This window comes from Rhizobium sp. AG207R, assembly GCF_027109195.1.
Lineage (GTDB): Bacteria > Pseudomonadota > Alphaproteobacteria > Rhizobiales > Rhizobiaceae > Rhizobium > Rhizobium dioscoreae.
Window position 1 is genome coordinate 170111 of record NZ_JAEPVT010000003.1, and the last position, 55452, is coordinate 225562.

The window sequence follows — 55452 nt, forward strand, 5'->3', positions numbered from 1 at the left end:
ATCCAGCCGTTGCAGATCTCAAGAATTTCGCCCAGACCGGCGTGCCCTCCCGTGCCGACCTGATCCGCCAGGTTTCCGATGTCGCGACCGCAATCGTCGCCACCGCGCAGACCGACGATCCGAACCAGAGCTGGAGCAGCCGGCTGATGTCGGGAGCGAAATCGCTGGTGCAAGTCCGCCCCGTCGGCAATGTGCCCGGCGACAGCATCGATGCCATCGCCGCGCGTTTCGAGGACAAGGTCAGGAACGGCGATCTGCCGGGCGCGGTGACCGAGTGGAACAGTCTGCCCGATGCCGGAAAATCCGCATCGGCCGCCTTCAAGCAATCTCTGGAAGCCCGCATCCGCGTTGAGGACCTGGTAAGCGATGCCCTGTCGAAGGCGATCGCCAATACCGGGAAACAGAACTAAGGACGGAGTGTAGCAATGATCAGACTGCTTATCTTCGCCATTCTCGTTCTGGCTCTCGGCTATGGCTTTTCGTGGCTCGCGGATCGCCCCGGCGATCTCTCGCTGGTTTGGGAAGGGCAGCTTTACCAGACGAAACTGATCGTGGCCGCCGCGATCCTGATTGCGATCGTGGCCGCCGTCATGATCGTCTGGTGGTTCGTGCGGTTGATCTGGACTTCGCCCTATTCCGTTACTCGCTATTTCCGCGCCCGCAAGCGCGATCGCGGCTATCAAGCGTTGTCGACGGGCCTGATCGCCGCCGGTGCCGGCAATTCGCTGCTCGCCCGCAAGATGGCGGCGCGCAGCCGCGGCCTCATCCGCGCCGATCAGGAGCCGCTCATCAACCTGCTTGAAGCCCAGGCTGCCCTGATCGAAGGCAAGCATGACGAGGCTCGTCAGAAGTTCGAACAGATGGCCAATGATCCGGAAACGCGCGAGCTTGGCCTGCGCGGCCTCTATCTCGAAGCCAAGCGCCTCGGCGCCCATGAAGCGGCGCGGCAATATGCCGAAAAGGCCGCCGACCAGGCGCCCTACCTGCCATGGGCGGCGCAGGCGACGTTGGAATATCGCAGCCAGGCCGGCCGCTGGGATGATGCCATCAAGCTGCTGGACCAGCAGAAGGTCGCTCATGTCGTCGACAAGGCCACGGCCAACCGTCAACGCGCCGTGCTGCTGACGGCCCGCGCCAACGACAAGCTGGAGAGCGATCCGACAGGCGCGCGCGACGATGCTTTGGCGGCGTTGAAGCTTGTGGACGATTTCGTGCCCGCAGCGCTGATCGCGGCCAAGGCCTTGTTCCGTGAAGACAAGGTGCGCAAGGCTGCCTCCATCCTCGAGCAGGTCTGGAAGGCGCAGCCGCATCCCGAAGTCGGCAGGGCCTATGTGCGAGCTCGCAGTGGCGATTCCGTTCTTGACCGTTTGAAGCGCGCCGAGCGGCTGGAGGCGATCCGCCCGAACAATGTCGAAGCTCTGCTGTTGACCGCAAAGGCGGCGATGGATGCCGGCGATTTTGCCAAGGCTCGTGCCAAGGCAGAAGCAGCCGCAAGGATCGATGCGCGCGAAGGCGCTTTCCTGCTTCTTGCCGATATCGAAGAGGCCGAAACCGGCGATCAGGGCCGCATCCGCCACTGGATGGCGCAGGCGCTACGCGCGCCGCGCGATCCGGCCTGGGTTGCCGATGGCTTCGTCTCGGAAAAATGGCTGCCGCTGTCGCCGATCACGGGCCGTCTCGATGCCTTCGAATGGAAGGCGCCTTTCGGCCAGATCGATGGGCCGGTGGAAGAAGGCTCCACGGTGTCGGTCGATGCGGCGCTGAAATCGCTGCCGCCGGTGCGCGAGGCCGCCACCGCAACCACGGCGGCAAAGCCAAGTTCACCGAAAGTTGCATCGCCGGCCGCCGATACCTATGTCATGGAATTGGAACCTGCCGTGGCGAAACCCGCTTTAAGCCCCTCCGAGGCCGCGCCAAAGCCGGTGCAGCAGGGTGAGGAACCCCGGCCCTTCTTCGGTGGTGCGCCTGATGATCCGGGCGTGAAGGATCATAAGCTTGAACCGGAACCCAAGACGCGGCTCAAGCTGTTTTAGAGCAATTCCGGCAAAACTGCGCGGCGGTTTTACGTCCGGAATTGCGGGAAGATAAAAAAATAGAGCATGGTGCCCCAAGAACCCTGCTCGGCCCGTTTTGAGAATGGAGACGCATGTTCGAACGCTTTCAGGAATTCCTTCATAACCTGACCCAGGACCACCCCAGATCCGGCTTCGCACCCGACGACCCGCGTGTCGCGGTGGCGGCCCTGTGCATCCAGGTCATGGAGGCGGACGGCAAGATCGAGAACAGCGAAAAGAAACGGCTGCGCAAGCTCCTGAAGGACCAATATGGTCTCGATGGGCGCCAGCTCGACCAGCTGATCGCTGCCGGCGAGGAAGCGGAAAGCGAGGCGGTCGATTATTATCGCTTTACCTCGGATCTGAAGCGTCATCTCGACGGCACCCAGCGGCTCGAACTGCTCGGCATCCTCTGGGACATCGTCTATGCCGACGGCGAGCGCAGTGAGATGGAAGATCATGCAATCTGGCGGATCGCCGACCTCATGGGCATTTCCGATCGCGAGCGCATCATGAAGCGCCAGGAAGCAGCCGCACGCGCACCCGGCCCGAGGGTGGAGACAGGCAATGATGATTGAAGCGCCGAAGAGCGCCGGCCGCCCTATATTGATCGTCCTGCATCAGGAGCGTTCCAGCCCCGGCCGCGTCGGCCAGATGCTGCTGGAGAAAGGCTACGATCTCGATATCCGCCATCCGGTCCTCGGCGATCCCCTGCCCTCGACGCTCGAAGCACATGCCGGCGCCGTCATCTTCGGCGGCCCGATGAGCGCCAACGACCCGGATGACTTCATCAAGGCCGAGACCGACTGGCTGAAAGTACCGCTCAAGGAAAACCGCCCCTATCTCGGCATCTGCCTCGGGGCACAGCTGCTCGCCCGCCATCTCGGCGCCAAGGTGAAGCCGCGCGACGACGGCAAGACCGAAATCGGCTGGTATGCGCTGCAGCCGACGGAAAAAGGCCGGTTACTGATGCGTTGGCCGCAAATGGTCTATCATTTCCATCGCGAAGGCTTCGAGCTGCCGCATGGCGCCGATCTGCTCGCGACAGCGGAGACCTATCCCAACCAGGCCTATCGCTATGGCGCCAATGCCTGGGGTCTGCAGTTTCATGCCGAGCTCACACGCGCCATGATGCAGCGCTGGGTCGTGCATGGCGAGCACCGCTTCTGCATGCCGAACGCCCAGCAGGGCCGCGAGCATCTCGAAGGCCGCATGATCTTTGACGCAGCTCTCAAGGCCTGGCTATCGGAATTCCTCGATCTCGTCTTCGAGGGCAAGCAGGCGATGGCCGCCTAAAGGCCCTCGCCTGACGAAAGCACGCGATCGAATTCATCGATCGCGCTACGGATCGCAGACGCATATCGCTCCATCTTTTGTGCGTCTTTCATGAGAATATCCCTGACGCCTCTCGGAATTTCGAGCTGGACGCCGGCCTGCCGCTTGCCGCGATTGCAGATATTGCCGGTGGAAGCTCCGGCAAGCGCCTCCCCTTTCACTCTCGCCGCCGCCGCAAAACCATTGAGCCGCAACGCTTCGACGATCCGGTCGCGAAGCGATGTGTCGAGACCGCCGATCCAGCTCGTCAGCGGATCATCCCGATCCGTTCGCCCATGAACGGCGACGACGATCGACGAACTGGACACCAGGCCGTTTGCTATCGGTTCATCGAATTTTTCGGCGGTGATGTGCAGCTCATGATGAAGCCTCGCCGCATCGAGCCCTTCGAAACGATAAAGTGAGTACCTCTCATCGGCGATCGCCAGAGCGATTTCGGATGTGGCGGGCTCAATGAAACCGCCATGGGGAGCGATGACGGCGACATGCGATGATCGATCCTCGAAGTGGATACGATAGCCGAAGCCCTCGATTTCATGCTCGCGAAGCGCCGAAAACGAATTGTATCGATCCGGCTTCCTTGTCATCGCGCAATCCTCAAGCCGGCTGCGGCTCGCCGTCACGATCAGGCGCGTTCAGGCTGTCGATGCGGCGCAGCTGCGGGAAACCTGTGGCCCAAAGGATGGCGACGGCCAGTGTGCCAAGTCCTCCGATGACAACGGCGGGAATCGCACCGAAATAATGCGCCATGGTGCCGGCGCGGAATTCGCCGAGCTCGTTCGACGCACCGACGAAGACCATGTTGACGGCATTGACGCGGCCGCGCACGTGATCCGGAGTCCAGAGCGTAATCAGCGTTTCGCGGACATAGACGGAGATCAGGTCGGATGCGCCCATGACGGCGAGAGCTGTTATCGACAGCCACGGCGTATGCGAGATGCCGAAGATCAGGGTTCCCAAGCCGAACATGGCAACGCCGGCAAACATGCAGATACCGGCGCGATTGCGGATAGGATAGGTTGCCAGGAAAAGGCCCATGGCGATCGCGCCGAAGCTTGGCGCCGCGCGCAGCATGCCGAGACCCCAAGGCCCGAGCGTCAGGATATCGCGCGCATAGATGGGCATCAGCGCGACCGCGCCGCCGAGCAGCACGGCGAAAAGATCGAGCGAGACCGCACCGAGCACCACTTTTTCCGACCAGATGAAACGGAAACCGGCGAGCATTTCATTGAGGCTTCGCCGCTCATGCGCAACCCGCTGCTGCGGTTTCGGGATCAGAAAGGTCAGCACCGAGCCGGCCGCAAAGAAAAGCACGGCAACGGTATAGGCGACATTGGCACCGACGCCGTAAAGCAGGCCGCCGGCAACAGGACCGAGGATGGCGGCCGCATCCCACGACATCGAGTTCCAGGTGATCGCGTTCGTCAGGTCTTCGGGCGGGATCAGATTGGGCGCAAGCGACTGCATGGCCGGCGTCATGAAGGCGCGTTCTATGCCGAAGACCGTGAGGATCAGAAATACCGGCAGCGGCGCGAAGGTGCCAGATACGGTCAGGAACAGCAGGGCAGCCGCACAAAGGGTGCCGACGAAAATGCAGATCGCGGAAATCCGCCGCCTGTTGTAGCGGTCCGCAACCGTGCCCGTCACCAGGATCAGCAACAGCGACGGCAGGAACTGCACGAGACCGATCAGACCGAGATAGATCGGTTGGCCGGTATGCTCATACATCTGCCAGCCGACGGAGACGCTGACGACCTGCGTGGCAAAGGCCGTCAAAAACCGTGCGAAGAAGAAATAAATATAGGCAACGTGCCTGAAGGCGGCAAACCGGTCTCCGCTGACAGCGAACGACATGGAACGAGACTTTCCGACCTGGCCGCTAGCGCAAATGCCGGCCTTTTAAACATGATTCAACATGCTTCGGAGCATGGGACTTGCCCGTTTAGTCGCCAATGTCTACATGTCTGTCAACCGCGAATTGGAGACGGATATGCTCGCCTTATTTCAAACCATTGATCTGGCTTTGAATCTTTATACCTGGATCTTGATCGCCAGCGCCATCTTTTCCTGGCTCTATGCGTTCAACGTCATCAATTCGAGCAATCAATTCGTCAACTCCGTCGGCAACTTCCTTTATGCGGTTACCGAGCCGGCCCTACGCCCGATCCGCCGCATTCTGCCTGACCTCGGCGGCATCGATATCTCGCCGGTCATCCTGCTGCTCATCATCTTCTTCATCCGCTCGCTGATGTGGAATTCGATCGTCCCCATGTTCCTGCGGTGAGCAAAGCCTGGCAGACCTTTCCGGATCACGTCAGGCTTTCCGTGCGGCTCACGCCCAATGGCGGGCGTGATGCGATCGATGGGTTGGAAACGGGCGCCGACGGCGAATGCTATTTGAAGGCGCGCGTTTCGGCAGCACCCGAAAAAGGCAAGGCCAACAAGGCGCTGATCGCCCTGCTTTCAAAGAGCCTCGGCATTCCCAAATCCACGCTTAGCATCGTCAGCGGCGACACGGCGCGCAAAAAAATCCTCCGGATCGAGGGCGAGCCGGAGGATTTGATGAAGAAATTAAACGCTATAACGAAGGCCTGATCAGGCCTTTTCCTTCTTGGCGCGGGCGATAGCTTCGATGATCAGTTCGCCGGCTTCCTTGGAGCCGCCCCAGCCAAAGATCTTCACCCACTTGCCGGGCTCGAGATCCTTGTAGTGCTCGAAGAAGTGCTCGATCTGCTTCAGCGTGATCTCCGGCAGGTCGGTATATTCCTTGACCTTTTCGTAGCGCAGCGTCAGCTTCGGCGAGGGAACGGCAATGATCTTCTCGTCCTTGCCGGAATTGTCTTCCATCTTCAGCACGCCGATCGGGCGAACATTGATGACGCAGCCCGGCACCAGCGGACGGGTGCTGGCGATCAGAACGTCGATCGGGTCGCCGTCTTCGGAGAGCGTGTGCGGGACAAAGCCGTAATTGCCCGGATAGGTCATCGGCGTGTAGAGGAAACGGTCGACGACCAGCGTGCCGGCGTCCTTGTCCATTTCGTACTTGATCGGATGGCCGCCGACCGGCACTTCAACGATGACGTTGACGTCTTCGGGCGGGTTCTTGCCAATGGAAATCGCGTCGATACGCATGCTTGTCCCCTAAATAAGGATGGTTGCCGCCAGCCAAATAATCGGTTTCATGCCGCAACGCAACAACACATCGGGAAAGAGGTCGATTTACTGCATGATTCCTTAAATGGAATCGATTAGGCAAAAAACATGCGGCAGATTAAGGAGCGCCACAGCGCCGCTCAGGGCCAGACGAAGCCGATCTTGCGCAGCTGCCTGTGATCGAAGGTTTCGATGCCCTCACAGAAATCCGCACCGCCCTGCCCGCGATAGAAGCGGTAGGCATTCTCGTTTTCCTCGAGGCACCAGACGACCAGCCCCTTGCAGCCAAGCGACTTCAACAGCCTGCGCGCCTCGCCGAACAGCATGCGCCCGAGGCCGAGGCCCTGATATTGCGGGCGCAGATAGAGTTCGTAGATCTCGCCTTCCTGGGGCAGTGCGCGGGCGCGATTGAGGCCGAGCGTGGCATAGCCTGCGATCTCACCGGCGACATCCAGAACCAGCAGCGTCGCGGGGCCACTTGTCGCCTTGCGCCACCAGGCTTCGCCACGACGCTCGATCATCTGGCCAAGGGCGCGATGCGGAATGATGCCGGCATAGGTGTACTGCCACGACTGGCGGTGCACCTCTGAAATGGCTCGGGCATCATGGGGTTCTGCCCGCCGAACATCAATCGACAACGTCTTCATAACGTCTACTCTGGTCTTACCGATGCGAATTAACCATCCTCATTCATAAAGATGGCAGACTTGCCCACAGGCTTTATCCGTGGATCGTCAACAAAAATTAACGGTTTTTTAACCTTTAGGACAAGGGCTCAAAAACCGAACATACAAATAAAAACCCCGGCATGAAGGCCGGGGTCGAATGCATTGCTCGGTTAGGATGATCAGGCCAGACGGGCCTTCTCGTAACGCTTGCGCTCGTTCGGATCGAGATACATCTTGCGGAGGCGGATCGACTTCGGCGTCACTTCCACCAGCTCGTCGTCCTGGATCCAGGAAAGCGCGCGGTCGAGCGTCATGCGGATCGGCGGCGTCAGCTTCACGGCTTCGTCCTTGCCGGCGGCGCGGATGTTGGTGAGCTTCTTGCCCTTCAGCACGTTGACTTCAAGGTCGTTGTCGCGCGAGTGGATGCCGATGATCATACCGGCATAGACCTTCTCGCCGGCGTCGATGATCATCGGGCCGCGGTCTTCCAGGTTGAACAGGGCGTAGGCCACGGCTTCGCCGGCTTCATTGGCGAGCAGCACGCCGTTCACGCGGCCGCCGATCTCACCCTTGTAGGGCTGGTAGTCATGGAACAGGCGGTTCATGACGGCCGTGCCGCGCGTGTCGGTCAGGAGTTCCGACTGATAGCCGATGAGGCCGCGGGTCGGCGCCAGGAAGACGAGACGGACGCGATTGCCGCCAGAAGGACGCAGCTCGGACATTTCAGCCTTACGCTCGGACATCTTCTGCACGACGATACCGGAATGCTCTTCATCGACGTCGATGACGACTTCTTCGATCGGCTCGAGCAGCTGGCCGTTCTCATCCTTGTGCATGACGACGCGTGGACGCGAGACGGCAAGCTCGAAGCCTTCGCGGCGCATGGTTTCGATCAGAACTGCGAGCTGCAATTCGCCGCGGCCCGAAACGTAGAACGAATCCTTGCCTTCGGCTTCCTCGATCTTCAGCGCGACGTTGCCTTCGGCTTCCTTGAAGAGGCGGTCGCGGATGACGCGCGAGGTGACCTTATCGCCTTCGGTGCCCGCATAGGGGCTATCGTTGACGATGAAGGACATGGTGACGGTCGGCGGGTCGATCGGCTGAGCGATCAGCGGCTCGCTGACCTGCGGGTCGCAGAAGGTATCGGCGACCGTGCCCTTGGAAAGGCCGGCGATAGCGACGATGTCGCCTGCCTGCGCTTCTTCGATTGGCTGACGCTCGATGCCGCGGAAGGCGAGGATCTTCGAGATACGGCCGGTTTCGATGAGGTTGCCGTCGGCACCCAGAACCTTGACAGCCTGGTTCGGCTTGATCGAGCCTGAATGAATGCGGCCGGTGATGATGCGGCCAAGGAAGGGGTTGGCTTCCAGGATCGTGCCGATCATGCGGAACGGGCCTTCACCGACGGTCGGCTCCGGAACATGCTTGACGACGAGGTCGAGTAGCGGCGCAAGGCCCTCTTCCTTCGGGCCATCAGGCGAATAGTTCATCCAGCCGTTACGGCCAGAACCGTAGAGGATCGGGAAATCGAGCTGTTCGTCGGTGGCGTCGAGATTGGCGAAGAGATCGAAGACTTCGTTGATGACTTCGTCTGCGCGGGCATCCGGGCGGTCGATCTTGTTGATCGCAACGATCGGACGCAGGCCGACCTTGAGCGCCTTGCCGACGACGAACTTCGTCTGCGGCATGGGGCCTTCGGCAGCATCGACGAGAACGATCGCGCCATCCACCATCGAGAGAATGCGCTCGACTTCACCGCCGAAATCGGCGTGGCCGGGGGTGTCGACGATGTTGATGCGCGTGTCCTTCCAGACAACCGACGTCGCCTTGGCAAGAATGGTGATGCCGCGCTCCTTTTCCAGATCGTTCGAGTCCATAACGCGTTCGGCAACGCGCTGGTTCTCGCGGAACGAGCCGGATTGCTTCAGGAGCTCGTCGACGAGGGTGGTTTTCCCATGGTCAACGTGCGCGATGATCGCGATGTTGCGAAGTGCCATATGTCTTAATCTCTGAGGCTGGGGCGCAGTGTTTCAGTAACACGCCAATTGCATTTGGCGCGCTCATACCCTTTTTTTCGCGAATGCGAAAGGGGGGAGGCAAGAAAGGGGCTGAATGCCGGCTTTTCGTGCCTCGCACTTCAGTCTTAGACGCTCAGACAGGCGCACTCTCTTCTACCACGTCGCCAGTTCAGATGCGCGCAATCGCCTCGATCGGGATTTGCGCAATCCCGTCAGGCGGCATGTTTCAGTAAGAACGCATCATGATTGAGCAGGAAAGCCTTCAGGCGCTCGGGATAGTCGTGCGTCACCGCACCTCGCACGCTTTGCCGCGACGCCAGCTCTGTGCGCCATGCCTTGACACGCGGTAGGCCGTCAAAAACGCCGGTCGATGTGATGGTATCGAACACATCGAAGTAACGGAAGATCGGCGCAAAAACTGCATCGACGAGGCTGAATGCCTGTCCGGCAAAAAAGGGACCGTTTCCCAATTCCGCCTCGACACGAGCAAATTTATCGATCAGCGCCTTACGCTTGGCCTCATAGGTTCCTTCGTCCCTGGCGGTCTCGAATCCCCACAAATCTGAAAGAATGGAAGAGCCGAATTCCATCCAGCCGCGATGGCGGGCACGCGCCAGCGGATCTGCCGGGTGAAGCCGAGCGCCGGGTTGGGTTTCCTCGAGATATTCGCAGATCACCGCGCTTTCGAACAAAACCGTTTCCACTCCGTCCTCCTGCCGCACGATCAGCAACGGAACTTTGCCGAGCGGGGAAATAGCCAGAAACCAGTCGGGCTTTGCCGACAGGTCGACATAGCGGATCTCAAATGGCACGGCCTTTTCAGCAAGTGTGATGGCTGCTCGCTGGACGTAGGGGCAAAGGTAATGGCTGACAAGGACCAGTTTTGGGTCGGACATAATCAAATCTCCTGGGTCGCGTTCGAGATAGATGTAATTGCATCTATATCCAGACTTGCCAGCGTGGTCAACATAGATGTAATTGCATCCATGTCCGATTGTTCAGATGCCACCCCTTCAAAACCCTCCGCCGCGGTCACGCGAGCGTGGGTTCGCCTCATGCGCACGCAACACATCGTCCTTGCGGCGATCGAGCAGGATTTGAAGGTAGCCGGCCTGCCGTCCCTCGGCTGGTACGACGTGCTATGGGAGCTGACGCAAGCCACGGAAGGAAAGTTGCGGCCCTATGAGATCGAGGAGCGCACGCTTCTCGCCCAGCATAATCTCTCCCGCCTTCTCGACCGGATGGAAAAGGCCGGTCTTGTTCATCGCGAAATATTTTCCGAGGACGGCCGGGGCCGCTGGGTCGTTATTACCGAAGCAGGAAGCGCCATGCGCAGCCGCATGTGGGCAGTCTATGCCTCAGCACTTCAACGCCATGTGGGCGATAAGCTGGATGATGCGCAAGCCGGACAATTGGCTGAGCTGTTGGCTTTGCTTTCGGATAAATCCTGACCAACAGGCAAAACCGATCCAGACGAAACGCGGTCACATAAATCGGGGGTAAGCTGGCCTTCGGGCTACTGATATGCCAATTTCACTCCGCCCGAAAAACAACTGCCAGCTCGCCGAGGCACACATGTTTAAGATCCTGTATCAGGGCGATCTTTTTGCCGATTACTTCCAGATATATCTGCGCGACGAAGCCCATCCCGACCTACCGGATAATTACACGGATGAGTCGCTGGCGCGTCGCCTTACCGTCGCACCCTACGCAATCATCCTCCATACAGCGCGCAATATGACCGTGCCAGTCAGCGTCGAATGGCACGATCAACGCCCTGCTGCTGAGCTGGACGCTGAAAAGCATGTAGCCGAAGCCGAGTTCGACTGCCCCTCAGGCCAGCTCGTATTGGCCGGATTGACTGATTACGAACCAGACGCTCCTCGCCTTCCAGTAAAGGCGGGACCGCTCGGCGTGCGCGTTAGCATATTCGGCCTCGATACCCTTAGCGAAGACGGTCTCGACGGGGATGATTGCTATCTTGTGCGGCTTTGGCCCAAGGCTAATAACCGACGGCGGGGCTAGCTGGAGCATCCGGCATCCGAGAATTCGTGTCCGGCCGTTAAATCAGGCCGCCAGCCCCTTCTTCTTCAGCATCGCATCCGGACTCGGCAGCTTACCGCGGAAAGCCTTATAGGCATCTTCCGGATCGATCGAGCCGCCGACGGAATAGATGTTGGCCTTCAATTTTTCCGCCATATCCGGATTGAAGGCATCGCCGGTTTCCTCGAAGGCGGCGAAGGCATCAGCGTCGAGCACTTCCGACCACATGTAGGAATAGTAGCCGGCCGAATAGCCGTCGCCGGAAAACACATGCTGAAAGTGCGGCGTCGCATGGCGCATGACGATGGATTTCGGCATGCCGATCTCCGCAAGCACCCGCGCTTGTACCGCCATCGGATCCTCAATTGCGCCGCGCGTATGGAATGCCATGTCGACCAATGCCGAAGAGGTGAATTCGACCGTATTGAAGCCGGCATTGAAGGTGCGGGCCGCCAGAACCTTGTCGAGCAGTGCCTGCGGGATCGGCGCGCCGGTCTCGTAGTGGACGGCATATTCCTTGAGGATTGCTGGCACAGTCAGCCAGTGTTCGTAGAGCTGCGATGGCAGTTCGACGAAGTCGCGGGAAACACCTGTGCCCGAAACCGAGGGATAGGTGACGTTGGACAGCATGCCGTGCAGCGCATGGCCGAATTCGTGGAACAGCGTGCGGGCATCGTCGAGCGACAGCAGCGCCGGTCGGCCTTCCGCCGGCTTGGCGAAGTTGCAGACATTATAGATGATCGGCAGCTCGCCGACATGGCCGTTCTTCAGCGGCAGCTTGTGCTGCGACTGGAAGGAGCTCATCCAGGCGCCGGAGCGCTTCGAGCTGCGGGCGAAGTAATCGCCGAGAAAGAGGGCGACGAGCTTGTCGGAGCTGTCGCGGATTTCGAAGACGCGCACATCGGGATGGTAGGCAGGAACGCCCTTCTGCTCGACAGCTTTGATGCCGAACAAGCGGCCGGCGACATCGAAGCAAGCGGCAATAATCTTTTCGAGCTGCAGATAGGGCTTCAGCTCGGTTTCAGAGAAATCGAACTTCCGGGTCCGGATCTTCTCGGCATAGTGCCGCCAATCCCAGGGCATGACCTCATGGTTGCGGCCTTCCTCGGCGATCAGCGCCGCAATATCCCTTTCTTCCTCTGCTGCGCGCGTGGCCGCCTTCGCCCACACGGTCATCAGGAGATCGTTCACCGCATCAGGCGTCTTCGCCATGGTATTATCAAGCTTGAGTTCGGCGAAATTGGCATAGCCGAGCAGCTTCGCTTTCTCTGCTCTCAGTGCCAGAGTCTCGCGAATGATCTCACGATTGTCGGTCTTGCCGCCATTGGCGCCACGCGCCACCCAGGCACTGAAGGCCTGCTCGCGCAGATCGCGGCGCTCGGAAGACGTCAGGAACGGCTCGATGATCGAGCGCGACAGGGTGACGGCATACTTGCCCTCCTCGCCGCGTTCGCGCGCAGCCGCTGCCATTGCCTCGCGCAAATAGTCGGGAAGACCGGCAAGATCGGCCTCTTCCGACAAAAGCAGCGCCCAGCTCTTTTCATCCGCCAGGACGTTCTGTCCGAATTGCGCGCCGAGGCCGGCAAGCTTCTCGTTGATGGCGGACAGGCGCTCCTGCTCAGGCTTCGGCAGCTTGGCACCGGCCTTGACGAAGCCCTTCCAGTGCCGCTCTAGCACGCGGGTTTCCTCAAGCGTCAGTCCGAGGGTTTCGCGACTTTCCCAAAGCGCATCGAGACGGGCGAAAAGCGCCGCGTTCGTGCCGATCTTGGAATAATGCCGCGCCATCTTCGGCGCGATCTCGCGCTCCAGCGCCTGGATGGTCTCGTTCGTATGCGCACCCGCCTTGTTCCAGAAGAGCGCCGAGATGCGCGACAGCTCGTCGCCAGCGATCTCCAGCGCCGTCACCGTATTGGCGAAGGTCGGCGCCTCGCTATTGCCGGCAATCGCGTCGATCTCGGCCTCATGCGATATAAGTGCCGCATCGAAGGCGGGAGCAAAATCCGTATCCTTTACCGCATCGAAACGCGGCAGCCCCTGATGGCCGGTCCATTCGGTGAGCGCGGGATTGACGGCGGTAAGGGAAGACATGCGGGGCATCCTTTCGACAGACATCTGACCGAAGCACGATATAAGGCTAGCCCCGCCGAATTGGTATGGCGAGGGGCGAACAAATTGATGAGCGGGATCAGGCCTTGCGCCAGCCGAGCAGGCCGGGTGTGGCATGCCAGAGCGCCTGTGCCGCAAAACCCATGAAAAGCACGCCGGAGCAGCGCACGATCAGCCGCTCATGCGCGCGATAGAAGCGCCGAACAGCGCCTGCTCCGATAATGCTGATGAGAATAATGTCGGCTGTTATGAACCCAGCAAAGGATACTGTCAGCAGCAGCGGCAGGGCACTGAAGGTCAATGCGCCGGCAGAGCCCGCGACAAGCGCCGTAAAGGTCGCCAGCGCAACGGGATATCCCTTCGGATTGGTGACGCCGAAGATCAGGCCGCGACGGAACGGGCGGTCGACATTGACGAGCGCCTTGCCGTCACCTTTCGGCTTGGCGGTCACGGCACTCCAGCCGATCCAGGCGAGATAGAAGCCGCACAGCAAACCGAGCAGGTCGAAGACGAAGGTGCCGATGGTCTTGGCGCCGACGATGGCGACCAAGGCCAGCGTCGACCAGACGAGATCGCCGAGCAGATGGCCGCTGACGAAGAATGCACCCGCCTTGCGGCCCTGGCCGGCACCTATGCCGAGGAGTGCCAGAAAGGCAGGACCGGGAATAAGCACATAGAAAAGCGCGGCGAGGAAGGCGCCGACAACGAGCGATTGCGTCATGATGAGTGATCCCGCTGGTGATCGCGCGAGAGTAGCAATCTGTGGAAGCCGGTCAAGCAGCTGGCCGTTTTAAGTTCCAGGAAGCCGTTGTGTTCGTGGGATGAAATCAATAAGAACGTAGTGGGGCCCAAAAACAAAGAGCGTAGGTAGGGAAGCGCTTATGAACAGCAGGATTAATACGGATTCGCTCGCCTTTCTTGTGAGCGATTGCGCCCGACTGATCAGGGCGGCCTTCGAGCGACGCATTCTTGTCGCCGGGCTCGGGCTGACGGCGGGTGAAGCACGGACGCTGATGCAGGTCGCCGCCATCAATGGCAGCCGCCAACTCGACATCGCCTCCCGGATGGGGCTGGAGCCGATGACGGTCAGCGCCTTTCTGGACAAGCTGCAGGCACGCGGCTTGATCGAACGACAGCCGGACCCGCTCGATCGCCGCGCCAAGCGGATCGTGCTTTCGGAATCTGCCGACGCGAAGCTTCGGCAGATCGACCGTGAAGTCTGCGAAGTCGAGCGCAATGCGACGCAAGGCTTCGGCGAGGATCTTCAAGTGCAACTGCATGATGCGCTCTGCGCTTTCCGCAGCAATCTTCAGAAGGCCGAAGCACCTGCAGAAGTCGAACGGGAATTGAGGCCGGTGGATTAATTCCAGGCCGCCATCCTGGAAAAAGGAAGCCCGCCTCCGGCGATCGGAAGCGGGCCATTTCTCATTTCATACCTTACTTCGACAGGTTGCGCTTGGCGAGCGTGCGCAGGCGCAGCGCGTTCAACTTGATGAAGCCGGCCGCATCCTTTTGGTCGTAGGCGCCCTGGTCGTCTTCGAAAGTGACCAGCTTGTCGGAATAAAGCGATTTCGGGCTTTCGCGGCCGATGACCATGACATTGCCCTTGTAGAGCTTCAGCGTCACTTCGCCTTCGACATGTTCCTGGCTCTTGTCGATGAGGGCCTGCAGCATCTCACGCTCCGGCGAGAACCAGAAGCCGTAATAGATCAGCTCGGCATAGCGCGGCATCAGCTCGTCCTTGAGGTGTGCGGCACCGCGATCGAGCGTGATGGATTCGATGGCGCGGTGCGCCGAAAGCAGGATCGTGCCGCCGGGGGTCTCGTAGACGCCGCGCGACTTCATGCCAACAAAGCGGTTCTCGACGAGATCGAGACGGCCGATACCGTTGTCGCGGCCATACTCGTTCAGCTTCGCAAGCAAGGTCGCCGGGCTTAGGCGCTCGCCATTGATCGAAACGGCATCACCCTTTTCGAAGCCGATCTTGATGATGGTGGCCTTGTCAGGAGCGGCTTCCGGCGAGATCGTGCGCATGTGCACATATTCCGGCGCTTCCTGAGCCGGGTTTTCCAGAACCTTGCCTTCGGAAGAGGAGTGCAGCAGGTTGGCATCGACGGAGAAAGGCGCTTCGCCCTTCTTGTCCTTGGCAACCGGAATCTGGTGCTTCTCGGCGAATTCGAGCAGATCGGTACGGCTCTTGAACGACCAGTCGCGCCACGGAGCGATGATCTTGATATCCGGGTTCAGCGCATAGGCCGAAAGCTCGAAGCGAACCTGGTCATTGCCCTTGCCGGTCGCGCCGTGCGCGATGGCATCGGCGCCGGTCTTTCTGGCGATCTCGATCAGATGCTTGGAGATCAGCGGACGGGCAATCGAGGTGCCGAGCAGGTAGACGCCTTCATAGACGGCATTGGCGCGGAACATCGGGAAGACGAAATCGCGCACGAATTCTTCGCGCACATCCTCGATATAGATTTCCTTGATGCCGAGCATTTCGGCCTTCTTGCGCGCCGGCTCCAGCTCTTCGCCCTGGCCGAGATCGGCGGTGAAGGTGACCACTTCGGCGCCGAGCTCCGTCTGCAGCCACTTCAGGATAATCGAGGTGTCGAGACCGCCGGAATAGGCGAGAACGACTTTCTTCACGTCTTTATGTGATGCCATGATGAGTTCCGTTTCGAGGCGGGCCAGGGGAAAGGCCCGCAAAGCTGTATCGCGGAACTTTTAGCGAGATTATCGTGCGGCGCAAGGGGAGGCGCGAGCGGGACGTTTCTCAGAGATGAGCGCCGATGTTCATTCGCTGATGCAGGATGCGGATGATCGTGACCATTTGAGCGACATCTTTATAGATGATAAAATGTAAGCCGGAGGCGAGAGCGAGACAGTCTGGTTTGATACCGCTGATCTTGCGGCCGCGTGCGATGCCCTTCACCAAAGCATGACAACAATCACGCAGAACGAAGACATAATCTTCCGCTTGCTCGTAACCCCATTTTTCCTCGGTATAGTCGTAGATTTGATCGATGTCGGACGTTGCTTTCGGCGAGAAGACCAATTTCTTCATCGCTGATTGCGCAACTTTCTCTTTCCTTCGATAAATTCATTGAAATCAAACTCTTCCGGCTCGCCCGAGGCTTCGCCCTCGGCGATCGCCGCCGCAATCGCCTCTATTTCCGCCCGGCTGCGCAATAATTTAAGCGCGGCGTCAATGACCTCGCTCGGCGAATCGTAATTGCCGTGGCTGATCTGCTCGCCGATGAACGCATCCATCTGCTCGTCGATCTCTACGGACACATGCTTTGTCACTGGCGTGACCTCCGGCGGTTTGACTTGATTGCCGAAAGTACCATATTCGGCGGCGACCGAACAATGCCTGAGGAGGGCGCCGCTCGTGACCGATATTCAAGACATTTTCAAGAAATCCAATGTTGCCGTCATCACCGGAGGTGCGTCCGGCATCGGTTTCGCCGCCGCGAAATATTTCGCTTCGCTCGGCATGAGCGTCGTCATTGCCGATCTCGGCGGCGAGAGGCTGGCTGAGGCAGCTACCGAACTCAGGGCAATTGCAGACGAAGAGCATGTGCTGGCCGTCGAGACCGATGTCGCCAGCAAAGACGCGCTGGAAGCGCTGGAGCGCGCTGTCCAGCAGCGCTTCGGCCACGTACATGTGCTGATGAACAATGCCGGCATCGGCCCGCAAACCTCTGTTTTCAGCGCCCAGGCAGAATGGGATGCGATCCTCGGCGTCAATCTGCTTGGCGTCATCAACGGCACGCGCGTCTTCGGGCCAGGCATGATCGCGCATGGGGAACCGGGCCTCATCATCAACACCGGCTCGAAGCAGGGCATCACCACCCCTCCCGGCAACCCCGCCTACAATGTTTCGAAGGCCGGCGTGAAGGTCTTCACCGAGGCACTGCAGCACGAGCTGCGCAATACGGAGGGCGCGAAGATTTCGGCCCATCTCCTCATCCCCGGCTTCGTCTTCACTGGTCTCACCAAGGGCGAACGCACGGAAAAGCCGGCCGGCGCCTGGACGCCCGAGCAGACGGTCGACTTCATGATGGAAAGCCTGAAGCGCGGCGATTTCTATATTCTCTGCCCGGACAATGACGTCGCCCGGCCGGTCGATGAGCGCCGCATGCTTTGGGCCGCCGGTGATATCGTCGAGAACCGGCCGCCGCTGTCGCGCTGGCATCCGGACTACGCCGATCAATTCAAGGCCTTCCTCGAAAAGAAGGATTGATTTGCAATCCGCCGGAAGCCGGGTAAGAACAGACGGAACCCTACCCGGCTTTCGGAGCCCCCCGTGGATTTCATACCCAGCCTGCCGACCCTTCTCGCCTTTTCCGCAGCAAGCCTCCTGCTTGCCATGACGCCCGGTCCCGACATGACGCTATCGATCAGCCGCGCGCTGGCCCAGGGAAAGAAGGCAGCGCTCTTCGTCGTGCTCGGCACCACGCTCGGCGTTGTCGTCCATACCTGCCTCGTGGCCTTCGGCATCTCCGCGCTGATCACGGCTTCGCCCGTTGCCTTCACTGTGCTGAAGACTGGAGGCGCTGCCTATCTGCTGTGGCTGGCAATCCAGGCGATCCGTTTCGGTTCCAGCCTATCGGTCAAGAAGGTCGATACCATCGGCGGAACACCGCTTGCAAACATCTCCAACGGCTTTTGGGTCAACCTGCTGAACCCGAAGGTCATCATCTTCTTCATGACCTTTCTGCCGCAGTTCGTTACATCAGGCGATCCTGCCGTCACGCACAAGCTGCTCTTCCTCGGCTTCTTCTTCATCGTCATCGGCATGCCGGTGAATATGCTCGTCGTTCTTGCCGCGGACGGCCTGTCGTCCTGGCTGCAACGGAATCGCGGCGTAATGCGCGGCCTGGACTACACCTTCGCCAGCGTCTTCTCGATTTTCGCGGTGAAAATCTTCTTCACTCAGGCTCGTTGAAACCGGACCACTGCCCCGCAAACCGGCCGGCAATCCACCAGTAAACGGTGGCGCTGGCCATGCCCAGGAATGCGAAGCAGACCGCAACGGTGATCAGATTGAGGGTCTGCGGCCTTTCCATGCCGCCCGAAATCAGGACGGACGCGACTGCCGATAGGGTCGCGCCGAAAATTGCATAGCCATACCATTGACGCATGCCGCGCCATTCGAGAATGGGGATAACCACCAGAGACGGCAGGATGCTGACGACCATCGCAACCTTGGTGAGCGCAATGGTCAGAACGAAAAGCTCGGGCGCCGCGGTCTCCGGCACCGTCCAGACGGCAGCGCAGGCGAGCACGAAGCCCATGAGAGCGCAAGCGGCGAGATAGCCCCACAAGAGGCGTATCGGCTTGCGCAGTCCAAGGAGCATCGATCTCAGTCCTCGCCGTGATTGGCGATCATCATGGCTTCGAAGGCCAATCGCTCCGTCTTGCGCATACGCTCGGATTCCGACTTCAGCTGACCGCAGGCGGCGAGAATATCGCGGCCCCGCGGCGTGCGGATCGGTGAGGCATAGCCGGCCGAATTGATGAAATCGGCAAATTTCTCAATCTGCTCCCAGTCCGAACACTGGTAGTTGGTGCCGGGCCAGGGATTGAACGGGATCAGGTTGATCTTGGCCGGAATGCCCTTCAGCAGCTGGATCAGACCCTTCGCGTCTTCGAGGCTGTCGTTGACGCCCTTCAGCATCACATATTCGAAGGTGATGCGCCGTGCATTCGACAGGCCCGGATAGGCGCGGCAAGCGTCCATCAGTTCCTTCAGCGGATACTTCTTGTTGATCGGCACCAGCATGTCGCGCAGATCGTCGCGCACCGCATGCAGCGAGATCGCCAGCATGACGCCGATCTCTTCGCCGGTGCGATAGATTTCCGGCACGACGCCTGATGTGGAGAGCGTGATACGGCGCTTGGAGAGCGACAGGCCATCGCCGTCGGAGGCGATCAGCAGTGCCGTCTTGACGCTGTCGAAATTGTAGAGCGGCTCGCCCATGCCCATCATGACGATATTGCTGACCTTGCGACCTTCGGCGGGCATGATCGTCCCTTGCGGCGCTTCGCGGTCCGGGAAATCGCCGAGCCGGTCGCGCGCCAGGAGCAGCTGCGAGAGGATCTCTTCCGCCGTCAGATTGCGCACCAGGCGCTGCGTACCGGTATGACAGAAGGAACAGGTGAGCGAACAGCCGACCTGGCTGGAAATGCAGAGCGTGCCGCGGCCCTCTTCCGGAATATAGACGGTTTCCACCTCGACCGGCCGGCCAGCGCCGCGCGGCGGGAAGCGCAGCAGCCATTTCCGGGTGCCGTCATTGGAAACCTGCTCCTCGACGATCTCGGGACGCGCGATGGTGAAATGCGCCTTCAGCATTTCGCGCATGTCCTTCGACACATTGGCCATGGCATCGAAATCGGAGACGCCGCGCACATAGATCCAGTTCCAAAGCTGGCTGACACGCATCTTGATCTGCTTGTCGGCAACGCCCTTTTCCTTGAGCGCCGCGCCCATCTCTTCGCGTGTCATGCCGATCAGCGACGGCTTCGGCGAAAGCTCGACGGGCTGCGATACCGGTATCGGCTTGAGCCTGGAGGGGGTTATGATATCGGTGGCGGACATAGGATCGTTCCAACGGTTCACATCGGCGATGCCGCAAAAGCTGACGAAAGCTGCGGATGCGGGCAAGGCACGGAAATCTGAAGATTCATGCGGTGGCGGGGCAAGCTATCTACCGCACACCTATCGTTGGCGCGGCCTTTAGCATTAATTTCCGCCCGCGTCATCCCTTTCCCTCAAAAGCAAGGATTGGTCTTCAAAAACAAAGGCCGGTCGACTTGACCGGCCTTGCTCATTGCGGTCGCGGCAGCAGGAAGATCACATTTGCGTGATCCGTCGGCCCTCGATCTTATTTGCAGTTTTCGATCTGCTTCAGCGCAGCCGTCACACCCTTCAATGAATAGGTGTAGGAAGTGGCAGTACCCTTCTTCGAGGTCGCCGAAACCTTCAGCGAATGGCCTGACTTCAGCGCCGCGACCAGAGCCGGCTCCTGCGCGGCGTTTTCGACCCAGGCAGCCTTGTCCTTGGTGAACATCACGAAGGTCTTGTTGTCGATGGTGACGTTGACCTTGGAGTTCTCCTTGAGCGGATAGCCCATCATCGCCTGCGGTTCATAAGAGATATTCTGGCCCGGACGCTGCGACACGATGAAGAAATTGTCGCCATGGTCGATACCCGTCGGCGGCGCCTTGGCCGTCGGCACGGAAAGAACGTAACATACCTTACCGCCGGCGGACTGGTAGGAATAGGCACCCCAGGCGTCGAACTGCTGAATGCGCGTCGGAGCCGCCGGCGCTGCTGGCGCCGCTGCCTGCGTCTGCTTCTTGGTCTGCGCGGACGCTATGCCGGTTCCAGCCAGAACGAGCGAGAGGGCGATTGCGAAGCTTTTTACAAACATGGTTTCCTGCCGATTTCTTGCGGTCCAGAGCTCATGGCGATTCGTTTGACGCACGCCTGTGCTCGTGAGCTGCCTTATTTTGACTTTATTCAGGTTACCAAACCGTCAACGGAGCGCTGCCGCCACCGGCTCCGTGCCATTTCAATCCAGTTATCGCGCAAAGCTTGAAACGCATCAGAAGGAATTGGAAAACCCGGATGATGAAGTACCACCCTGCAGCTTCGATTTAAGACAGAAAGATTCGGGCAAGAATTTGACCTCGCTAAAATCAGGGAGGTCTCATAAATCTCTGGAAACCCGAGAGGATTCAGATCGGCTCCGCAAAACAAGCATCAGGCGGTCTTCATAGACTCGGGCTCGTTCTCTAGCGCGCGATCGGCGGCGTCGTAATGTTCCTGGCGGATATGGCCCCTGATCATGCTGAAGGCGAGCGTCAGCACCGCGACATCATCGGAAAAGCCGATGACGGCAAAGAAATCGGGGATAATATCGACCGGCATGACAAAATAGCCGAGCGCCGCCAGCAATATGCCGCGAACACGCGTCGGTGTCTGCGGGTCGAGTGCGCAATAGAAGGCGGCCACGACGTCGCGGGAAAAGGGAATATGGCGAGCCGCCTTCCGCAAGGTCGGCCAGAATTTTCTGCGCACCGATTTCTCCTGCTCTTTTTGGGTCTCTTCGTCACCAGGCATCAGGATTTCCCCGTACTTGATGTCATCCATTCCATTCACCTCAATCGAGGCCCGTCGGCCGGGCCGTGTAAACATATGGTGATCGCCTGCCGTGATTCAATCGATCCGGCGCGCGGCCGCCTTCTCCATCGCCTTCGCCAGCTTGACGTCATGATCGGTCAGGCCGCCGGCATCGTGTGTCGTCAGCTTCACCTCGACGCGGGAATAGACGTTGAACCATTCCGGATGGTGGTTGAATTTTTCCGCGGCAAGGGCGGCTTCCGTCATGAAGCCGAAGGCCTCGACGAAGTTGCGGAACTTGAAGGTCTTCGAAATCGAAAGGCCGTCATCCGCAAGCGCCCAACCTCCAAGCTCCGCAAGATTTTCATCGATTGCCGCGCGGTCCAGCTTGTCGTATTTCATGGCAAGTCACTCCTCTCTAAAGCAATTCCAGGAAAACTGCGTAGCGGTTTTTCCGTCCGGAATTGCGTAAAAGCAAAAGGATAGAGCGTTTTCGCATTTGGAAGAAAAGCGGAAAGCTCTGGCGGTGAAACGATAACATGGATCGTCACAGGATACTTTTCGTCTGCGCCGGCAATATCTGCCGGTCGCCCCTCGCCGAAGGCATATTCAGGCATCTGGCAAGCAAGGCCGGCCGTGGCGGTGAATTCGACATCGATTCGGCCGGCACCGGCGGCTGGCATCAGGGAGAGCGCCCCGATCGCCGCTCGATCGCGGTTGCAGCTGGCCACGGAATCGATATCACAGACCAGCGCGCGCGGCGCATAGCGTCAGCCGATTTCGGCAAGTTCGATCTGATCCTGGCAATGGATCAAGACAATTTGAAGAACTTGCGCAAATCAACGCCTGCCGATGCGCTCGGCAAGCTGCATCTCTTCAATGCCCTGGCGCTCGGAAGCAACAAGGACATCCCCGATCCCTATTACGGCGACCGCGAGGATTTCGAAGCCGTCTATACCATGCTTTTGGCTGGCTGCAGCGCGCTGTTACCCAAAGCCGGGAAAGTGCTGCGGGGCTCGTGAAGCGGGAATATCTCTTCGGTGAGATAGGGGCCGCCACCAACCGATTCGCGCGAGGACAGAAGCACGAAGCGCCCGACCGTAAACGGCGCGGTGTAGAAATTGCCGCGACCGGAGAGATAGTGCACGACGTCGTCGACGCGCGAGGATTTCAGCCTGGCAAGCGTCACATGCGGCGTGAATTTGCGGGGGTCCGGCTGCAGGCCAATCCGCTGGCAGATGCGCTCGATCTCGCCTTGCAGCGCGAACATATCAGGCGTCTGCGAGACCCCGGCCCAAACCGAATGCGGTTTCTTGGAGCCGAAGGAACCGATGCCCTCCAGCCGAAGCTGGAATTCAGGCCGATCTATCCGGTCCAGACGGTCGACGATCTCATCCGCAGTGCGGCCATCGACATCGCCGATGAAGCGCAAGGTGATGTGATAATTTTCAACGTCGATCCACCTGGCTCCCGGGAGACCACCGCGCAACAATGACAGGCTCATGGCCGCATTGCGCGGAATTTCGAGGGCGGTAAAAAGTCTCGGCATGACGAGCACTCCCCGAATCTCTTGCAGGTATAGGTAGGGAATCACGCATTTGCAGTCGGTGCAAGCATCTATTTCGCACCTGCGTCAATCGTCCCTACAAAACTGATAACAGCCGGCAACATATGCTCGACCATCACATCGACCCCCTTGGAGTTCGGATGCATCCCGTCCGAAAGCTGCAAATCCGCATGCGTGGCGACGCCATCGAGGAAGAACGAATAGAGCGGAAGCTGATATTTGTCGGCCAGCCGCTTATAGATCGGGTTGAATTTATCGGCATAGTCCGGTCCCATGTTCGGCGGCGCCAGCATGCCGACGAGAAGCATTGGGATCTTTCTGTCCTTCAACCGTTCGATCATGGTCTCGAGGTTCTTTTCCGTCTGCTCCGGCGGAATGCCGCGCAGCGCATCGTTGGCGCCGAGTTCTAGGATCACGCCATCCGTGCCGTCCGGCACCGACCAGTCGATACGCGAAAGGCCGCCGGAGGTCGTATCTCCCGAAACACCGGCATCGGCAACCACCACATCCAAACCCTTGGCCTTCAGCGCCGCCTCAAGCTTGGCGGGAAAGCCGTCGCCCGGCGGCAGCTGATAGCCCGCCATCAGGCTATCGCCGAAGCCGACCAGCTGAATGGTGCGTGCATCGGCGGCATGAACTACGCCAAACAAAAGACCGAAAGTGATGACAGCGAAGTGAAGTGCAGCAACTTTAAAACCCATGATCCATTTCCTAAATTCGCTGCTCGGGCCAAGTCGCGCCCGCCATTGTCTCTGATGTTCTCTGATATATAGGGCGTTCGCATTGGCAAAAACCATCATCGAGCTGAAGAAGGCGGATTTGACACTCGGCAATGCCGCCGCCTCCGTCCACGTGCTGAAGGGCATCGATCTCACCGTCATGGAGGGTGAGGCCGTCGGCATCGTCGGCCCCTCCGGCTCCGGCAAGTCCACGCTGCTGATGGTGCTGGCCGGCCTCGAAAAGCTCGACAGCGGCGAACTTCTGATCCGCGACACACCGCTGCATAGCCTCAGCGAAGATCGCATCGCCGATTTCCGCGGACGCAATATCGGCATCGTCTTTCAGTCTTTCCATCTCATCGCCAACATGACGGCGCTCGAAAACGTCGCGGTGCCGCTGGAGCTCGCCAATGTCAGGGATGCTTTCGACATCGCCCGGCGCGAGCTGGAAGCGGTCGGCTTGGGCGAGAGGCTCAATCACTATCCCGGCCAGCTTTCCGGCGGCGAGCAGCAGCGCGTCGCTATTGCCCGCGCGCTGGCGCCTTCGCCCGCCGTCCTCATCGCCGACGAACCGACGGGCAATCTCGACACCGATACCGGCCGGCAGATCGCCGATCTGCTCTTTGCCCAGCAGGCCGAACGCGGCACGACCATGTTGCTCGTCACCCATGATCCCGCCCTTGCCGCCCGTTGCTCGCGCCAGATCCGCGTCCGTTCCGGCGAGATCGAGAACGACAGCATGCGCACGCGCGCCAACCAGGCGGCGATTGCATGAGCGCGGCGGGACTGCGCCTGCCGCTTGCCTTCCGCCTTGCCATGCGCGAATTGCGCGGCGGCCTTGGCGGTTTCTACATCTTCCTCGCCTGCATAGCGCTAGGCACCGGCGCAATTGCCGCCGTTAATTCCGTTTCCCGCTCGATTACCGACGCAATCTCGACGCAGGGCCAGTCACTGCTGGCGGGCGACGCCCGCTTCGAACTGCGCAACCGCGAGGCAACTCCAGAGGAATTCGCCTATCTCCAAAGCTTAGGGAAAGTTTCCCGTTCCACCGGCTTGCGCTCCATGTCGCGCCTGCCCGATGGTTCGGACCAGGCACTCGTCGAAGTCAAGGCGGTCGACGATGCCTATCCGCTCTACGGCAGATTCGAGGCGGAACCGGACCAGCCGCTCGCAACGCTGCTTACAGCCAAGGATGGCACCTATGGCGCTGTTGTCGCTCCCCTGCTGCTCGAACGCCTGAACCTCAAGATCGGCGACGCTCTGCTGCTTGGAAACACCAAGCTGCGCATTACTGGCACCGTTGAAAGCGAGCCAGATGCGGTATCTGAAGGCTTCGGCTTCGCGCCGCGCCTGCTCACGAGCCGCGATGCCCTGATTGCTTCCGGCCTGATCACGACCGGTAGTCTCGTCGAACAAGCATACCGAATCCGCATGGACAATCCCGCGGCCGGCATCCGCAATCTCACCGAGCGCGCCAATGCCGCCTTCCCTCAGGCCGGCTGGTCGATCCGCAGCAGCGATCGCGCAGCACCCCAGCTTGCCGACAACGTCACCCGCTTCTCGCAGTTCCTGACGCTCGTCGGCCTCGCAGCGCTCATCGTCGGCGGCGTCGGCGTTGCCAATGCCGTGCGCGCCTTCCTCGATTCCAAGCGCACGACCATCGCCACCTTCAAGTGCCTCGGCGCGCCGGCCTTCGTCGTCGTGCTGATCTATCTCATCCAGATCGCCGTGATTGCACTCGCCGGCATAGCAATTGGCCTCGTCCTCGGCGCTATCGCGCCGATGATCGCTTCGCAATTCATGGCGGAATTCCTGCCGATTTCAACCGCGCCGCGGCTCTATCCCGGTGCTCTGACGCTCGCCGCTCTCTTCGGCCTGCTAACGACACTGGCCTTTGCCATTCCGCCGCTCGGCCATGCTCGCGAGGTGCCGGCAACGGCGCTGTTTCGCGAGCAGGGCTTCGAAGCGCGACGCTTGCCCGGCTGGCCCTATCTCCTGGCTGCCGGCGTCCTAATGGCGGCACTTGCAGCCCTGGCGATCGTCACCGCCTATGACCGCTTCATCGCAGTCGTCTTCGTCGTCTCGATCGCTGGCGCTTTCGTCGTGCTGCGGCTGGTGGCAGCCCTGCTCTCCTGGCTTGCCCGCCGCAGCCCGCGCGTGCGCTCGCCCGCGCTGCGCCTGGCGATCGGCAACATTCATCGGCCGGGCGCGCTCACCTCGTCCGTCGTGCTGTCGCTCGGCCTTGGGCTGGCGCTGCTGGTGACCTTGACACTGATCGACGGGAATATGCGCCGCGAGCTGATGGGGCGCATGAGCGAACAGGCGCCGAACTTCTTCTTCGTCGATATTCAGGGGCCGGAACTGGAAGGCTTCCGCAAGATCGTCCTCGACATCGACCCCAAGGGCAAGCTTGTCGAGGCGCCAATGCTGCGCGGCCGGATCGTCGCCTTCAACGGCGAGGATGTCACCAAAATGAAGGTGCCGGCCGCAGGCCAATGGGTGCTCCGCGGTGACCGCGGCATCACCTATGCCGATACAGTGCCAGAAAACGCCTCGATCACGGAAGGCAAATGGTGGGACAAGGATTATAGCGGCGAACCGCTGGTCTCCTTTTCCGAAGAGGAAGGCAAGGCGCTCGGCCTGAAGCTCGGCGACAAAGTTACCGTCAACGTGCTTGGCCGCAACGTCACCGCCAGGATCGCCAGCTTCCGCAAGGTTCAATGGCAGTCGCTGTCGATCAATTTCGTGATGATCTTCTCGCCCAACACCTTCAGGGGCGCTCCGCACGCCTGGCTCGCGACCCTGACCGATACTTCCGCCACCTCGGAACAGGAAGCGGCGATCCTGAGGAAGGTCACCAATAGCTACCCGACCATCACAAGCGTCCGCGTCAAGGATGCGCTCGATGTCGTCAACACGCTCGTGGGACAGCTGGCGACGGCCATTCGTTCCGCTGCCTCTGTCGCACTCATTGCCTCGGTGCTGGTGCTGGCCGGTGCGCTCGCGGCCGGCAACCGCGCCCGCACGCATGATGCCGTCATCCTCAAGACGCTCGGCGCGACGCGGGCAACATTGATCCGTGCCTTCAGCTACGAATATCTGATCCTGGGCGCCGCAACCGCCATCTTCGCGCTGATCGCCGGCTCCGCATCCGCCTGGTACATCGTCAGCCGCATCATGCGGCTACCTTCTGCCTTTCTGCCCGATGTCGCTTTCTCCACGCTGGCTATTGCGCTGATTTTGACGGTCGGTATCGGCTTGATCGGTACTTGGCGGATTCTTGGGCAGAAAGCAGCGCCTGTTCTGCGCGAACTCTGATTCGTTACGGAGACGAACCGGAAGCCGGCAAAACGGCTCGATATTACATCGATTTAACATGCGCCGGATCGCTTGACCCTTGTGTATGAGGCCCGAAAGCCTCATATTCTGTGCAGGCATGCTGAGCTCCGCAGCGGCGCCTGGGCCTTGAAAGACCCGACACCGTAATCAAATCGGAGCTTGAAAGAGGAAAACATGGCTGACTTTCGCAATTACCAAAACCGGGCGCAGAGCGGTGCGCAATCCGGTGAGATGATAGACGAGGGCCTTCGAGCCTACATGCTCAAGGTCTATAACCTGATGGCGCTGGGTCTGGCGATCACGGGTGTTGCCGCCTATCTCTCCTTCTCGCTCGCTTTCGCAAACGGACAAATCACGGCCTTCGGCCAGGCGATCTATCTGAGCCCGCTGAAGTGGGTGGTCATTCTCGCCCCGCTCGCAATGGTCTTCTTCCTGAGCTTCAGGATCAACCGCATGAGCGTGGCCGCCGCGACGACGACCTTCTGGGTCTACGCCGCGCTGGTAGGCCTGTCGCTGTCGTCGATCTTCATCATCTACACCGGCCAGAGCGTCGTGCAGACCTTCTTCGTGACCGCCGCCTCCTTCGGCGCGCTGTCGCTCTACGGCTACACGGCCAAGCGTGACCTGTCGGCGATGGGTTCGTTCCTGATGATGGGCCTTTTCGGCCTGATCATTGCGACGCTCGTCAACATCTTCCTGGCTTCGTCCGCCCTGCAGTTCGCCATCTCCGTGATCGGCGTCCTGATTTTTGCAGGCCTCACCGCCTACGATACGCAGCGGATCAAGGAAATGTACTACGAAGCCGACGACGTGACCGTGGCCGGCCGCAAGGCGATCATGGGCGCCCTGTCGCTCTACCTCGACTTCATCAACCTGTTCATGTTCCTGCTGCAGTTCCTCGGCAACCGCCGTTAATTGCAGCATGAAATGAGACACGAAAAGGCGGCTTCGGCCGCCTTTTTTATTTGCCTGGGCACAAGCGCTGCGATTTTATGGCAACCGTCGCAAATTCGCAGATCAGGCAATAGAAACAATGTCCGTCAGCCTCCGCAGTGCAACCTTAGACGACCTTCCCCACATCACCGCCATCTACAGAGATTCCGTTCTGAACGGCACGGCAAGCTATGAAATCACGCCGCCGAACCAGGAGGAAATGGCGGCCAGGTTCGAGGCAATTCGTGACAAGGGCTATCCCTATCTGGTCGCCGAAGACGATATCGGTGCGTTTCTCGGCTATGCCTATGCCTCCGCTTTCCGCACGCGGCCGGCCTATCGCTGGATGGTGGAGGATTCGATCTATCTGGCGCCCGAGGCGCGCGGGCGCGGCATCGGCAGACTGCTGCTCCATGCCCTGGTGGAAAACTGCCAGACGCTCGGCTTCCGCCAGATGATCGCCGTCATCGGCGGCGCCCACCCCGCCTCCATCGCCGTACATCGCGCGGCAGGCTTTGCCGAAGTGGGGCTGCTCAAGGGTACCGGCTACAAGCACGGCCGCTGGCTGGATACCATGCTAATGCAGAAGGCGTTGGGCGAGGGCGCGGAGAGCGATCCGGATCCATCGGTCTATCCTGGGACATTGTTTGGGGGGTAGTGTCGAGCTGCCTTTATGCCGAACCTCTGCTACCCCCCTCTGTCACTTCGTGACATCTCCCCCACAAGGTGGGAGATTGGCAACTTGTGGCACGCGTGCGCCTAAAGTGAAGATGGGGGTTGCAGAAACTGCAGGTTATTGGTTTGGAAAGATGTGCCGCAAACTCCCAACAATCTCCCCCCTTGTGGGGGAGATGTCACGAAGTGACAGAGGGGGGTGCCGCACTCGCCACAAGCACACAGCCAATGACGAGAAATTACTTCTCCACCAGCTTCAGCTGCTTGTCGAAAACCTTCAGCACTTGGTTCAGGTCATGACCGCGTTTCAGGATCATGCCGTTGGTATTGACGACTGAGAAGGCGCCCTGCTTGGCTGAAAGCTTCGGATTCTTTTCGATGCGGAAGAGCGGCATTTCGCCGGAGCGTTTGAAGACGGAGAAAACCGCCTTGTCCTTCAAATGGTCGATGGCGTAGTCGCGCCACTCGCCCTCACCGACCATGCGGCCATAGATCCAGAGAATTGCATCCAGCTCCCGGCGATGAAAGGTCACCGGCAGCGGGTCCTTGCTCTGTTTGTATTCTCTGAGATCAACGACGACGGATGAATTGGTATCGACGGAACGGCTTTCACCGTGTCTCAAATCCGGCTGATCAGTCATCAATCCCCCAAGGGCTATCTCATGACAGGAGAATGACAGTTTGCCTCAGCCGCATCAAATTGCAAGACGGCTGGCGACTCACAATTTCTTTCCCGGCTGTGAAAGCACCTCGTCAACGCCGCATTTCAGACAAAACGACGCCCAATTTACAGGAAGTATAGGCAGCCGTTTGGCGCCGCCGCGTCAAACGGCCCGGCCGGGGCGCATCGATTAAACCCCAGCCCCGAATGCGTCCTCGCCGGGCACCTCCCCTTTTTGGCGCCAGCCAAAATAGGGACCCCTTTTGGAATCAGTTCAAAATGGAAGACCTCCGGCAAAGCTGGAAAAATCGTTCAGCCGTCCGAGCCTACCGTCAGAACAGTCGCCCCGAGAATGGCAGCCGGATCGCCTGAAGATGTCGACGACTGCAGCAGAATCGCAAGGCCTCGCCGGCCAGCCTTATCCAGCACGGTGGACGGCAGCACGAGGCTCATGGCCTTGCCGTCCCACATGCCGACTGTTTCGACATCGGATACCGCGTGCATATAGGCAATCTGCTGGCCGTTGTTTTCGCCGCCTTTCGGCGCCACCATCTGCTCCTTGTCGAAATAGACGGCAACGACATTCGCCTTGCCCTGCCCAGCGCCGATCTTGATCTCGAGCTCGTCACCCTTCATGGCAGCACTGACCGGAACCGTCAACCCCTCGCCAAGGCGCTGAAAATCATCAAGTTTGACGTTAATGGCATCGAGATCGGCACCGTTCATGTGATCTCTGCCATTGACGATCGCTTGCGGCGTATAGACGCCGCTGCGCCCCATCGTACGGGCATAGGCATATTGGCGCGCCGTATTGTCCTTGGATGCCATCGTGTCGTTCCAGCCGAGATAGTTCCAATAATCGACGTGATAGGCGAGCGCCACGACATTGCCCTGGCGGATCAGCTTACGGAAGGCAGCATCGGCGGGAGGACAGGAAGCGCAACCCTGCGAGGTGAAGAGTTCGACGACGCCCTTGATCTTCGGAGCCTCCTGCGCATGCAGCGAACTTGCGAGCCCAATGCCTGCCAGAAGTGGAGCCAAAAATCGAAGGCGCATTCTATCTTACCTCTGCATCCAATCTCGAGCGCCGTCTGCCTACACGGGCTCTGCAAAACTCGCGCTTCTTGGGGCGACCAGGCCACATCAAGCCCGAAAAATCTGAAACAAGAGATAATAGTTTAACGCGATGACGCAAAGTCACGATGGGGTGAGGCCGGAGTGAGCAGAAGTCTCGCAGTACACATCACCGTGAAAAACAAGAGGCCGCCGGAAGAGTTTTCCGGCGGCCTCCCATAACAGCGTTTAATACCTATCAGGCGGCGAGATCGCGCAGAACGGTCTGCAGGATGCCGCCATTGTTGACGTAGATGACCTCGTCCAGCGTATCGATGCGGCAGAGGATCGGAACATCCTTCACCGACCCGTCGCCATAGGTGATCTTGGCGATCTTGCGCTCGCGCGGCTTGATGTTCTCCAGGCCTTCGATCGTCACGAGTTCGTCGCCCTTCAGGCCGAGGCTTGCCCAGGTGGTGCCTTCCTCGAAGACGAAGGGGATGACACCCATTCCCACAAGATTCGAGCGGTGGATGCGCTCGAAGGACTGGGCGATGACGGCGCGCACGCCGAGCAGGTTCGTGCCCTTGGCAGCCCAGTCGCGCGAGGAGCCGTTGCCGTATTCGACGCCTGCGAAGATGACGAGCGGAACGCCCTCGGCCTTGTACTGCATGGCCGCATCGTAGATCGACGTCTCTTCCTTGGACGGATAATGGATGGTGTAGCCACCTTCCTTGCCGTTCGGGCCGAGCATGTGGTTGCGGATGCGGATGTTGGCAAACGTGCCGCGCATCATGACTTCATGGTTGCCGCGGCGCGTGCCGTACTGGTTGAAGTCGGCAATGCCGACGCCATGGTCGATAAGGTAGGAGCCGGCCGGCGAGGCAGCCTTGATCGAGCCGGCCGGAGAAATATGGTCGGTGGTGATCTTGTCGCCGAAGAGGCCAAGAACGCGCGCGCCCTTGATGTCGGAAACGCCGGCGCCCTTCTTGCCCATGCCCACGAAGTAGGGCGGGTTCTGCACATAGGTCGAGTTGTCGTCCCACGCATAGGTCTGGCCCGGAGGAACCTGCACGGCCTGCCAGTTGGCGTCGCCCTTGAAGACGTCGGCATACTTGGTTTCATAAAGCTCGCGGGTGACGTACTTTTGGATGAACTCCTGAACCTCGTGCGAGGTCGGCCAGATGTCCTTCAGATAGACCGGCTTGCCGTTCTGGTCTTCGCCGATCGGCTCCTTCGTCAGGTCGAGCTGCACCGAGCCGGCGAGCGCGTAGGCGACGACGAGCGGCGGCGAAGCGAGATAGTTCGCCTGGACGTCGGGCGAGATGCGGCCTTCGAAGTTGCGGTTACCGGAGAGGACGCCGGCAACGATCAGGCCCTTGTCGTTGATCGTCTTCGAGATCGGCGCCGGCAGCGGGCCGGAATTGCCGATGCAGGTGGTGCAGCCGAAGCCGACCAGGTTGAAGCCGAGCTTGTCGAGATCGGCCTGCAGGCCGGACTTGGCAAGATATTCGCCGACGACCTGAGATCCCGGCGCCAGCGAGGTCTTGACCCACGGCTTGCTCTTCAGGCCCTTGGCAACGGCGTTGCGGGCCAGAAGGCCGGCAGCGATCAGCACCGACGGGTTGGAGGTGTTGGTGCAGGAGGTGATGGCGGCAATGGCGACGTCGCCATGGCCGATATCGAAATCCGTGCCTTCGACCGCATAGCGGTTGGAAAGCTGGCCGGGCTTCTTGTATTCGGTTTCCAGCGAGGTCGCGAAGCCGGAAGCGATGTTTTCCAGCGCGATGCGGCCTTCGGGACGCTTCGGACCGGCCATCGACGGCACGACGTCGCCGAGGTCGAGTTCCAGCGTGTCGGTGAAGACGAGGTCGGAACCGTCATTGTCGCGCCACATGCCCTGAGCCTTGGAATAGGCTTCGACGAGCGCGATGCGGTCCTTGGTGCGGCCGGACATGTTGAGATAGTGCAGCGTTTCCTTGTCGACCGGGAAGAAGCCGCAGGTCGCACCATATTCCGGACCCATGTTGCCGATGGTGGCGCGGTCGGCGAGCGGCATGTTGTCGAGGCCGGGGCCGAAGAATTCGACGAATTTGGAAACGACGCCCTTCTTACGCAGCATCTGCACGACGGTCAGAACGAGATCGGTCGCGGTAACGCCTTCCTTGAGCTTGCCGGTGAGCTTGAAGCCGATGACTTCAGGCAGCAGCATGGAGACCGGCTGACCGAGCATGGCGGCTTCAGCCTCGATGCCGCCGACACCCCAGCCGAGAACGCCAAGGCCGTTGATCATCGTCGTGTGCGAATCGGTGCCGACGCAGGTGTCGGGATAGGCGATGGTTTCGCCGTCTTCTTCCTTCGTCCAGACAGTCTGGCCGAGGTATTCGAGGTTCACCTGGTGACAGATGCCGGTGCCGGGAGGAACGACGCGGAAGTTCTTGAATGCCTGCTGGCCCCACTTCAGGAAGCGGTAGCGCTCGCCATTGCGCTGGTATTCCAGCTCGACGTTCTTGGCGAAAGCCTGCGGTGTGCCGAATTCGTCGACGATGACCGAGTGGTCGATGACGAGGTCGACGGGAACGAGCGGGTTGATCTTTTCCGGATCGCCACCGAGCGAAACCATCGCGTCGCGCATGGCAGCAAGGTCGACAACGGCCGGAACGCCGGTGAAGTCCTGCATCAGCACGCGCGCCGGGCGATAGGCGATTTCGTTCTCGACGGTGCCCTTGTTGGTCAGCCATTCGGCGACGGCAAGGATATGTTCCTTGGTGACCGACTGCCCGTCTTCAAAACGCAGCAGGTTTTCCAGAAGCACCTTCATGGAATAAGGCAGCTTGGAAACGCCGGGAAGACCATTGGCTTCAGCCTTGGGAAGGCTGAAATACACATAGTCTTTCCCGCCCACGGTCAGCGTGGAACGACAATTAAAACTGTCAAGAGATTTAGACACGAGATACCCCGTTTCTGATAGCCAACACAGTCGTGCGAACGCCTATGCACTTTATGCACATCAGGATGCGGGTACGGCCATTTCCGCTGTCCGCACGTAAGGGAAAACCTTAAGTTCGGCGCAAGGATGGAATTCACGCCGACCGCTGGCGTGGTTGCAGGTCTTATAGATAATTTCGTAAAGAGTTGCCAGAGTGACAAAGCGCAAATTTGGACAATTTTTTGCGCGCTGCAGCAACGAAAACGGGGAAAGCCGGAGCGAATGCATCTAAGCGCTGAAAATCTGGCGGCGAGGCGGGGCGAAGACCTGATTTTCTCGAACGTTTCCTTTGACTTGGATGGTGGCGACGCCCTCATCCTGACCGGCCGCAACGGCTCGGGAAAATCGACGCTTCTGCGCGTTGTGGCGGGCCTTCTCAGACAGGAGAAAGGCAGCGTCACATTCACCGGAAATGGCGGCGAACCGGGACGCCCCGCGGGCGAGGCCAGCCACTATCTTGGTCACCGCAACGCGATGAAATCCGAGCTGACGGTCGCCGAAAATCTGACCTTCTGGAAAACCTTTTTCGGCGACATGGCTGATGGCTTTAGCCTCGATGTCGATGAGGCCGCCGACGCCGTCGGGCTCGCCAGCATCACACATCTGCCCTTCGGCTACCTTTCGGCCGGCCAGCAGCGGCGAATCGCTTTTGCCAAACTTCTGGTCGCCTACCGCCCGATCTGGATCCTCGACGAACCGACGGCAGCTCTCGACAGCTCGGCCGATCAGCTCTTCGCCGGTCTCATCACCGCCCATCAGAAGACCGGCGGCATCGTTCTTGCTGCAACGCACCAGCCACTGGGTCTGGAGAATGTGCAGGAAATGCGGATGACGGGGTTTGCCGGGGTGAGTGAGGGGGTGTGGGGATGAAATCGATAGCACCGAACTTGCCGAGCCTTCATTACCCCCCTCTGTCACTTCGTGACATCTCCCCCACAAGGGGGGAGATTGGCGGGAGTTTGCTGCGTCTGCTCATAAAGCCAACGAGCTCAGCTTCTCCATCTGCGGATTCGATCTCAGAAGAGGGCATGCACGCGCCACAAGTTACCAATCTCCCCCCTTGTGGGGGAGATGTCGCGAGAGCGACAGAGGGGGGTATCTTTCAGCACGGCAGGATTTCCCCATGACCGCCCTCTTCCTCCGCGACCTCAGACTTTCGGTGCGCGCTGGCGGCGGGGCGTTGATCGGCATCCTCTTCTTCCTCACCGTCGTCGCCGTCATCCCTTTCGGCGTCGGGCCTGACCTCAAGCTCCTCTCGCGCATCGGCCCGGCCATCGTCTGGATCGGCGCGCTGCTGGCGAGCCTCCTCGGCCTTGATCGGCTGTTCCAGGCCGAGCGTGACGACGGCTCGCTCGATCTGCTCGTCATGCAGGAAACGCCGCTGGTACTGACGGTCTTCATCAAATGCACAGCGCATTGGGTGGCGACAGGCCTGCCGCTCGTCATTGCCTCGCCGCTGCTCGGCCTCTTTATGAATATGAACGAGACGGCAATCGGGGCGACGGCGCTGACGCTGCTCGTCGGCTCGACGGCGATCACCTTCATCGGCGCGGTCGGTGCTGCGGTCGCCGTGGCCTTGCCGCGCGGCGGGCTACTGGTCTCCATTCTGGTGTTGCCGCTCACCATTCCGGTGCTAATCTTCGGCGTCAGCGCCACCTATGCCGCCGTCGAAGGGCCGCAGCCGTTCCTGCCGCCCTTCCTGATCCTGATCGCGCTCACCTTGTTCTTCGCCGTCCTCGGCCCGGCCGCTGCTGCTCTTGCCCTGCGGAACACGACTGATTGATCGCAATAAGATACTGTTTCGTCCATCCGGGACAATGCGGTCGATTGCCGGAAATGCCATATCGGGTTAAACAAGCCGCATGAGCGATATCACTGCGATCAGCCGATTTTCCGACCTTGCCAATCCCACGCGGTTCCTGGCTTTCTCGGCGCGTCTCATTCCCTGGCTAGCGGCCATCTCGGCCGTGCTCTTCGCGATCGGCCTCTATCTGTCCTTTACGACCGAAGGCGATTATCAGCAGGGCGATACGGTCCGCATCATGTATATTCACGTTCCGGCCGCCTGGCTGTCGATGATGTGCTATACGATCATGAGCATGTCGGCGATCGGCACGCTGGTCTGGCGCCATCCGCTCGCCGATGTCGCCGGCAAGACGGCGGCACCGCTCGGCGCCGCCTTCACGCTGATCGCGCTGGTCACCGGTTCGCTCTGGGGCAAGCCGATGTGGGGCACCTATTGGGTCTGGGATGCACGCCTGACCTCGGTCTTCATCCTCTTCCTGATGTATCTCGGCCTGATCGCGCTGAACCGCGCCATGGACGATCCATCAAAAGCTGCCCGCGTCGCCTCGATCCTGACACTGGTCGGCTTCATCAATATTCCGATCATCAAATTCTCCGTGGACTGGTGGAACACGCTGCATCAGTCGGAAAGCATCATGCGCATGGATGGCCCGGCCATCGCCGCGGAATTCCTCTGGCCGCTCTTCACCATGGCGCTCGCCTTCACGCTGCTGTTCTTCACGCTGCACCTGATGGCGATCCGCAACGAGATCTGGCGGCGCCGCATCGCCACCCAGCGCCGTATAGCCGCGCGCCTGGCGAGCCGGGAGGATTAGAATGTCCCATCCCTTTTACGTCTTTGGCTCCTATGGCTTTGCCGCCTTCATGATCCTCGCCATCATTGCGTGGATATGGATCGATGGACGCCTACGACGTCGCGAGCTCGCCGCATTGGAGGCCTCCGGCATCCGCCGCCGCTCGCAACGCGCGGCCGAAAGCGAGACGAAATGACCACGGATGCCGATAACAAGGATCAGCCGAAATCGAGCGGCACCGCGCGCTATCTGCTGGCGCTGATCCCGCTGATCGTCTTTGCCTGCATCGCCTTCGCCGTCGGCAAGGTCATGTACGATCAGGAAGTGCACGGCACTGATATATCGGCCATTCCCTCGGCCCTGATCGGCACCAAGGCGCCGAAGCTCGCGCTCCCACCTCTCGAAGGCTCCAACCTACCGGCGCTCACCGACGACGCCATCAAGGGCAAGCTGACGCTCGTCAACGTCTTCGCCTCATGGTGCGTCCCCTGCCGCGACGAGCATCCGGTGCTGAAGGAGCTCGCCAAGGGCGGTCAGCTCAACATCGTGGCGATCAATTATAAGGATACGAGCGAGAACGCCCTTCGCTTCCTCGGCGAACTCGGCAACCCTTATAACGCCATCGGCATCGACCCGAACGGCTCCGCCGCCATCGACTGGGGCGTCTACGGCATCCCGGAATCCTATCTCGTCTCGCCCGACGGCACGATCCTCTACAAGCAGGTCGGTCCGTTTACGCCGACAAGTTTGAAGGAAGGGCTCTATCCGGCGATAGCGAAGGCGCAGGGGAAACCGGCGTCTTAAACGTCTAGCGGCTTCACCGCCCGCCCTCGTGGTTCGCCCCCTTCGACAAGCTCAGGGTGCTTCCGCACCTCACCATGAGGGCTAATCTCCCTGGTTATCCAGAGATCACCCAGATCACAGGGCGGCTAGAGCGTTTCCGCTTTTCTTCGAATCGCGAAAAACGCTCTATCTTCTTGTTTTGAAGCGCATTCCGGACGGAAAACCGCTTCGCACTTTTCCTGGAAATGCTCCAGGCTGGCGGCCAATCGCCGCGAGAACCACTCCACCTCATGGTGAGGTGCCCTATCGCCGAAGCATAGCGCAAGCAATAGGGCCTCGAACCACGAGGTGGCCACAGGACCAGCTTTAAAACTCTCTTAAATCCCGCCCTGCCAGGTCTTCACCGCCTCAACCGGCCAGACCAGCATCAGTACGTTGAGCGTCAGATTATCGCGGATCAAATATCCGGTGAGCAGCTCAAAGAAGATGGCGATGGCGACCGTCACCAGCACCGGTGCGCGCCAGGCAAACAGGAAGCCGACGACCATGAACACGGCATCCATCGAGGAATTGAGGATGCTGTCGCCGACATAGTCGAGCGAGATCGTTGCGGCGCGGTAGCGGTTGATGATGATCGGGGAATTTTCCAGGATTTCCCAGCCGGATTCGATCAGCATGGCAACGAAGAGCCGCATCGACAGCGGCTTGCCGCGCATGATCAGATGCGTGAGACCGAAGAAGAGGAAACCGTGGATGATGTGCGACGGCGTATACCAGTCGGCGATGTGCTGCGAATTGCCGCTGGATTTCACCACCGGCTCGAAAAGCTTCACGTAGCCGCAGGTGCAGATCGGCACACGGCCCATCATGTATTCGGTGACGATCTGCACGAGCAAAACGACAGCGCAGGCGATGAACCAGAAGCTCTGTTGCCGATAGCGGCTTTGGGCGTCGATGGCTTGGCTCATTTACCGTTTTCCACCGGCGGCTCGACCGTGTGCTTCATGATCAGCGGCATCTGTGACAGCGTGAAGAGGATGGTGATCGGCATCGTCCCCCAGACCTTGAAGTTCACCCAGAGATTATCCGCCGCCTTGGTGTCCGGAAGATAAAGCCAGTTCGAGCCGCGCCAGACGACTTCGTTGAGCACGGCGAGAACGAAGAAGAATATACCCCAGCGCAGCGTCAACTTGCGCCAGCCCTCGGCATCGAGCTGGAAGGCGGCATTGAAGACATAGCCGAGCAGCGACTTACCGAAAGCAAGTCCGCCGAGCAGCACAATGCCGAACAGCGCATTGACGATGGTCGGCTTCATCTTGATGAAGGTTTCGTTCTGAAGATAGATGCCGAGCGCGCCGAAAATCAGCACCACGATGCCGGAGACGAAGGGCATCAGCGGCAGATGGCCGAGCATGACCTTCGAAACGATGAGCGAGATCACCGTCGCTGCCATGAACAGGCCGGTGGCGACGAAGAGCGGGCCGCCGAGCGCCGCCAGCTGCGGAAAATGCTGCGCCAGCCACTCGCCGCGCAGATTGCCGAAGAAGAACACCAGCAAAGGCCCGAGCTCCAGCACCAGCTTCAGCATCGGATGATGCCTGTCGGCAGCACTTGGGGTGAGATCGCTGTCGCTGGTGGTCATTGCGGCACTTTCCCTGTCATCAAACTTATCATCGAATTTGTTCTTGTCATTCATTGGCTGTTTACAGCCCCCGTACCGGCGATGGCATGAGCAAAATCCTCGGCTTCGAACGGCTCGAGATCGTCTACACCTTCGCCGACGCCGATGAAATAGACCGGCAACTTGTGCTTGGCCGAGATGGCGACAAGGATGCCGCCGCGCGCCGTGCCGTCGAGCTTGGTCATGATTAGCCCGTTCACACCGGCAACATTGCGGAAGATTTCCACCTGGTTCAAGGCGTTCTGGCCGGTCGTCGCATCCAGCGTCTGCAAAACCGTATGCGGTGCATCCGGATCGAGCTTGCCGAGGACGCGCACGATCTTTTCGAGCTCGGCCATCAGCTCCGCCTTGTTCTGCAGGCGGCCGGCGGTATCGATGATCAGCACGTCGCTCTTGTTGGCCTTAGCCTGCTGGAAGGCATCGAAGGCGAGGCCGGCAGCGTCTGCGCCGAGCTTGGTGCCGATGAAGTCCGATTTCGTGCGCTCAGCCCAGATCTTCAATTGCTCGATCGCAGCGGCGCGGAAGGTATCGCCGGCGGCCAGCGTGACCTTCAGTCCCGCGCCGGAGAGCTTCGCCGCCAATTTGCCGATCGTCGTCGTCTTGCCGGTGCCGTTGACGCCGACGACGAGGATCACATGTGGCTTGTGGCTGAGATCGAGCTGCAACGGCTTGGCAACCGGCTTCAGCACCTTGGCGATTTCCTGCGCCATGATGCGACCGACATCTTCGCCCGTCACATCCTTGCCGTAGCGTTCGGAGGCCAGCGTATCCGTGACACGCATCGCCGTTTCGACGCCGAGATCGGCCTGGATCAACAGATCCTCCAGATCCTGCAGCGTCTGATCGTCGAGCTTGCGCTTGGTAAAGAGAGCCGCGATCTGGCCGGTCAGCTGCGACGAGGTGCGCGCAAGCCCGGCGCGCAGGCGCTGGAACCAGGAAAGTTTTTGTTTTGGGGTTTCCGGGGTGGGTATAGGGGCGGAGGCGGCGGTCGAGAAGCCTTTGGGGAGGATGGGGGCTCCGACCGAGGGTTCGCTGCTTTCGGATGAGGGTTCCGGGGAGGCCTCGGTTTCTATGCTTTCCGACGAAGATTTCGAGTTCGTCGGAACCTCCTCACCCCCCTCTGTCCTGTCGGACATCTCCCCCACAAGGGGGGAGATTGGTTCGTTGGGGCGCTCTTCCGAAATTACATTCGCTTCAGGATCGGCAGGTTGCTCCGGTTCGATCGCCTGAAGATCGTCGTGCTGTTCTTCCGACTCGGATTCGAGGGAACGGGCAGCCTCAGCGGCCTCAATCTCCTTCGCGTCAGACGCATCTGCCTGGCTTTCAGCCTGTTGCTCCTGCTCGGCCGGCGCGGCATCCTCCAACCGATCTCCCCCCATGTGGGGGAGATGTCCCGAAGGGACAGAGGGGGACGGCGCAGGCTCGGCAGGTTCGGAAGCCGGCGAAACATCTACAGCAGGCGCTTCCTGTTCTACAACAGGCACCTCAACCCTCGCCAAATCCTCCGCAGGCGCCTGCTCCTCAGCCGGCTTCTCACGGCCGAAGGTGAAGACTTTTTTAATGAAACCGAGCGCCATGAAGTGTCCGTTGAAGCATTAAGCCGCGTCGGCGGCCAGAAGTTGCATGTCGAGATGCTTGCCATTGTGGCCGGTGATTGCGACCTGCACAAGGTCGCGCGGGCAAAGGCCAGGAGCGGCGACAAGCGTGAAGTTTTCCGTATGCGCCAGTCCGCCATTCTCCACAAGCAGCCATTGCCGTGTGCCGACCATCTTGTCCAGATGGGCTTGGTGCAATCTCTGCCCGGCCTCGCGCAGGCGGGCGGCGCGCTCCTTGATCACGCCGCGATCGAGCTGCGGCATGCGGGCGGCCGGTGTACCGGGGCGTGGGCTATAAGGGAAGACGTGCAGATGCGCGATACCGGCCTCCTCTGCGAGACCGATAGCATTGGCAAACATTTCTTCCGTCTCTGTCGGAAAGCCGGCGATCATATCGGCGCCGAAGCTCGTCTCCGGGCGCAGACGGCGCACATCCTCGATGAAACGGATAGCATCGGTGCGCGAGTGCCGCCGCTTCATGCGCTTGAGGATCATGTCATCGCCATGCTGCAGCGACAGATGCAGATGCGGCATGAAGCGCGGCTCGTCGGCGATGAGATCCATCAGATGCCGGTCGGCCTCGATGCTGTCGATGGAGGAGAGACGCAACCGGCGGATCTCCGGAATCTGCTTCAGCAGCGTCTTGGCAAGCAGGCCGAGCGTCGGCGTTCCCGGCAGGTCGGCGCCATAGCTCGTGGCATCGACGCCGGTCAGCACGATTTCGCGATAGCCGCTTTCGACGAGATTGCGGGCTTGATCGACCACAGCGCCCATCGGCACCGAACGTGAATTGCCGCGGCCATAGGGAATGATGCAGAAGGTGCAGCGGTGGTCGCAGCCGTTCTGCACCTGGATGAAAGCCCGCACATGGCCATCGATATGGCGGATCATCTGCGGCGCAGTCGCCCGCACGCTCATGATGTCGTTGACGCGCAGCTTCTCTTCGGCCGACACACCGAAATCCGGAAGCGCCTGGTAGGAGGCGCTCTTCAGCTTCTCCTCGTTGCCGAGCACGGCATCGACTTCCGCCATTTCGGCGAAGGTCTGCTTCTCGGTCTGCGCGGCGCAGCCTGTGACGATGATGCGGGCATGCGGATTGTCGCGCCGCGCGCGGCGGATTGCCTGCCGCGCCTGGCGCACGGCCTCGCCCGTCACGGCGCAGGTATTGACCAGAATGGCATTGTTGAGCCCGGCTTTCTCCGCCTCGGCCCTCATCACTTCGGATTCATAGGTATTGAGACGGCAGCCGAAGGTAATGACCTCGACCCCGCTCACCGCGCCTGAGCCCCCTGCTCCGGATCGCGCGAAAAGCTGCCCGTCACCGGATCAACGGTGCCGGACCACTCCCATTCGGCAGGCCCGGTCATCACGACATGGTCGTTACTATCCAGCCATTCGATGGTGAGCTTGCCCGGCGCGGGTGCGGAGGCAACCTCGATCGTCACCTTGCGGCCGGTGCGGCCGGTGCGCGCGGCGCTGACGGCGGCAGCACAAGCGGCCGAACCGCAGGCAAGTGTCAGGCCGGCGCCGCGCTCCCAGGTGCGGGTACGCAGCGAAGATGGGGACAGCACCTGTGCGAGCGTGATATTGGCGCGCTCGGGAAACATCGGGTGGTTTTCGAGCAGCGGGCCGAAACGATCGAGATCGAAGGACATCGGGTCCTTGTCGACCCAGAAAATCGCATGCGGATTGCCCATCGACATCGCCGAAGGCGAATGCAGGACCGGATTGTCGATCGGCCCGATCTGCAGCTCGATGCGGCTGGTATCGGAAAATTCCTCGGCAAGCGGGATCTTGTCCCAGTCAAAAACGGGCGTGCCCATATCGACCGAGATCGTGCCGTCCTCATGCTCTCTGGCATTGAGGATTCCGGCGACGGTCTGGAAGGTGAAAACCTTCTTGCCGGTTTCGGCCGCCAGCGCCTGTACGACGCAGCGCGTGCCGTTGCCGCAGGCCTGCGCCTTGGTTCCGTCGCAGTTCAGAATGTCGATCCAGGCATCGGTGCCCTGCAGCTTCGGATCGTGGATCGCCATGATCTGGTCGAACTGGGTGGCCGGATCGGCATTGAGCGCAATCGCCGCCGCGGGCGTCACCACATCCTTGCGGCCGCGCATGTCGATAACCAGGATCTTGTTGCCAAGCCCGTTCATCCTCGCGAATTCGACCGTATTGCTCATGAGATCATTCCTGTTGTCGAGCTGTATATGGCGGAAATGCGGGGGAATTACCAGTGGTGCGTGAAGGACGGCACTTTCAAGATTTACCAGAGTGATCCGGGCCGTCTCTATCCTTCGAGGCTTCGCTCTTCGAGCTCCGCACCTCAGGATGAGGCGGGGTTAACATCGTCGCTGCGCCATGATTTGTGCTGCAGTGCCTAGTTTCCGGAAATGTATGGTCGACACAAGAGATTAGCCCTCATGGTGAGGAGGCCTGCAGGGCCGTCTCGAACCACGAGGGCGGGTGGCTCGTCCTTTGACCACAGCGAAGACCTCACCCAGAAACCTTGACGGAATTCATTTCGAGAAAAAATCATCCATCGATGTCGGATTATCAAAAGCTGCCACGTCCTAGGCTCGTCCACTCCGTCAAACCATAGGGATTATGACCATGCCGAACACCATACGCCTGCACCGCGTTCTGGCCACCAGCCCGGAAAAGGTCTATCGCGCATTTATCGAGGCCGACGCACTTGCCAAGTGGCTGCCGCCGAACGGCTTTACCTGCAGCGTGCACCACTTCGAGGGAAAAGTCGGCGGCACGTTTAAGATGTCGTTCCGCAACTTCACGACCGGCGAGAGCCACTCTTTCGGCGGCGATTTCCGCGAACTGATCCCGGGCGAACTTGTGCGCTACACCGACAAGTTCGACGATCCGAACCTACCCGGCGAAATGGAAGTGACCGTGACCTTGAAGAAGGTTCTCGTCGGAACCGAGGTCAACATCACACAGGCGGGCGTACCCGATGTCATCCCGCCGGAAGCCTGCTATCTCGGCTGGCAGGAATCGCTGATCAATCTGGCGAAACTGGTCGAGCCTGAGATTAAGCAGTAAGGCTCGCCGACGCACGACGCAATCCTTCTCCCCTCGGGGAGAAGGTGCCGACAGGCGGATGAGGGAGCTTGCCCGAGCACACTGAACTCAATGAATTCGAGGCGACTTAACCCCCTCATCCGACCCTTCGGGCCACCTTCTCCCCAGGGGGAGAAGGGATATTTGGCGCCCCCTCACACAATCGGCACATCGAAAACTTCGCCAGCCCGGAGCGGGCGAAAGCGATCCGGCTCCACACCCTCGGCCTTCAGCGCGGCATCCAGCGCCTGAACGGGCGCATCGATGCCCTCGTCCGTCAGCTGGAAGGTCGCGAAATGATGACCGGCGACATAGGCTGCATTGCAGAGCTTCATGCCCTTCACCGCCTCTTCCGGATTCTGGTGCTGGCCCTTCATGAACCAGCGCGGCTCATAGGCGCCGAACGGCAGGATTGCGAGGCGGAAGCCGCCATGTTTTTGCCGGGCGGCCTCATAATTGATGCCGTCGTGAAAGCCCGTATCACCGACATGGTAGATCTTGCCCGCTGGCGTGTTGAGCACGAACGCCGCCCAGAGCGCCATGCGCCGGTCGCCCATGCCGCGCGCCGACCAGTGATGGCAAGGTCCGACATCGATGATCACACCGGCCTTGAGGGCGATACGATCGCCCCAGTCGACAACAGTGATGTCGGCATCTGGAACGGCGCGGCGGATGATCGTGTCGTTGCCGAGCGGCGTGACGATCTTTGGCCGGTGCGCCTGCTGCAGGCGGGCAAGGGTCACGAGATCGAGATGGTCGTAGTGATTATGCGTCACCAGCACGAGGTCGATATGTGGCAGGTCCTCGAAGCGGATGCCAGGCGGCACCACGCGCTTCGGCCCGACGGAGCGGAAGGGGCTCACCCGCTCCGACCAGACCGGGTCAGTCAGAACGTTCATTCCTGCAATCTGCACCAGCATCGAGGCGTGCCCGACCATAGTCACCCGCATCTGATTGCCGAAGACATGCCGGTCGGGCTTGGCCAGCGGAAAGGCGCTGATGACAGGATGGGGCCAGCGCACCCTCCCGCCGCCGAGCTGCCAGCGCAAAAGATCGAACGCGCCGCCAGGCTCGACGCCGCCGGGATTGAAGAAACGTTGGCCATCGAAGTGGTCGGATACCGGACCCTGATAGTAGGGGTTTTTCCTAGCCGAGCGGGATGAGCTTGTCATGCCTTGTCCGCTCCTTGCGCGCCCGTCGCTTCGCCGGCCGGCACACCAATCCTGGCGAGCCATTCCACCACCTTCTGCGTCGTCAGCGCCTCATCGAGCACGACGTTCGCCGGCATTGCGAATAGCTGCGGCGTGAAGAAACTCGTGTCCCACAATGCCGCGCCTGCCACCGGCGGGGAAAGCAGGATGACCTGCCGGCCATCGATGCGCGAAATCGTCTCGACAGAGGCCTCGCCGGAAATGTCGACAAGAGCTGGCTCATCCGGCCGCATCGTCTGATAGCACCACCAAGGCTCGTCATTGCCCTCTTCTGCCACGGTCACGCAGCGCGCCATATCGACAATGAACCTGTTGGGCGTACGGCCGCCCGGCAATCTCTCGCCGAAGGCTGCCTGGATAAGCGTGAACAGATGAAAGCAATTGACGATATTCTCATACCGCAGACGAAAGCCCTGGCGGCTCGGTAGATGCAGCACCAGCAGATCGTCGCTGCGGCTCAACAGCACCTGACGGACCCAGGCGGCACCCGGCGTATAATCCTGCAGTTCGGCAAGCTGCGCCATCAGCGCCTTGTCGCCAGCCGCAAGCTTACGCTGCTCCGGCATGCCGGAAAGATGCGAAACCGCCGATTGGCCAAGCAGCTGGAAGGCGTCGAACAACTGCCTTTGCCGCGGGCTCAGCTCCTTGCTGCCGGCAAAGCCGCGATGGATCTGCGGCAGCCAGGCCAGATAAAGCTCCCATACGGCCGGACCGCTGCGCTCCACCGCGCCACCCTTCTCGACGATGGTGCCGAGCATATTGGCAAGGATCGCAGCACCCGGTGGCGGCAGGCGGCCAAGCTCGCGCGCTGCCCGCGCCGCGATCTTCGGCTGGGCCACGGCAGTCGCGTAGAAGGCCTGCGCCACCGCGTTGAAACGGGCGTCGACCCGGCCACCGGCATAGTTTCGGCAGGCGGCGAGGAGATCGGTCAGGGCTGCATCATTCATTCGGAACTGTCTCGGGGAATCATTTGGCGGCCGGGGATCGATACAACAATTCGAAGACGGTGGTATGGTCAAATCGACATCGATATTGTGATGTCATCCGTGCATTTCAGGCATTTCGGCCGCCTTGGGTTGACTTTGCCGGCCTTTTCCTGTTTATCGCCCGCAATCTGCGACGAGCACAAGCCTCCGAGCCACCGACCGGGACCCATTAAGGTATAAAGAGATCCCGGAGGTCAACACCCGACAGCGCGATGCGCCCTCGGGTGCTTTTTGGCTTTGCGTCTTGTTTTCGTCATGGAAAAGCACGACGTTTTCGGGCGAGGAACCGCGCAAACTTGCGCCAAGTCCAAATCCCAAGCGATCGATAAGGAAGAAACGATGTTTGAAAACCTCCAGGACCGTCTTGGTTCCATTCTGAATGGACTGACAGGCCGCGGCGCGCTTTCGGAAGCCGATGTTTCCGCGGCACTGCGCGAGGTTCGCCGCGCGCTGCTCGAAGCCGACGTGGCGCTTGACGTCGTGCGCTCCTTTACCGATCGCGTCCGCGAAAAGGCCGTCGGCGCCGAAATCCTGAAGTCGATCAAGCCCGGTCAGATGGTCGTCAAGATCGTCCATGACGAGCTGATCGAGATGCTCGGCGGCGAAGGCGTCGGCATCGACCTGAATGCGCCCGCCCCGGTCGTCGTCATGATGGTCGGCCTGCAGGGCTCGGGTAAGACCACTACCACGGCCAAGATCGCCAACCGCCTGACCAGCCGCGACCGCAAGAAGGTCCTGATGGCCTCGCTGGACACGCGCCGTCCGGCCGCGCAGGAGCAACTGCGCCAGCTCGGCGTGCAGACCGGTATCGACACGCTACCGATCATCGCGGGCCAGTCGCCGACCGACATTGCCGCGCGCGCCGTGCAGGCCGCCAAGCTCGGCGGCCATGACGTCGTCATCCTCGACACCGCCGGCCGTACGCATATCGACGAGCCGCTCATGGTCGAGATGGCGGATATCAAGAAGAAATCCAATCCGCACGAAATCCTGCTGGTCGCCGATAGCTTGACCGGTCAGGACGCCGTCAATCTCGCCCGCAATTTCGACGAGCGCGTCGGCATTACCGGCCTCGTGCTGACCCGCATGGACGGCGACGGCCGCGGCGGTGCCGCCCTTTCGATGCGCGCAATCACCGGCAAGCCGATCAAACTGATCGGCGTCGGCGAAAAGATGGGCGAGCTGGAGGAATTCCATCCCCGCCGTATCGCCGACCGTATCCTCGGCATGGGCGACATCGTCTCGCTCGTCGAGAAGGCGGCCGAAAATATTGACGCCGAAAAGGCAGCCGCCATGGCCGCCAAGATGGCCAAGGGCAAGTTTGATCTGAACGATCTGGCCGACCAGCTGAAGCAGATGCAGAAGATGGGCGGCATGGGCGGCATTATGGGCCTGATGCCCGGCATGTCCGGCATGAAGGACAAGATGGCTGCTGCCGGCCTCGACGACCGCCTGTTCAAGCGCCAGCTCGCCATCATCTCCTCGATGACCAAGGCCGAGCGCGCCAATCCGGATCTCCTCAAGCATTCCCGCAAGAAGCGCATCGCAGCCGGCTCCGGCACCGATGCCTCCGACATCAACAAGCTTCTGAAAATGCACCGCCAGATGGCCGACATGATGAAGATGATGGGCGGCAAGGGCAAAGGCGGCATGATGAAGCAGCTGATGGGCGGCCTTGCCGGCAAGATGGGTCTCGGCGGCGGTATGGGCGGCATGCCCGACCTGTCGAACATCGACCCCAAGCAGCTCGAAGCCCTGCAGAAGCAGGCCGAAGCAGCTGGCCTCGGCCGTCCCGGCGGCCTGCCGGGTGGTTTGCCTGGCCTGGGTGGCGGGGGCGGTTTGCCGGGCCTCGGCGGCGCCAAGCTGCCTGGTCTCGGCGGTGGTTTCCCGGGCCTCCCCGGTTTGCCGAAGAAGAAGTGAGAGGGATCGCTGACCATGATTGATCCAGACGTCAAAGCCCAACTGGGCAAATACCGCCAGTCGATCGACAATATCGATGCTGCACTGGTGCACATGCTGGCCGAGCGCTTCCGCTGCACCAAAGAGGTCGGCGTGCTGAAGGCCAAGTACGACCTGCCGCCGGCCGACCCGGCACGCGAAGAATTTCAGATCGAGCGTCTGCGCCGCCTGGCAAAGGACGCCAATCTGGACCCGGATTTCGCCGAGAAGTTCCTGAACTTCGTCATCAAGGAAGTCATCCGGCATCATGAACAGATCGCTGCGGATTTCAAAGGGTAACCCCCTGGCCGCATGATCCCGAAGACGCAGGACGTTTTCAGGGGATCACGCAGCAAGAAAAAAGCAGCGCGACGTAACCATACCGCACAACGAAGCGGTCAAGAAAAGCCTAAGGAGAATGAACATGGCATTGAAAATTCGTCTCGCCCGCGGTGGCTCCAAGAAGCGCCCGTACTACCACGTTGTCGTAGCCGACGCTCGCTCGCCGCGCGACGGCCGTTTCCTGGAGACTCTGGGCTCCTGGAACCCGATGCTTGCCAAGGACGACGCCAAGCGCGTTGAACTGAAGGTCGAACGCATCAAGCACTGGCTCGACCACGGCGCACAGCCGACCGACCGCGTTCTGCGCTTCCTCAACGAAGCCGGCATCGCAAAGCGCGAAGCCAAGAATAACCCGGAAAAGGCAAAGCCGGGCAAGAAGGCTCAGGAGCGCGCTGCCGAAAAGGCACAGAAGGCTGCTGACGCCGCTGCTGCTTCCGAGTAATCGGACCCCGCATTGATTGAAAACGGGTGGCATGGCGACATGCCGCCCGTTTTTTGTTTCCCATCGGCAAATGTTCAGCCTATGAGAGAACCAAAGACAGCGCCGCGTGTCACAAATGAGTGCCAAGGTCGGTCGCTGTAGCATTTTGGATCTGCTGCATAATCCCGGCAATCGGCGAAGAGACCATGACGAAACTGCAAAATCCGGTATTGATGGCCACCATCGGCGCCGCACAGGGCCTGAGGGGCGAGGTGCGTGCCCGCGCCTATACATCCGATCCGACCGCGCTTGGCGATTACGGCCACCTGCACAGCATGGATGGCCGCAGCTTCGAAGTTCTGGAAATCCGCGAGGCCAAGAATGTCGTCATCGTGCGCTTTCGCGGCATCAACGACCGCAATGCCGCCGAGGCACTGAACGGCCTGGAACTCTATGTCGAGCGCGACAACCTGCCGGATGACGAGCTCGACGACGACGAATTCTTCTACACCGATCTCGAAGGGCTGGAAGCCGTCGACGACCAGGGCGTCGGCTACGGCACCGTCAGCGGCATCTATGATTTCGGTGCGGGCGACCTGCTGGAGCTGAAGGGGCCGGGCAAGCGGCCCGTGCTGATCCCCTTTTCCGAAGCCGCCGTGCTCGAAATCGATCTCGAGGGCGGCAAGATCCTGATCGATCCGCTGGCCGCCGGCCTGATCGACAACCCCGACGATCTTATCGGCAAGCCGGCAAAGCCGGAAAAGCCCCAAGGCAAGCCGAAGAAGTGATCCTTATTGGGAAGTGACCGCGCCATGAGTTTTCGGGCGACTATCCTGACGCTCTATCCCGAGATGTTTCCCGGCCATCTCGGCACGTCGCTTGCCGGCAAGGCGATGGAACGCGGGCAATGGTCGCTGGACACCGTGCAGATCCGCGATTTCGCCACCGACAAGCACCGCACCGTCGACGACACGCCGGCCGGCGGTGGCGCCGGCATGGTGCTGAAGCCTGACGTTCTTGCCCGCGCGATTGACCATGCCAGCGAAAACGACAGCCGCCCCCGCCTGCTGATGAGCCCTCGCGGCAAGCCGCTGACGCAAAAGCGCGTGCGCGAGCTTGCAGGCGGCGATGGCGTCATCATCGTCTGCGGCCGCTTCGAAGGCGTCGACCAGCGCGTCATCGACGGCCGTGGCCTCGAGGAAGTCTCGATTGGCGACTATATCCTCTCGGGCGGCGAGCCGGCCGCCCTTATCCTGCTCGACGCTATCGTCCGCATCCTGCCCGGCGTCATGGGCAATGATCTTTCCGGCCTGCACGAAAGCTTCGAAGGCGGCCTGCTGGAACACCCGCACTATACCCGCCCGCAAATCTGGGAGGGCCGAGAGATCCCCGCCATTCTCACCTCTGGCAATCACGCGGCGATCGCCAAATGGCAGAGGGAGCAGGCTGAGAAGCTGACGAAAGAGCGGCGGCCGGATTTGCTGGACGAGTTGCGAAAGAAGTAGCGACAACACGTCTGGATGAACGACATTGGTTCAAGCGCGCCGCAAAACTGGCGCTAATCGCCACTTAATTCAGCCGCAAGGGGTGACAAAGGCGTGACAATAGGGTATGTGCGCGCCCGGCATGGGAAGTTTCCCATCAACCAGCAAAGAAGAGCAGACGTATTCGCTCCTGCCTGAACGGGCATATTATCCGAGGCGTGATCTCCGGGTCCGACCAAAGATAGAATGATGAGCGCTCTGGCTGTTGAACCAACAACGAGGTTGATACTATGAACATCATTCAGCAGTTGGAAGCCGAACAGGCTGCCAAGATCGAAGCCAAACGCACGCTTCCCGAATTTTCCGCTGGCGACACCGTTCGCGTCAACGTGAAGGTCACGGAAGGCAACCGTACCCGCGTTCAGGCCTATGAAGGCGTTTGCATCGCTCGCTCCGGCGGCGGCCTGCAGGAAAACTTCACCGTTCGCAAGATCTCCTACGGCGAAGGCGTCGAGCGCGTATTCCCGGTTTACTCGCCGATGATCGAAAGCGTCGAAGTCGTTCGCCGCGGTAAGGTCCGTCGCGCCAAGCTTTACTACCTGCGCGACCTGCGCGGTAAGGCTGCCCGTATCGTCGAAAACACCGGCACTCGCGCCCGCAAGCTCAACGATGCCGAGCGTCAGGCTCTGGCCGATGAGAAGGCACGCATCGAAGCCGAGAAGGTTGCAGCCGCTCAGGCGCTCGCAGCCGAGAAGGCAGCAGCCGAAGCCGCAGAAGCAAAGGCAGCTGCAGAAGCTGCTGCTGCAGCCGAACCGGCAGCAGAATAAGTTTCGATCCACTTGGGATCGCAAAGCTTGAAGGCGGCCCTCGGGTCGCCTTTTTGCTTCCAGCCGTTGGCGTCCGACAAACGGAAATTTCTCCGTCAGCCGTCTGTTTTAGAGTTGCTTTTCCATTTTTCTGATTGCAGCCAAGGCAACAGCCTTGCCAGCAGCTTTCCAAATATGACAGTTTTCCGCCAGCCTGGCGTTGGATGATTTTAGGTCAAATCGACCCCAAATCTGAATCAGCGCCAGAATCAAATAATGAGAGCATGATGTCGTCCGAAAACCGCTGACACTTTTCGGCATCATGCTCTAATCGGGGAGATTTTCATGGCATTCCGTCGTTCGTTCCTTCTGGGCCTTGGCGCCCTCGTGCTTGCACCTTTCGCCGCCTTCGCCGCCGATCTGCCGAACCTGAACGGCAGGACCGTCGTCGTCGTCACAGAGAACGCCTATCCGCCGTTGCAGTTCATCGACCCAAAGACGAACAAGGCGATCGGCTGGGAATATGACGCGATGAACGAGATCGCCAAGCGTCTGAACTTCAAGGTCGAGTACCAGAACACCAGCTGGGACGCGATGATCCAGGCCGTTTCCGAAGGCCAATACAATATCGGCATGACCGGCATCACCATCAAGGAAGACCGCAAGCAGAAGGTCGATTTCTCGGATCCCTATATGCGCTCGCAGCAGTTCATGCTCGTGCGTGGCGACGAGAAGCGCTTCACCGATGCCAAGAGCTTCGCCGCGGTCAAGGAGGCCCTGATCGGCGCGCAGCCGGGCACGACGCCCTTCTACACCGCCGTCTATGAAGTCCTCGACGGCAACGAGCAGAACCCGCGCATCAAGACCTTCGAAACCTTCGGTGCGACAGTGCAGGCACTGAAGACGGGAGACGTCGACATGGTGCTGACCGATGGTACCGCCGGCAAGGGCTATGTCGATGCCTCCAACGGCGGTCTGAAGCTGGTCGGCGGCCCGCTCGGCACCGAGGATTTCGGCTTTATCTTCCAGAAGGGTTCCGATCTCGTCACCCCGATCAATGCCGCCATCGCCAGCCTCAAGGCTGATGGCACGCTCGACGCGCTGAACAAGAAGTGGTTCCTCGACTACAAGATGGGCCAATGAGCTCTGAAGACCGATATATTGGAAGCCCGCTCTGATGGCACCTTTGGCAGGTCCGGGCGGGCACCGCGGCAAGGAAGACTTTCCCTGGTGGCTGGTCGCCCTCGCTATCCTCGGCATCGCCGCCTCATTCGCAATTGCGGCGAACGGCCTCTATGCCCAGATTTTCTCTCTTCTGCTGAATGGCATCGGCGTCACGGTCTTCGTGACGCTGGTCGCCTTTACGCTGGCCATGCTGCTCGGCCTGGCACTGGCACTGCTGGGCCTTTCCGATTTCCTCGTGCTCAGGCAGATGGCGCGCTTCTATATCGAGATCGTGCGCGGCATCCCGATGCTGGTGCTGCTCTCCTATGTCGCCTTCGTCGGCACGCCGGCCTTCGTCGCTGTCTATAATTTCATCACGTCTCCATTGGCCTCCGCTGGCTGGACGACACCGCTCGTCACCCGCGATGTGCCTTTCGTCTGGCGCACGATCATCGCGCTGACGATTGGCTATTCGTCCTTCATCGCTGAAATCTTTCGCGCCGGCATCCAGGCGGTGGACCAGGGCCAGATCGAAGCGGCAAAGGCGCTGGGCCTTACCCGCTTCCAGCGCTTCCGCCTCGTCGTCTTCCCTCAGGCGATCCGCGTCATCTTGCCGCCGCTGTCGAACGATTTCATCGCCATGGTGAAGGACAGCTCACTGGTATCAGTGCTCGGGGTCGCCGATATCAGCCAGCTCGCCAAGCTCTATTACTCGGCCAATTTCCGCTACTTCGAGACGCTGTCGATCCTCGCCTTCATCTACCTGCTGCTGACGATCGGCCTGTCGCTGCTGCTCAGGCAGCTCGAAGCCTGGATGCGCCGGCGCTCGGGCAGCGATCGCTCCGCCTTCCCCCGCCTAGCGGCGGGCCAGCCACCCGGCGCGCAGGTGTGATGGCCAAAGGCGACCGTACCGATACTGCCTATCGTCGCCATTGCCGAAGGTTTTGAAAATTGATATGAGCATGGCCATGAGTAAGATCATGAGCAAAGACGGACGTTGCGTCACGGCTTTCGTGCTGCAGGACCACAAGCGCCTGCCGGCACGTTTCTTTGCGATGATTTCGGGCGCGCTCAACAGCCGACTTCGCTGATCACACCCGAGGCCGGCGGTCCTGATCCGTCAATCCCCATCTTCGATAATGCCAATATGGATCTGTAGCCATGAGCGCTCCACGCACACTGTACGACAAAATCTGGGACGACCATCTGGTCGACAGCCAGGAAGACGGCACCTGTCTTCTCTATATCGACCGCCATCTCGTTCACGAGGTGACGTCGCCGCAGGCTTTCGAAGGCCTGCGCATGAGCGGCCGCAAGGTTCACGCCCCGCAAAAGACGCTGGCCGTTGTCGACCACAACGTGCCGACCTCGCCGGATCGCCACCTCGGCATCAAGAACGAGGAAAGCCGCATCCAGGTCGAACAGCTCGCCAAGAACGCTGCCGAATTCGGCGTGGAATACTACTCCGAAAACGACAAGCGCCAGGGGATCGTCCACATCATCGGCCCCGAGCAGGGCTTCACCCTGCCCGGCATGACCATCGTCTGCGGCGACAGCCACACTTCGACCCACGGCGCCTTCGGCTCGCTCGCCCATGGCATCGGCACCTCCGAGGTCGAGCATGTGCTCGCCACGCAGACTCTGATCCAGAAGAAGGCGAAGAACATGCTGGTGCAGGTCGACGGCCAGCTGCCGCCGGGCGTCACCGCCAAGGACATCATCCTCGCCATCATCGGCGAGATCGGCACCGCGGGCGGCACCGGCTACGTCATCGAATATGCCGGTGAAGCCATTCGCTCGCTGTCGATGGAAGGCCGCATGACCATCTGCAATATGTCGATCGAAGGCGGCGCCCGCGCCGGCCTGATCGCTCCGGACGAGGTCACCTTCGAATACATCAAGGGCAAGCCGCGCGCGCCCAAGGGCGAAGCGCTGGAGCAGGCGATCGCCTACTGGAAGACGCTGAAGTCGGATGAGGGCGCACATTACGACCGCATCGTCAAGCTTGATGCCGCCAACCTGCCGCCGATCGTGTCCTGGGGCTCCTCGCCGGAGGACGTCATCTCTATTCAGGGTATCGTTCCGAATCCGGATGAGATCCAAGACGAAACCAAGCGCGCTTCCAAGTGGCGTGCGCTCGACTATATGGGCCTGAAGCCGGGCACGCCGATGACCGAGATCAACATCGATCGCGTCTTCATCGGCTCGTGCACCAACGGCCGCATCGAAGACCTGCGCGCTGTCGCCAAGGTCGTCGAAGGCAAGACGGTGGCTTCCACGGTCAACGCCATGATCGTTCCGGGCTCCGGCCTCGTGAAGGAACAGGCGGAAGCTGAAGGCCTCGACAAGATCTTCAAGGCTGCCGGCTTCGATTGGCGCGAGCCTGGCTGTTCCATGTGCCTCGCCATGAACGACGACCGCCTGAAGCCGGGCGAGCGCTGCGCTTCGACCTCGAACCGCAACTTCGAAGGCCGCCAGGGCTTCAAGGGCCGCACGCATCTGGTTTCGCCGGCTATGGCCGCCGCCGCCGCGATCGCCGGTCACTTCGTCGATATCCGCGAGTGGAACTGATCTGCTTCGATTGATTGACTGCAAAAGGCGGCCTCCGAGCCGCCTTTTTTGTCTGCTGTGAAAATTCTCCCACCTGAGCCGTCTATCTCAGAATTCAGCGACAGCTCTTAGCCGTATCGTCTCAGGCCCGGTTTTCGCGACACCCGCTCGTCTTATATTTCTGAAATTTCTATTTGAGATTGCAGCCGGAAGATGATTTTATGCGGCCCGTCTGACTCATTCCCCGCGCTCCTCCCGATTTTTGATCCGAGAGGCCCATGTCGATTTCAGATAAGATCTACCGCCCTTTCGAAAGGTTGATCCGGCCGCTCGATATTCCCTATCGGCCACTGCCATCGAAGGGGCCATGGACCGTCCTTCTTCACTTCGTCCTGATGTTTCGCGGAATCCTGATCACGCTCGCCCTCTGCACCATGGCGATTGAAGTCATGAGCCTGACCATCGTTTGGGGCCTGTCCGTCATTGTTGATGGTGTCACGCAGCAGGGTGCTGCCGCTTTCCTGCATAACGACCGGATGCTGCTGATCTTCCTTGGGCTGATGCTTTTCCCCTGCATCCCGATTGGCTCTTTCCTCGTCAATACGTTGAACTCGCATACGCTTGGGATCGGCATGCCGGCCGCCATTCAATGGCAGGGCCACAGGGCGGTGGAGCGGCAGGATCTCGCCTTCTTCCACGATCTTTATGCCGGCCAGGTCGCCTCGCGCCTGCAGCAGGTAGCCTCAGCCGTCCAGCAGCAGGTCGTTTCGGCCTTCCAGTCCATTCCGCGCTTTATCATGCAGATGGTCGGCTCCGTCATCCTTCTGGGCGCGCTCTCCTGGCAGCTCGCCCTTCCGTCCATCATCTGGATCACGCTCAACGTGCTTCTCGCCGTCAGGCTGGCACCTGTCTTCACTGAGCGCTCACGCCGCTCGGCCAAGCGTCGCAGCCTGATTTCCGGCGCGATTACCGATCTCTACGCCAATATGCAAATGGTCAAGCAATTCGCCGCGGAAGACAGCGAGGCCGGCGCCATCAGAGGCATAATCGGCAAGGCTATCGAAGCTCAGCAGAGCGAACAACGCATCTACCGTACCGCTGAGGTCATCGTCGTCGTTCTCAACATGATGCACTGGCTGGCTATCCTGTCGATCGGCTTTACCGGACTCGTGGATGGCTTCGTCACGATCGGCGAATTCACCGCCGCCGTTTATGTTCTCAACCGCCTCTCCGGTCACACATTTACTTTCCTGCAGATGGGCCAGCAGATCTTCCAGGCGATCGGCACGATCAAGGACGCCATGCCAGTCATGACGACGCCGCCTACCATTACCGACCGGCCGGACGCGCGGGATCTTGTCGTCCCGAACGGTGAAATCCG

The 55452-nt window shown here is 60.3% G+C and carries 60 protein-coding genes (2 of these 60 only partly in view); 32 read left to right on the forward strand and 28 right to left on the reverse strand.

Features of this window, described 5'->3' with window-relative positions:
* From JJQ51_RS08320 to JJQ51_RS08335, 4 genes are all read left to right on the forward strand, one after another.
* On the forward strand, positions 1 to 410 hold the 3' end of the coding sequence (locus tag JJQ51_RS08320) for a COG4223 family protein (protein ID WP_269244542.1). Its footprint begins 871 nt before the window's first position; 410 of the gene's 1281 nt are visible here — the last part of the coding sequence; the start codon falls outside the window, past its left edge; its stop codon occupies positions 408 to 410.
* Positions 411 to 425: 15 nt separating this feature from the next.
* Positions 426 to 2033: a heme biosynthesis protein HemY gene (locus JJQ51_RS08325; protein ID WP_269244543.1), complete on the forward strand. Its 1608-nt coding sequence runs from the start codon at positions 426 to 428 to the stop codon at positions 2031 to 2033.
* A gap of 113 nt (positions 2034 to 2146) precedes the next feature.
* Complete coding sequence (locus JJQ51_RS08330; protein WP_269244544.1) at positions 2147 to 2632, forward strand: tellurite resistance TerB family protein; 486 nt, start codon at positions 2147 to 2149, stop codon at positions 2630 to 2632.
* Positions 2625 to 3350, forward strand: a complete 726-nt coding sequence (locus JJQ51_RS08335) for a glutamine amidotransferase (RefSeq protein WP_183809890.1) — start codon at positions 2625 to 2627, stop codon at positions 3348 to 3350. The genes JJQ51_RS08330 and JJQ51_RS08335 overlap by 8 nt, the downstream gene beginning before the upstream one ends.
* Here the strand turns inward: JJQ51_RS08335 and JJQ51_RS08340 are convergent.
* Both JJQ51_RS08340 and JJQ51_RS08345 read right to left on the reverse strand, forming a co-directional pair.
* On the reverse strand, positions 3347 to 3976 hold the full coding sequence (locus tag JJQ51_RS08340; protein WP_269244545.1) for a poly-gamma-glutamate hydrolase family protein: 630 nt from the start codon (positions 3974 to 3976) through the stop codon (positions 3347 to 3349). The genes JJQ51_RS08335 and JJQ51_RS08340 overlap by 4 nt on opposite strands.
* Positions 3977 to 3986: 10 nt before the next feature.
* On the reverse strand, positions 3987 to 5243 hold the full coding sequence (locus JJQ51_RS08345) for an MFS transporter (RefSeq protein WP_269244546.1): 1257 nt from the start codon (positions 5241 to 5243) through the stop codon (positions 3987 to 3989).
* Between the two features lie 106 nt (positions 5244 to 5349).
* Between JJQ51_RS08345 and JJQ51_RS08350 the strand changes: the two genes are divergently transcribed.
* Positions 5350 to 5673, forward strand: coding sequence for a YggT family protein (locus tag JJQ51_RS08350; RefSeq protein WP_113330717.1), 324 nt, complete (start codon positions 5350 to 5352; stop codon positions 5671 to 5673).
* Entirely contained in the window at positions 5670 to 5984 is a 315-nt protein-coding gene (locus JJQ51_RS08355; protein WP_269244547.1) for a DUF167 domain-containing protein, read from the forward strand. The genes JJQ51_RS08350 and JJQ51_RS08355 overlap by 4 nt, the downstream gene beginning before the upstream one ends.
* Here the strand turns inward: JJQ51_RS08355 and ppa are convergent, their stop codons facing one another.
* From ppa to JJQ51_RS08375, 4 genes are all read right to left on the reverse strand, one after another.
* Positions 5985 to 6521: an inorganic diphosphatase gene (gene ppa, locus JJQ51_RS08360; protein WP_269244548.1), complete on the reverse strand. Its 537-nt coding sequence runs from the start codon at positions 6519 to 6521 to the stop codon at positions 5985 to 5987.
* A gap of 161 nt (positions 6522 to 6682) precedes the next feature.
* A complete protein-coding gene (locus JJQ51_RS08365) occupies positions 6683 to 7189 on the reverse strand; it encodes a GNAT family N-acetyltransferase (RefSeq protein WP_069613362.1) in 507 nt (168 codons plus the stop codon).
* 200 nt (positions 7190 to 7389) lie between these two features.
* Positions 7390 to 9207, reverse strand: coding sequence for a translational GTPase TypA (typA, locus tag JJQ51_RS08370; protein WP_113330720.1), 1818 nt, complete (start codon positions 9205 to 9207; stop codon positions 7390 to 7392).
* 233 nt (positions 9208 to 9440) lie between these two features.
* Complete coding sequence (locus tag JJQ51_RS08375; protein WP_183809707.1) at positions 9441 to 10124, reverse strand: glutathione S-transferase family protein; 684 nt, start codon at positions 10122 to 10124, stop codon at positions 9441 to 9443.
* Between the two features lie 90 nt (positions 10125 to 10214).
* Here JJQ51_RS08375 and JJQ51_RS08380 point away from each other — a divergent pair, with 90 nt between their 5' ends.
* Together JJQ51_RS08380 and JJQ51_RS08385 are read left to right on the forward strand one after the other, a co-directional pair.
* Positions 10215 to 10679 (forward strand): MarR family winged helix-turn-helix transcriptional regulator, encoded by a 465-nt coding sequence (locus tag JJQ51_RS08380; RefSeq protein ID WP_183809888.1) that lies wholly within the window; start codon positions 10215 to 10217, stop codon positions 10677 to 10679.
* Between the two features lie 124 nt (positions 10680 to 10803).
* Complete coding sequence (locus JJQ51_RS08385) at positions 10804 to 11253, forward strand: hypothetical protein (protein ID WP_269244549.1); 450 nt, start codon at positions 10804 to 10806, stop codon at positions 11251 to 11253.
* A 42-nt stretch (positions 11254 to 11295) separates the two neighbouring features.
* Here the strand turns inward: JJQ51_RS08385 and JJQ51_RS08390 are convergent, their stop codons facing one another.
* On the reverse strand, positions 11296 to 13359 hold the full coding sequence (locus JJQ51_RS08390; protein WP_269244550.1) for a M3 family metallopeptidase: 2064 nt from the start codon (positions 13357 to 13359) through the stop codon (positions 11296 to 11298).
* Between the two features lie 97 nt (positions 13360 to 13456).
* Positions 13457 to 14098, reverse strand: coding sequence for a LysE family translocator (locus JJQ51_RS08395; RefSeq protein ID WP_113330723.1), 642 nt, complete (start codon positions 14096 to 14098; stop codon positions 13457 to 13459).
* A gap of 160 nt (positions 14099 to 14258) precedes the next feature.
* On the opposite strand from JJQ51_RS08395, the gene JJQ51_RS08400 reads away from it, so the two are divergent.
* On the forward strand, positions 14259 to 14741 hold the full coding sequence (locus tag JJQ51_RS08400) for a MarR family winged helix-turn-helix transcriptional regulator (protein ID WP_113330724.1): 483 nt from the start codon (positions 14259 to 14261) through the stop codon (positions 14739 to 14741).
* A 73-nt stretch (positions 14742 to 14814) separates the two neighbouring features.
* On the opposite strand, the gene JJQ51_RS08405 is transcribed toward JJQ51_RS08400, so the two are convergent.
* From JJQ51_RS08405 to JJQ51_RS08415, 3 genes are all read right to left on the reverse strand, one after another.
* The gene (locus JJQ51_RS08405; protein ID WP_269244551.1) at positions 14815 to 16038 is read right to left on the reverse strand and encodes an argininosuccinate synthase; all 1224 of its coding nucleotides are present in this window, start codon (positions 16036 to 16038) and stop codon (positions 14815 to 14817) included.
* A 109-nt stretch (positions 16039 to 16147) separates the two neighbouring features.
* A complete protein-coding gene (locus JJQ51_RS08410) occupies positions 16148 to 16438 on the reverse strand; it encodes a type II toxin-antitoxin system RelE/ParE family toxin (RefSeq protein ID WP_269244552.1) in 291 nt (96 codons plus the stop codon).
* Positions 16435 to 16680 carry a type II toxin-antitoxin system ParD family antitoxin gene (locus JJQ51_RS08415; protein ID WP_083258193.1) on the reverse strand — a complete coding sequence of 82 codons (246 nt, stop codon included), beginning with the start codon at positions 16678 to 16680 and terminating at the stop codon, positions 16435 to 16437. The genes JJQ51_RS08410 and JJQ51_RS08415 overlap by 4 nt, the downstream gene beginning before the upstream one ends.
* A gap of 85 nt (positions 16681 to 16765) precedes the next feature.
* On the opposite strand from JJQ51_RS08415, the gene JJQ51_RS08420 reads away from it, so the two are divergent.
* Both JJQ51_RS08420 and JJQ51_RS08425 read left to right on the forward strand, forming a co-directional pair.
* Positions 16766 to 17620: an SDR family NAD(P)-dependent oxidoreductase gene (locus JJQ51_RS08420; RefSeq protein ID WP_269244553.1), complete on the forward strand. Its 855-nt coding sequence runs from the start codon at positions 16766 to 16768 to the stop codon at positions 17618 to 17620.
* A gap of 63 nt (positions 17621 to 17683) precedes the next feature.
* Positions 17684 to 18325, forward strand: coding sequence for a LysE family translocator (locus tag JJQ51_RS08425; RefSeq protein WP_113330727.1), 642 nt, complete (start codon positions 17684 to 17686; stop codon positions 18323 to 18325).
* Here JJQ51_RS08425 and JJQ51_RS08430 read toward each other — a convergent pair.
* The 5 genes from JJQ51_RS08430 to JJQ51_RS08450 all read right to left on the reverse strand — a co-directional run bounded on the left by JJQ51_RS08430 (position 18309) and on the right by JJQ51_RS08450 (position 21907).
* Positions 18309 to 18737, reverse strand: a complete 429-nt coding sequence (locus tag JJQ51_RS08430; RefSeq protein WP_183809695.1) for a hypothetical protein — start codon at positions 18735 to 18737, stop codon at positions 18309 to 18311. The genes JJQ51_RS08425 and JJQ51_RS08430 overlap by 17 nt on opposite strands.
* A 5-nt stretch (positions 18738 to 18742) precedes the next feature.
* Positions 18743 to 19978, reverse strand: a complete 1236-nt coding sequence (gene rlmN, locus JJQ51_RS08435) for a 23S rRNA (adenine(2503)-C(2))-methyltransferase RlmN (RefSeq protein WP_269244554.1) — start codon at positions 19976 to 19978, stop codon at positions 18743 to 18745.
* 286 nt (positions 19979 to 20264) lie between these two features.
* Positions 20265 to 20813, reverse strand: a complete 549-nt coding sequence (locus JJQ51_RS08440; protein WP_069613351.1) for an invasion associated locus B family protein — start codon at positions 20811 to 20813, stop codon at positions 20265 to 20267.
* A 332-nt stretch (positions 20814 to 21145) separates the two neighbouring features.
* The gene (locus JJQ51_RS08445) at positions 21146 to 21535 is read right to left on the reverse strand and encodes a YkvA family protein (protein ID WP_113330730.1); all 390 of its coding nucleotides are present in this window, start codon (positions 21533 to 21535) and stop codon (positions 21146 to 21148) included.
* Between the two features lie 66 nt (positions 21536 to 21601).
* Positions 21602 to 21907 (reverse strand): 4a-hydroxytetrahydrobiopterin dehydratase, encoded by a 306-nt coding sequence (locus JJQ51_RS08450; protein WP_113330731.1) that lies wholly within the window; start codon positions 21905 to 21907, stop codon positions 21602 to 21604.
* A gap of 137 nt (positions 21908 to 22044) precedes the next feature.
* Here JJQ51_RS08450 and JJQ51_RS08455 point away from each other — a divergent pair, with 137 nt between their 5' ends.
* Positions 22045 to 22527: a low molecular weight protein-tyrosine-phosphatase gene (locus JJQ51_RS08455; RefSeq protein ID WP_269244555.1), complete on the forward strand. Its 483-nt coding sequence runs from the start codon at positions 22045 to 22047 to the stop codon at positions 22525 to 22527.
* Here the strand turns inward: JJQ51_RS08455 and thpR are convergent.
* Together thpR and JJQ51_RS08465 are read right to left on the reverse strand one after the other, a co-directional pair.
* Positions 22458 to 23054 (reverse strand): RNA 2',3'-cyclic phosphodiesterase, encoded by a 597-nt coding sequence (gene thpR / locus JJQ51_RS08460; RefSeq protein WP_069613347.1) that lies wholly within the window; start codon positions 23052 to 23054, stop codon positions 22458 to 22460. The two genes, JJQ51_RS08455 and thpR, sit on opposite strands and share 70 nt — an antisense overlap.
* A 68-nt stretch (positions 23055 to 23122) precedes the next feature.
* Positions 23123 to 23773 carry an arylesterase gene (locus tag JJQ51_RS08465; protein WP_269244556.1) on the reverse strand — a complete coding sequence of 217 codons (651 nt, stop codon included), beginning with the start codon at positions 23771 to 23773 and terminating at the stop codon, positions 23123 to 23125.
* Positions 23774 to 23855: 82 nt separating this feature from the next.
* On the opposite strand from JJQ51_RS08465, the gene JJQ51_RS08470 reads away from it, so the two are divergent.
* The 4 genes from JJQ51_RS08470 to JJQ51_RS08485 all read left to right on the forward strand — a co-directional run bounded on the left by JJQ51_RS08470 (position 23856) and on the right by JJQ51_RS08485 (position 28721).
* The gene (locus tag JJQ51_RS08470; protein ID WP_113354343.1) at positions 23856 to 24566 is read left to right on the forward strand and encodes an ABC transporter ATP-binding protein; all 711 of its coding nucleotides are present in this window, start codon (positions 23856 to 23858) and stop codon (positions 24564 to 24566) included.
* On the forward strand, positions 24563 to 27109 hold the full coding sequence (locus tag JJQ51_RS08475) for an ABC transporter permease (RefSeq protein WP_269244557.1): 2547 nt from the start codon (positions 24563 to 24565) through the stop codon (positions 27107 to 27109). The genes JJQ51_RS08470 and JJQ51_RS08475 overlap by 4 nt, the downstream gene beginning before the upstream one ends.
* A 195-nt stretch (positions 27110 to 27304) precedes the next feature.
* Positions 27305 to 28045, forward strand: a complete 741-nt coding sequence (locus JJQ51_RS08480) for a Bax inhibitor-1/YccA family protein (protein ID WP_269244558.1) — start codon at positions 27305 to 27307, stop codon at positions 28043 to 28045.
* Between the two features lie 118 nt (positions 28046 to 28163).
* Positions 28164 to 28721, forward strand: coding sequence for a GNAT family N-acetyltransferase (locus tag JJQ51_RS08485; RefSeq protein ID WP_269244559.1), 558 nt, complete (start codon positions 28164 to 28166; stop codon positions 28719 to 28721).
* 256 nt (positions 28722 to 28977) lie between these two features.
* Here JJQ51_RS08485 and JJQ51_RS08490 read toward each other — a convergent pair whose 3' ends face one another.
* From JJQ51_RS08490 to acnA, 3 genes are all read right to left on the reverse strand, one after another.
* On the reverse strand, positions 28978 to 29379 hold the full coding sequence (locus JJQ51_RS08490; protein ID WP_113354346.1) for a DUF2794 domain-containing protein: 402 nt from the start codon (positions 29377 to 29379) through the stop codon (positions 28978 to 28980).
* A 332-nt stretch (positions 29380 to 29711) separates the two neighbouring features.
* Positions 29712 to 30455 carry a DUF1223 domain-containing protein gene (locus tag JJQ51_RS08495; protein ID WP_113330739.1) on the reverse strand — a complete coding sequence of 248 codons (744 nt, stop codon included), beginning with the start codon at positions 30453 to 30455 and terminating at the stop codon, positions 29712 to 29714.
* Between the two features lie 256 nt (positions 30456 to 30711).
* Positions 30712 to 33402 (reverse strand): aconitate hydratase AcnA, encoded by a 2691-nt coding sequence (gene acnA, locus JJQ51_RS08500; protein WP_269244560.1) that lies wholly within the window; start codon positions 33400 to 33402, stop codon positions 30712 to 30714.
* Positions 33403 to 33663: 261 nt separating this feature from the next.
* Between acnA and ccmA the strand changes: the two genes are divergently transcribed.
* The 5 genes from ccmA (at position 33664) to JJQ51_RS08525 (ending at position 36845) form a co-directional block, all read left to right on the forward strand.
* Complete coding sequence (gene ccmA, locus JJQ51_RS08505; RefSeq protein WP_269244680.1) at positions 33664 to 34311, forward strand: heme ABC exporter ATP-binding protein CcmA; 648 nt, start codon at positions 33664 to 33666, stop codon at positions 34309 to 34311.
* A 253-nt stretch (positions 34312 to 34564) separates the two neighbouring features.
* On the forward strand, positions 34565 to 35224 hold the full coding sequence (gene ccmB, locus JJQ51_RS08510; protein WP_269244561.1) for a heme exporter protein CcmB: 660 nt from the start codon (positions 34565 to 34567) through the stop codon (positions 35222 to 35224).
* A 79-nt stretch (positions 35225 to 35303) separates the two neighbouring features.
* Entirely contained in the window at positions 35304 to 36062 is a 759-nt protein-coding gene (locus JJQ51_RS08515; RefSeq protein WP_113330743.1) for a heme ABC transporter permease, read from the forward strand.
* 1 nt (position 36063) lies between these two features.
* A complete protein-coding gene (ccmD, locus tag JJQ51_RS08520) occupies positions 36064 to 36237 on the forward strand; it encodes a heme exporter protein CcmD (RefSeq protein WP_113330744.1) in 174 nt (57 codons plus the stop codon).
* Positions 36234 to 36845 carry a DsbE family thiol:disulfide interchange protein gene (locus JJQ51_RS08525; protein ID WP_269244562.1) on the forward strand — a complete coding sequence of 204 codons (612 nt, stop codon included), beginning with the start codon at positions 36234 to 36236 and terminating at the stop codon, positions 36843 to 36845. Before ccmD ends, JJQ51_RS08525 begins: the two co-directional genes overlap by 4 nt.
* Before the next feature lie 356 nt (positions 36846 to 37201).
* Here the strand turns inward: JJQ51_RS08525 and JJQ51_RS08530 are convergent, their stop codons facing one another.
* From JJQ51_RS08530 to dapF, 5 genes are read right to left on the reverse strand one after another with little or no spacing between them, the layout of a single operon-like run.
* A complete protein-coding gene (locus JJQ51_RS08530; RefSeq protein ID WP_112723486.1) occupies positions 37202 to 37792 on the reverse strand; it encodes a DUF2585 domain-containing protein in 591 nt (196 codons plus the stop codon).
* On the reverse strand, positions 37789 to 38466 hold the full coding sequence (locus JJQ51_RS08535) for a septation protein A (protein ID WP_269244563.1): 678 nt from the start codon (positions 38464 to 38466) through the stop codon (positions 37789 to 37791). The genes JJQ51_RS08530 and JJQ51_RS08535 overlap by 4 nt, the downstream gene beginning before the upstream one ends.
* A gap of 50 nt (positions 38467 to 38516) precedes the next feature.
* Positions 38517 to 40082, reverse strand: coding sequence for a signal recognition particle-docking protein FtsY (gene ftsY / locus JJQ51_RS08540; RefSeq protein WP_269244564.1), 1566 nt, complete (start codon positions 40080 to 40082; stop codon positions 38517 to 38519).
* A gap of 18 nt (positions 40083 to 40100) precedes the next feature.
* Entirely contained in the window at positions 40101 to 41375 is a 1275-nt protein-coding gene (gene mtaB / locus JJQ51_RS08545; protein ID WP_269244565.1) for a tRNA (N(6)-L-threonylcarbamoyladenosine(37)-C(2))-methylthiotransferase MtaB, read from the reverse strand.
* Positions 41372 to 42277 carry a diaminopimelate epimerase gene (gene dapF, locus JJQ51_RS08550; RefSeq protein WP_069614770.1) on the reverse strand — a complete coding sequence of 302 codons (906 nt, stop codon included), beginning with the start codon at positions 42275 to 42277 and terminating at the stop codon, positions 41372 to 41374. Before dapF ends, mtaB begins: the two co-directional genes overlap by 4 nt.
* A 430-nt stretch (positions 42278 to 42707) precedes the next feature.
* Between dapF and JJQ51_RS08555 the strand changes: the two genes are divergently transcribed.
* Entirely contained in the window at positions 42708 to 43151 is a 444-nt protein-coding gene (locus JJQ51_RS08555; protein ID WP_162746327.1) for an SRPBCC family protein, read from the forward strand.
* 173 nt (positions 43152 to 43324) lie between these two features.
* On the opposite strand, the gene JJQ51_RS08560 is transcribed toward JJQ51_RS08555, so the two are convergent.
* Together JJQ51_RS08560 and JJQ51_RS08565 are read right to left on the reverse strand one after the other, a co-directional pair.
* Positions 43325 to 44341, reverse strand: coding sequence for an MBL fold metallo-hydrolase (locus JJQ51_RS08560; protein ID WP_269244566.1), 1017 nt, complete (start codon positions 44339 to 44341; stop codon positions 43325 to 43327).
* Positions 44338 to 45327: a hypothetical protein gene (locus tag JJQ51_RS08565; protein ID WP_269244567.1), complete on the reverse strand. Its 990-nt coding sequence runs from the start codon at positions 45325 to 45327 to the stop codon at positions 44338 to 44340. Before JJQ51_RS08565 ends, JJQ51_RS08560 begins: the two co-directional genes overlap by 4 nt.
* A gap of 378 nt (positions 45328 to 45705) precedes the next feature.
* On the opposite strand from JJQ51_RS08565, the gene ffh reads away from it, so the two are divergent.
* The 10 genes from ffh to JJQ51_RS08615 all read left to right on the forward strand — a co-directional run.
* Positions 45706 to 47286, forward strand: coding sequence for a signal recognition particle protein (ffh, locus tag JJQ51_RS08570; RefSeq protein WP_269244568.1), 1581 nt, complete (start codon positions 45706 to 45708; stop codon positions 47284 to 47286).
* 15 nt (positions 47287 to 47301) lie between these two features.
* The gene (locus JJQ51_RS08575) at positions 47302 to 47604 is read left to right on the forward strand and encodes a chorismate mutase (protein WP_069614775.1); all 303 of its coding nucleotides are present in this window, start codon (positions 47302 to 47304) and stop codon (positions 47602 to 47604) included.
* A 124-nt stretch (positions 47605 to 47728) separates the two neighbouring features.
* The gene (rpsP, locus tag JJQ51_RS08580) at positions 47729 to 48088 is read left to right on the forward strand and encodes a 30S ribosomal protein S16 (protein ID WP_069614776.1); all 360 of its coding nucleotides are present in this window, start codon (positions 47729 to 47731) and stop codon (positions 48086 to 48088) included.
* A gap of 185 nt (positions 48089 to 48273) precedes the next feature.
* A complete protein-coding gene (gene rimM, locus JJQ51_RS08585; RefSeq protein ID WP_269244569.1) occupies positions 48274 to 48855 on the forward strand; it encodes a ribosome maturation factor RimM in 582 nt (193 codons plus the stop codon).
* A gap of 24 nt (positions 48856 to 48879) precedes the next feature.
* Positions 48880 to 49572, forward strand: coding sequence for a tRNA (guanosine(37)-N1)-methyltransferase TrmD (gene trmD / locus JJQ51_RS08590; RefSeq protein WP_269244570.1), 693 nt, complete (start codon positions 48880 to 48882; stop codon positions 49570 to 49572).
* Positions 49573 to 49841: 269 nt separating this feature from the next.
* Positions 49842 to 50378, forward strand: a complete 537-nt coding sequence (gene rplS / locus JJQ51_RS08595) for a 50S ribosomal protein L19 (RefSeq protein WP_069614778.1) — start codon at positions 49842 to 49844, stop codon at positions 50376 to 50378.
* A gap of 324 nt (positions 50379 to 50702) precedes the next feature.
* On the forward strand, positions 50703 to 51500 hold the full coding sequence (locus JJQ51_RS08600) for a transporter substrate-binding domain-containing protein (protein ID WP_269244571.1): 798 nt from the start codon (positions 50703 to 50705) through the stop codon (positions 51498 to 51500).
* Positions 51501 to 51534: 34 nt separating this feature from the next.
* The gene (locus tag JJQ51_RS08605) at positions 51535 to 52413 is read left to right on the forward strand and encodes an amino acid ABC transporter permease (protein ID WP_113330861.1); all 879 of its coding nucleotides are present in this window, start codon (positions 51535 to 51537) and stop codon (positions 52411 to 52413) included.
* A gap of 269 nt (positions 52414 to 52682) precedes the next feature.
* Complete coding sequence (gene leuC / locus JJQ51_RS08610; RefSeq protein ID WP_269244572.1) at positions 52683 to 54092, forward strand: 3-isopropylmalate dehydratase large subunit; 1410 nt, start codon at positions 52683 to 52685, stop codon at positions 54090 to 54092.
* A gap of 257 nt (positions 54093 to 54349) precedes the next feature.
* On the forward strand, positions 54350 to 55452 hold the 5' portion of the coding sequence (locus JJQ51_RS08615; protein WP_269244573.1) for an ABC transporter ATP-binding protein. 778 nt of this gene lie beyond the right edge of the window; the window shows 1103 of its 1881 coding nt (coding positions 1-1103); the start codon lies at positions 54350 to 54352; its stop codon lies off the right edge, out of view.

Coding starts and splice junctions, on each gene's coding strand:
- JJQ51_RS08340 (WP_269244545.1), bottom strand. CDS start 3,976: ATGACAAGGAAGCCGGATCGATACAATTCGTTTTCGGCGCTTCGCGAG.
- JJQ51_RS08600 (WP_269244571.1), top strand. CDS start 50,703: ATGGCATTCCGTCGTTCGTTCCTTCTGGGCCTTGGCGCCCTCGTGCTT.
- JJQ51_RS08530 (WP_112723486.1), bottom strand. CDS start 37,792: ATGAGCCAAGCCATCGACGCCCAAAGCCGCTATCGGCAACAGAGCTTC.
- JJQ51_RS08455 (WP_269244555.1), top strand. CDS start 22,045: ATGGATCGTCACAGGATACTTTTCGTCTGCGCCGGCAATATCTGCCGG.
- typA (WP_113330720.1), bottom strand. CDS start 9,207: ATGGCACTTCGCAACATCGCGATCATCGCGCACGTTGACCATGGGAAA.
- JJQ51_RS08485 (WP_269244559.1), top strand. CDS start 28,164: ATGTCCGTCAGCCTCCGCAGTGCAACCTTAGACGACCTTCCCCACATC.
- JJQ51_RS08465 (WP_269244556.1), bottom strand. CDS start 23,773: ATGGGTTTTAAAGTTGCTGCACTTCACTTCGCTGTCATCACTTTCGGT.
- rlmN (WP_269244554.1), bottom strand. CDS start 19,978: ATGTCCGCCACCGATATCATAACCCCCTCCAGGCTCAAGCCGATACCG.
- thpR (WP_069613347.1), bottom strand. CDS start 23,054: ATGCCGAGACTTTTTACCGCCCTCGAAATTCCGCGCAATGCGGCCATG.
- JJQ51_RS08535 (WP_269244563.1), bottom strand. CDS start 38,466: ATGACCACCAGCGACAGCGATCTCACCCCAAGTGCTGCCGACAGGCAT.
- JJQ51_RS08395 (WP_113330723.1), bottom strand. CDS start 14,098: ATGACGCAATCGCTCGTTGTCGGCGCCTTCCTCGCCGCGCTTTTCTAT.
- ccmA (WP_269244680.1), top strand. CDS start 33,664: ATGCATCTAAGCGCTGAAAATCTGGCGGCGAGGCGGGGCGAAGACCTG.
- rpsP (WP_069614776.1), top strand. CDS start 47,729: ATGGCATTGAAAATTCGTCTCGCCCGCGGTGGCTCCAAGAAGCGCCCG.
- JJQ51_RS08325 (WP_269244543.1), top strand. CDS start 426: ATGATCAGACTGCTTATCTTCGCCATTCTCGTTCTGGCTCTCGGCTAT.
- JJQ51_RS08560 (WP_269244566.1), bottom strand. CDS start 44,341: ATGACAAGCTCATCCCGCTCGGCTAGGAAAAACCCCTACTATCAGGGT.
- JJQ51_RS08330 (WP_269244544.1), top strand. CDS start 2,147: ATGTTCGAACGCTTTCAGGAATTCCTTCATAACCTGACCCAGGACCAC.
- trmD (WP_269244570.1), top strand. CDS start 48,880: ATGAGTTTTCGGGCGACTATCCTGACGCTCTATCCCGAGATGTTTCCC.
- JJQ51_RS08350 (WP_113330717.1), top strand. CDS start 5,350: ATGTCTGTCAACCGCGAATTGGAGACGGATATGCTCGCCTTATTTCAA.
- JJQ51_RS08555 (WP_162746327.1), top strand. CDS start 42,708: ATGCCGAACACCATACGCCTGCACCGCGTTCTGGCCACCAGCCCGGAA.
- JJQ51_RS08365 (WP_069613362.1), bottom strand. CDS start 7,189: ATGAAGACGTTGTCGATTGATGTTCGGCGGGCAGAACCCCATGATGCC.
- JJQ51_RS08495 (WP_113330739.1), bottom strand. CDS start 30,455: ATGCGCCTTCGATTTTTGGCTCCACTTCTGGCAGGCATTGGGCTCGCA.
- JJQ51_RS08445 (WP_113330730.1), bottom strand. CDS start 21,535: ATGGATGACATCAAGTACGGGGAAATCCTGATGCCTGGTGACGAAGAG.
- JJQ51_RS08380 (WP_183809888.1), top strand. CDS start 10,215: ATGTCCGATTGTTCAGATGCCACCCCTTCAAAACCCTCCGCCGCGGTC.
- ppa (WP_269244548.1), bottom strand. CDS start 6,521: ATGCGTATCGACGCGATTTCCATTGGCAAGAACCCGCCCGAAGACGTC.
- rimM (WP_269244569.1), top strand. CDS start 48,274: ATGACGAAACTGCAAAATCCGGTATTGATGGCCACCATCGGCGCCGCA.
- JJQ51_RS08515 (WP_113330743.1), top strand. CDS start 35,304: ATGAGCGATATCACTGCGATCAGCCGATTTTCCGACCTTGCCAATCCC.
- JJQ51_RS08345 (WP_269244546.1), bottom strand. CDS start 5,243: ATGTCGTTCGCTGTCAGCGGAGACCGGTTTGCCGCCTTCAGGCACGTT.
- JJQ51_RS08565 (WP_269244567.1), bottom strand. CDS start 45,327: ATGAATGATGCAGCCCTGACCGATCTCCTCGCCGCCTGCCGAAACTAT.
- JJQ51_RS08450 (WP_113330731.1), bottom strand. CDS start 21,907: ATGAAATACGACAAGCTGGACCGCGCGGCAATCGATGAAAATCTTGCG.
- JJQ51_RS08390 (WP_269244550.1), bottom strand. CDS start 13,359: ATGTCTTCCCTTACCGCCGTCAATCCCGCGCTCACCGAATGGACCGGC.
- ftsY (WP_269244564.1), bottom strand. CDS start 40,082: ATGGCGCTCGGTTTCATTAAAAAAGTCTTCACCTTCGGCCGTGAGAAG.
- JJQ51_RS08335 (WP_183809890.1), top strand. CDS start 2,625: ATGATTGAAGCGCCGAAGAGCGCCGGCCGCCCTATATTGATCGTCCTG.
- ccmB (WP_269244561.1), top strand. CDS start 34,565: ATGACCGCCCTCTTCCTCCGCGACCTCAGACTTTCGGTGCGCGCTGGC.
- rplS (WP_069614778.1), top strand. CDS start 49,842: ATGAACATCATTCAGCAGTTGGAAGCCGAACAGGCTGCCAAGATCGAA.
- JJQ51_RS08385 (WP_269244549.1), top strand. CDS start 10,804: ATGTTTAAGATCCTGTATCAGGGCGATCTTTTTGCCGATTACTTCCAG.
- JJQ51_RS08400 (WP_113330724.1), top strand. CDS start 14,259: ATGAACAGCAGGATTAATACGGATTCGCTCGCCTTTCTTGTGAGCGAT.
- JJQ51_RS08490 (WP_113354346.1), bottom strand. CDS start 29,379: ATGACTGATCAGCCGGATTTGAGACACGGTGAAAGCCGTTCCGTCGAT.
- dapF (WP_069614770.1), bottom strand. CDS start 42,277: ATGAGCAATACGGTCGAATTCGCGAGGATGAACGGGCTTGGCAACAAG.
- JJQ51_RS08475 (WP_269244557.1), top strand. CDS start 24,563: ATGAGCGCGGCGGGACTGCGCCTGCCGCTTGCCTTCCGCCTTGCCATG.
- JJQ51_RS08605 (WP_113330861.1), top strand. CDS start 51,535: ATGGCACCTTTGGCAGGTCCGGGCGGGCACCGCGGCAAGGAAGACTTT.
- JJQ51_RS08375 (WP_183809707.1), bottom strand. CDS start 10,124: ATGTCCGACCCAAAACTGGTCCTTGTCAGCCATTACCTTTGCCCCTAC.
- JJQ51_RS08410 (WP_269244552.1), bottom strand. CDS start 16,438: ATGAAGAAATTGGTCTTCTCGCCGAAAGCAACGTCCGACATCGATCAA.
- JJQ51_RS08525 (WP_269244562.1), top strand. CDS start 36,234: ATGACCACGGATGCCGATAACAAGGATCAGCCGAAATCGAGCGGCACC.
- JJQ51_RS08480 (WP_269244558.1), top strand. CDS start 27,305: ATGGCTGACTTTCGCAATTACCAAAACCGGGCGCAGAGCGGTGCGCAA.
- ccmD (WP_113330744.1), top strand. CDS start 36,064: ATGTCCCATCCCTTTTACGTCTTTGGCTCCTATGGCTTTGCCGCCTTC.
- leuC (WP_269244572.1), top strand. CDS start 52,683: ATGAGCGCTCCACGCACACTGTACGACAAAATCTGGGACGACCATCTG.
- JJQ51_RS08575 (WP_069614775.1), top strand. CDS start 47,302: ATGATTGATCCAGACGTCAAAGCCCAACTGGGCAAATACCGCCAGTCG.
- JJQ51_RS08430 (WP_183809695.1), bottom strand. CDS start 18,737: ATGCTCCTTGGACTGCGCAAGCCGATACGCCTCTTGTGGGGCTATCTC.
- JJQ51_RS08440 (WP_069613351.1), bottom strand. CDS start 20,813: ATGTTTGTAAAAAGCTTCGCAATCGCCCTCTCGCTCGTTCTGGCTGGA.
- JJQ51_RS08405 (WP_269244551.1), bottom strand. CDS start 16,038: ATGGCATCACATAAAGACGTGAAGAAAGTCGTTCTCGCCTATTCCGGC.
- ffh (WP_269244568.1), top strand. CDS start 45,706: ATGTTTGAAAACCTCCAGGACCGTCTTGGTTCCATTCTGAATGGACTG.